This is a genomic window from Candidatus Omnitrophota bacterium, assembly GCA_030650275.1.
Lineage (GTDB): Bacteria > Omnitrophota > Gorgyraeia > Zapsychrales > Fredricksoniimonadaceae > JACPXN01.
Map to the genome: position 1 here is coordinate 1 of JAUSEK010000007.1, position 51,968 is coordinate 51,968.

Genomic DNA, 51,968 nt, shown 5'->3' on the forward strand with positions numbered 1-51,968 from the left:
CCATCAGAAGGAACATGACCCACAGGCAAAATGTCCCGGTGTGAGTGGCGATCAAATAGAGATAACCGGCTTTCCTGACCTCCTGTTTTTCATCATAAAAGGTGATCAGGAAATACGAAGATACGGACATGATCTCCCACATGACCAAAAATAAAACCGCGTTTTTGGCCGTGGCGATCAACAGAAGAGAGATGAGCAGGATATGGTAAAAGGCATAATGAACGCCTAAATTCTTTTTGCGCTCATGTTCCAAATAACTGTAACCGTAAATGCCTGCCAAAAGGAACAAAACCGTGATCGTCAATACAAAAAACGCGCTCAAAGGGTCCAGCCCTATATAAAACTCACCCCACGGCATTTTAAAACCCGGCCGGCAATCCGTTGAGGTCCGGCTGACGAGGGTGACGACGGCGGATATCCCCCCTAAAACACACCCTGTGATCAACGAAACCAGATAAATGCCGCTGACGGTCCTCCTGGACCGCGCGGTCAGGACCATGAGCACAGCAGCGACGGATAATAAGGACAAGCTGTATAAAAGAAGGTTCATGTCAGGCGGCAGCGATCTTTGATTCCAGCACCCTGATCTCGGCCAAGATCTGCTCAGGGGAATTTTGATGATGCAGGAGTTCCTGCAATTTGGTATTTTGCAGACAAAACGCCAGCCGGCTTAAAAGGGCCAGATGTTTCTTGACCGAAGGGCTCAAAAGGGTGAACAGGATAAAAACCGGCTTGCCGTCCAGGGCCTTGAAATCCACCGGTGCTTTTAGGAAGCACAAAGTGATGGAAGGATGGTCCACGTGCAGGACAACGGGATTGCGCACATGGGGGATGGCGATGCCGTTGCCGATGGCGGTGGACATCATTTCTTCCCTGGCGCTAAACATCTGCCAAAGGGAATTTTTATTCAACTGCGGCGGCAAGGGTAAAAGATCAACGATGGACTTAAAAATTTCCTCCCGGCTGCCGCCGGGGACATTATAATGGATGCCGCCGGCTTTCAACCCCTGATACACAAGGCTCGTATCCTGGCCTTCCCTCTCCCCGAGGGCCAGGACTTCCGGGGTCAGCTGGATCTTTTTCTCCAGCGCCCAATCCAGAAGTTCAATATAATTAAAACGGTATTGCTCGTTGGCCTTGACACAGGGCGCGCCCTTTTTCCCGATCCAACCCTTCAGCGTCCTCTCGGACACCCTGAACGTCTTGATGATATCATTGACCGTCAGTTCCATCCCCGCCCGCTTTCCAAGGTCTTGTCTAATCCAGGCGTTTTTTACGCGCCACCCCTGTTTTGTGCGCCGCCTCTTCCACGGCTTTTGCCACCGCCATCACAACCCTTTTGTCAAAAATACTCGGAATAATGTATTCTTCGCTCAACTGGTCCTTCAAAACAAGACCGGCCAAAGCATCGCTGGCGGCCAATTTCATTTCTTCATTGATCTCCCTGGCGCGGACATTCAAAGCGCCGCGGAAGATCCCCGGAAAAGCCAGCGCGTTATTGATCTGGTTGGGAAAATCCGAACGGCCGGTGGCGAAGATCCTGCAAATTTCGCACGCCTCGTGGGGGTTGACCTCCGGATCAGGGTTCGCCAGAGCGAACACGATCCGGTCTTGCCCCATCTTCTTGAGATCGTCAACGGACAATAAATTCCCCGCTGATACACCGATCAAAACATCCGCCCCCTGCAAGGCCTCTTTTAAAGACATCACCGGATTCTCCGTTTTAAATGAAAAAAGGTCCTGCCTGACCTTGTCCGCGTTGCCCTCATGAACGCTCAATACGACCCCTTTTCTGTTACAGGCCGACAAATTCCTTGCCCCTGCCGCGAGCATGATCTGGCAGCAGGCCGACCCCGCCGATCCAAGACCGCTGACCACAATGCGGACATCCCGGATGTCCTTCTGGACGACTTTCAAAGCATTCTTCAAAGCCGCCAGCACAACGACTGCCGTGCCATGCTGGTCATCATGCATGACCGGAATGTTCAATATTTTTTTCAACCTTGACTCGATCTCAAAACAGCGCGGGGCGCTGATATCCTCCAGATTGATGCCTCCAAAAACCGGGGCGATATTCTTGATCGTTGCAATAATTTCCTCCACATCCTGCGTGGCCAGACAAATGGGCCAGGCATCAATGTCGGCGAATTCCTTAAAAAGCATGGCCTTGCCTTCCATGACCGGCAAAGCCGCTTCAGGCCCGAGATTGCCCAGGCCCAATATCGCCGAACCATCGGTGACAACGGCGATGCTGTTGCTTTTGATGGTCAGCATATTGACCTTGGAATGGTCTTGCGCAATGGCTTTGGACACCTCGGCGACCCCGGGCGTGTAAGCCATGGAAAGCTGGTCCCTTGTTTTTAACGGGACCTTGTTCTGGATATGGATCTTGCCGCCCAAATGCAGAAGAAAGATCGGGTCCGAGAACGAAACGACCTTGATGTTCTCCACCGCGTTCAAAGCATCGATGATGCGCCGGCCGTGTTTCTCATCGCCGATATCAAAAGTGACGTCCCGAACGACTTTATGAGGCATGGCCTCCACAATATCCACGGCCCCCAAATTCGCGTGTTCATCGGCGATGATCTTGACCACACGGGCAAAAATACCCGGTTTATTTAAAAGCTCCAGCCGTACTGTTAATCTCATCAAATGACCCTCGGAAGATTTAAACTTTTTGCGGGGATGTGCTATCTGTTGGTTTTATTCCGCCAGCCAATCACCGTCAACGTGACGATCAAAAACACCACTTCACAGATCGCGTAGATCAAAAGAACGTTGGCAACACCGGAGGTGAACCCGTAGGAATGCAGACCGATGCTCAATAAATTGACCCCGAACCATGCCCACATGACCACGATCAAACTGACCACATTGCCCGCGGCCAGCCCGACAGGCCCGATGAGGTCCGCCCATTTGGCATGAAATAAAAAGATCAGCCACAGAACGATCATCAGGGCCCCGTTTTCCTTGGGGTCCCATCCCCAGAACCGGCCCCAGCTTTGGTCCGCCCAGATGCCTCCTAAATTCGTTCCGAAAAATGTCAGGATCAACGCGACCCCCATCACCGAAAGCATGGCGGTCATGGTGGCCTCTAAAACCCTAGTCTCCTGGCGCAACGCTTTTTGCACCAGCCACACATGCCCTAAAACAGCGGCCACACAGGTGACCGCGTAACCGGCGCTGATCGTAATGACATGGGTCCCCAGCCAAAAATTAGAGTTTAAAACCGCGACCAGCATTTTTAAAGTATCGCCTTCCGCCGAATATTTGGACGCGATCATCAACAGCGCTGTTGAGCTGATGGCCCCGATCAGGAATCCCAGGCGGTTTTTTTGGATAAATTCGATCAACAAAGCACAAATGACGGCGATCAAACTGACAAAAATGAAGGTCTCGTATAAAGACGACACCGGCGGCCGGCTTAAAATGATACAACGGACGATCACCCCGGCCAGGTTCAAGCCGGCCCCAAGGGCCATCAAACCCCATAATACCGGATCGATCCAGTTCCATTTCCCGAACATGGAAACAAACAGAAGAATTAACGCAACCAAAAATAAAGTGAGAGCCAGGTCAAACGGTTTGAGACGCTGATACATCAACTCCAGGCCGATACGCTCCAAAGGTCCCTTGCCCGAAGCATACATACGGCCGGACGCGGAACCCAAAAATTTCTTAAGAGCAAGATCCACTCCGATCGTTTGTTTGTCCCGGTAAGCCGCGGCGGCCCGGGCCAGATCGATCACTTCCTCATGAACGGCGGGGTCCACAAACTGCTGTGTCAACGCTTCCCAGGGGGTGAGAAAGATCTCTTCCCTGGCGGAAGGGACCATATGCAGAGGCAAGCCGTCAAAACGGTTGCTCCAGCTGAATAAATTCCTGGCCAAGGTCATGATCTCCCGGTCAGACGCGGTCCATTTTTTTTTGTCCTTTATTTCCAGTCCGGACGTCAGCCGGTGCATTTCACCTGCTTTTAAAGCAATGTCTATAAAACTGTATCCGCCTTCGTTGACGGGCAGGCCTAAGGCCTCGGCTGTCTGCGCAAAACGAACGGCAAAATCTTCATGCCCTTCAACAAACTTAAAACTGACGGACAAATTGATATAAAGCTGCGCATTTCCGAAAACCCGGAGGATCTCATTTTCCACCACGGAACGCTGTTTTTCTTCAATGGCCGCCGCCCCCTGCGCCAATTCAAACAATTTTTCAAAATGTCCATGAAGCTCATCAAAACTGTAACGGCGGTGGGGGTCCACCTCTATCGATAAAGCCGCCGGGATATCCGGATGATTGATGAGAAAAACTTTGTCCTGGCTCACCGCTTCCGGCTGAAAAATTAAATTGGCCAGCCATTCGCCAGCGGACCTCTTCCCATAATGGTCTTTTCCGGACAGCTGTAAAAGCACGGAACGCGCGTAAGTGTCCATCGGCTTGATGCGGCCCTCTTCCATCACCGGAATTCTGGAAAAACTATTGAGCCAACCCGGCTCATTGGCCGACGCGCCGGACACGCAGAAGACCGAAAAAAGGATTTGAGAGAAAAGGATCAATTTTTTCATGACGGTCTTTTCCGGACAAAGGCCTGGACCAAAAAATGCAGGATCAATCCGGCCAATACGACAAAACAGGCGACATACGGCCAGCCGCGGGCGGAATTCCTGACCACGGCCAGGGTGGAGGACCTGATCCCCGTAGGGCCGGTGGCATACGAGGCCTGAAATAAGGTGTAGTCCTTTTCCGTTAAGGGATTATTCATGTAGATCCTGGTCTGCCTTTGGATCTGATCTTTGAGGACGATCACGGTGCTTTCATAACTCTTGGCGGTCTCGGTGCGCGGATAAAATTCCACGCGGAATTCTTTCAACTGGATCGTGACCGGCAATGGATATTTCTTGGGCTGAAGGACCATGAAATATGTTTGGCCGTTGATCACCACAGGGGTCGGGGCCGCTTCCCCGCCATATAACAATAAAGGCTGCGTTTGCCCCATGGCTATTAATTCAAACAGGCCTCCGGCGATATTGCTTTCCTTTTCTTTGATCACGGGCCTTGGCTGCAATAAGGTGATCCCGGACCCGTTCAAGGGCTGTTGCCCGTCAGGCGGCAGGGCTTTGGTAAAAGCCGCGCAGTTAGGGTGGTATTGGACAAGTTTTAATTGAAAATCTCCGGTTTCAAACGGCATTTTTTGTCCGGCCTGAACTTTGCCGATATCCACGGCCTTGACATGCCGTGTGGACCCTAAGTCTGTCCAATAAGCCACTTCCCACTGGCTGTAGGAACTGGAGAGATTGCTTCCCTGCCCTTCCTGTAAATTCAGGTAGGATTCTTCCGTAGAAATGAATGTGAAGAATGCCGCGGCCAGATACAACAAGATCCCGAAATGCGTTAATTTCAAGCCCCAGGAACGGATGTCCTGCATGCCCTTAAACCGGGTCCAGGCCGAGGCCATCAGATTAAAGAACAAGACCCACATGGTCAGCTGGGCGCCGGGCAAAGGCAGAAAATATTGCGGACGAAAAAACCAGGAATAAAAGAAACGTTCCTGGGCGTCATAAAGTCCATGCCCCACCTGGGCCACCGTGCCCCAAAACGTGAGCACAAACAGCCAGAAGACACAAGCACAGGTGATCTTTAAGGAAGAAACGATGGGCAATAGTTTGTTCATGGCGCTGATATGGACCGGACAAGATCAAGGAAACCGTCTTTTTGCTTCCGGCAATTATTTTTATTTCCGGTCATTTTGACAAAAACGGTTTTACTGTTGACGGAAATGATCGCAACGATCATGGAAGCGGCATTGCTGTCCTGGGTCAAACCGGTCAAATCATAGACCTTTGCTTCGGATCGGTCCTTGGTCCGGATACTTTGGGCCTCGGCGATCAATTTTTTGAGATCATTTTCAGCGGCTGACAGTTGGATCTGCCCCAGCCAACGGCTAAGATTCGACTCTAAACCGCCGGCCATGCCGTCTAAAACAACAATGGATACATCGATATCTTTGGGATCATTCTTTAAATGAAATGTGGCTAAACGCATCCCTCCAGCGGCCCCTTCCATCCAGCCCTGCGGCAATGTCCATGTCAGATCAGCGGTATTGGCCATGGGCATCATGGCCCCGGGAACAGAAATACCCATACCGGCATGAGGGTCGGTCATGGCCAGCATGCCTGCCTTGGGCGCTTCAATGACCACCTCGGTGTATTGGCGCTCCAAGGACTTTTGCTCACAGCCGTTCAAAGTCATTAAAGAAATGAACAAAAATAGATAGATCATAATTCGTTAAGCTTATCAGATAAGGATGGAGCCTGCAACCGATTTGGCATTATTGATGCAGTCATTGAAGGAAATGCCGTCCAAATAATTGGCGCACAAATGAAGGCCCGGGACCTTGGCAAGTTCCTGGGCTATGGTTTGGCGCAATGCCGGATAATCCAACTCATATTGCGCAATGGCTTTGGGCCATAACTTAACGAATGTCTGCACGCAGCCGGCTTTAAGCCCGTAAATCGCATCTATTTCTTGAACAGCTTTGGCTAGGATCTGATCAGGGCTGTCATTGATGATGGCCGGATGACGGACCCCGCCCAACATGACACGGACCATGACCAGGCCTTTGGGCGCCCGTTGAGGGAAAACATTGCTTTCAATGAGGACACCTAAAATTTCTTTACCCTCCCGCGAAGGGACCAAATACCCAAAACCATCCGGAATTTTTTTAAAAGACCCCCTGTCAAAAACCAATCCCGCCACCGCCACAGGCGCATAGACAATGCGGGACAAAGCAGCGCTTAGATCAGGCGCGGTATCAGATAACAACCGGGCTGCACCATACGCCGGAACAGCGCAAATGATATGCCGGGCATTCATCTCTTTCAAGGAAGCGATCTCTCTTCCTGTTTGGATACAAGAAGCATAACGCCCGGATAAGGCCTGGATCAGCTGCCCCATGCCCTCTTTGAAAGAACGCATGCGGGATGTGTGTTTGTTTTTCTTAGGACCTGAAATCTTTGGAAATGTGGAGGCCATGTGCAAACGCCTCACATCGCCCGCGTAAATACCGCTGATGAAAGGGTCTGCCAAACGTTCTGATACTTCCGGACCGAAACGCTCGGCGGTATAATTGTAAATACTTTGGTCGGTGCTGACGTTCTTCTTGAATATCCCTTTGATGAGACGGCCTTTGGCCGCCGCGGACAATAGGGGCGTTTGGATAAAACTGATGGGCCCCATCGGCACCGGATGGAGCCGGCCGTTGAATTGGATGTAGCGACGTTTGGCCCGCGCGTCGGCGTCGATCAATTGGTCTTCTACCCCAAGCTGTCGGACCAATTCCAAAGTGGTTGGTTGATCGTCTAAAAAACCGTTGGGGCCGGATTCAAAGAGGCATTGGTCTTTTTTGAAAGTGCGAACCGTACCTCCGGGGGTGGGTTCACGTTCAAAAAGAACAATATCAACGGTGTTGGCAAAACGCTGTTTTAAATAATGCAGGACGGCCAGGCCTGAAATGCCGCCGCCGAGGATCGCGATGGTCATGGAGCGATGTCTTTCTGAACAGGCGGTGTTTGTGCGGGAACCAAATGCGGCTTGCCGTACATATCAACGTCGTAGGTCTTCCCGAACACGTGAATTCTTGTTTCCGACACCCAACCCAATACGCCAAAAATCACCAAGGAAAGAACAACTAAAATGCCGATCGTCATGGAGACGGGCCTTTTGGACGGATGGCGTTGCGGGGTCCTGTCCAAAAAAGGCCAGATCAACAGAAAAAGAGGGGCCAGGCCGAGCACGAAGATCCCGATAGATTTTGGGAAATGTTTTAAGACCTGATACATGGAAAGGAAATACCACTCCGGTTTAATGGCGTGCGGTGTTTGCAGGGGATTGGCCTTCTCCCCCAGTTCGAAAGGCGAGAACACGGACAATGTGATCAACACCCCCAGGAGGACAAAGAGAACGATCCCTTCTTTCAATACGTGATGGGGGAAAAACGGGACCCCCTGGCCCTCTTTGACCTTTTTTTCCTCGCCGACCTTGTCCATGGTCGACATCCCCAGGTAACGGACACAAAACAGATGAAAGATCACAATAAAAAAAAGCGCCCACGGCAAAATAATGACATGGATCACAAAAAAACGGGACAGGGTCTCTCCTCCGACCGCGGTCCCGCCGCGTAAAAATGTCTTGAGGAATTCCCCAAAAAATGGGACCGCTCCGGCGATCTCTGTTCCCACGGTTGTTGCCCAGTAGGCCAGTTGATTCCACGGTAAAAGGTATCCGGTAAAACCGAAAATGACCGTCATGACAAACAGCAGCACCCCCAGGATCCACGTGATCTCGCGGGGCTTCTTATACGAACCGGTCACAAAGGTGCGCAGCATATGCAGGAACACAATGATGATCATGAGGTTTGAACCCCACGCGTGGATCTGGCGGTACAACCACCCCATATAGACCTCATTTGTAATGAATTTTATGCTCTCAAAGGCCTCTTTCTGTGTCGGATGGTAATAAATAAGCAATAAGATGCCGGTCAGGACCTGGCTGATGAAAAGAAAAAATGACATACTGCCAAGGGTATGGAACCAGCTGATGTGCCCGGGCAAAGGCTTTGTGAGCTGATCATTGATCGGCTTTTGGATCTTGGGCAGGTCAAAACGTTCATTGAACCAGTGATAACAACGTTTCCACATGATGTTGGTCCTTTATACTTTCACAAAAATCTTATTGTTGATCACGCTGACCGTATAAACCGGCAATGGCCGGGGAGGCGGCCCGGAAATGTTTCGGCCATTCAGATCAAAAATACCGGCATGGCATGGACAAATGATCTCCCGTTTTTGACCATCCCAATCCACCAAACATCCCAAATGGGTGCAAACAGCGGAAAACGCCTTGAATGCGTCAGGTGTTCTGATGATCAAAACAGCGCTGCCTCCTATGATGACCTTTTTGCCGCCCCACACAGGGATGTCATTAACGCCGCCGACCTCTTCCATTTCCGATATTGCCCCGCGGCGCATCACAGGCCGCAAATAAGACAAGGCCGGATACAGGACCCCGGCCAAAGCCACCAATAACCCCCCTTTAATGACCCAATCCACAAAGGTCCGGCGGGATATTTCCTTCTCCCCCGATCTATTCATGTCCGCTTCCTTCATGTTTTTCCTCTTTGAGACGCTTGTACTTGATCCAGAAAGCGCCGGCCATAATGACGATAAATATCCAAATGGGAATGAGGGCCAATTTCCGCCAGACCAGTTCTTGCCGTTTACGGTCGATCTTTGTTTTGATGTCTTCGGTGGTTTCGGAAATTTTCTTATAATGGCCGATGATCCCCTCGATCAAAAGGGTGTGCTGCAAAGGGGCCATTTCCAGCACATGTGTTTTGGCCTGTTCCAATAAAGCCATTTCCTGCTCAACAAAGATCCCTTCGATCGAGGCCTGTTTGACCATGTCCTTGGTCGCGGACAACTTACCCTGCGAGGCGCTGATCATGGAAGCAAAATTCCGGCCCAGCTGGAACTCTGGACTGCCGGGAACATGACATTGACCGCAGGCCTGTTCGTATAATGCCGTACTGGCCGGCGCCACGCCGTGATTATCGTGACAGGAAATACATCCGATCGAGGTGTGCACGCTTTGGGAGAAATATTTCTGCTCATTGACATGGCATTTGCCGCAGGTATTGGCCATATCCTTGACCCCCGGCGGGAGCGCTCCATGCCCCCCATGGCAGCTGGCGCATTGGGCCACGGAAATGTCTTTTTTCTCAAACAACGCTTTCCCGTGAACGCTGCTTTCATATTTCTTGAACTGATCGGAGGAAAGGCCGTGCTTTGACATCAATCTTTCGTCGCTGTGGCATTGAGCGCAGGTTTTGGGCACGTTCAACGGATAAACCGGATTATTAGGGTCAGAAACAGCCGTCACATCATGGTAACCATGGCAATCGGTGCACGCCGCGACCCGGACATTGCCTTCTTCAAAAAGTTTCTTCCCGTGGGCGCTTGTCTTGTAACGGGCCAGCTGGTCCGTGCGGATTCCATAAAAATTCATGGCTTCCACATCGGCATGGCACTCCCCGCAGATCTTGACCAATTGCTTTTTGTCCGGAACGCCGATATAACCCGTGGCCGGGTCTTTGGCGGCTTCCTGATCTTTCTTTGCCGGGTCACCGCCGTGGCAATTTTGGCAGTGAACTTGATGCTGGGAATGGATGCTGCCCTTCATTTCTTCCGCCATGTCCGCGTGGCATTCAAGGCAGGAATTGTACGGGGCTGATTGCGCTAAGCCCCAACCTTGCATCACGAAAAAACCAAGAAACAAACAAGGATATATTATTTGGATAAACCGCACCCTGCTTTCCACCCGTTTACCAGTTAAACTTCGCGTCCAGCCACATCGCATGCGCGCTGTAATTAGAGCCGCCTGCGTCCTTATTATCCGCGTAGTAATAATACGTATAATGCGGCTCGATCGTCAGGTCTTTTTTGGGCGACCATTGAAGGCCCGCACCAATATCATAACGCTTAAAAGACGCGCCATAAAAATATCCTGATGATTGCAGATCGGCAAAATTATCCGCGATTGAATATTGATACGTATTGGTAAAATTTAATTTCTCATCAATAACATAGCTTGATGAGGCCAAGAAGCTGTTCACATTCGATGTAAACCCGGGAAGTTGGGGCGATAAATTTGATGCCGCCGGAGTTGACACCTTACTGGAATCTTGGGAAAAAGAAAGCGTCAAAAACCATGGGTCAATCGGCTGCAAGTTCAGGTCATAGGTGAATACATTACTTAACATCTTTGACTTCTGCGCTACTTGATTTTCAAAACGCGGAAGATATATATTATCCGATAATTTATACCTAAAAATTGCTTCGATCTTAGAAAAAGGTTTCCAAGAAATACGCGCTCCCACATCATCGCTTTTTAGCCTCATATCATCTATGAACGCTGACTTGGAAAGAGAGCCGGGGGTATCGATGATATCATCATAATCATTATCTTCCCATTTATGCTTATACTGCATGGTCATATTTAAAGTTTTAGACGGGATGATCCGTGCTCCTATTGTCCACACTGTTTTTGATATATGCGTTAATGTTTCACGGGCTAATTGTTCTCCTGTTGCGGCCGCGGATTCACCCGCAATACTGTCCCGCTCTTCGGTCAACCAATTGCGCGTTTGTTCACCTTCTATTTCAGTATAAAGAGTGGTATGCGGGATCGCGTTATACCGCAAAGAAGCGCTCTCGCCTAACTTAAAAACTTTATTTTCCATAGTACTGACATCGGTCGTATTAATGATACCGTTAGGTGCCGCGTTGGCATCATCATCGTGGGGGTATGTGGAGCTTCCCCGCTTGGATATCACTTCCGTCTTGAATTTTGAAATAAAATTCAATGTCGAAGTTATATTCGAAACATAGTTGCCTGTCCATATATGATCATTGTAAGACGTGTTCGATGTTGCATTAATAGCGCTTTTAGGATTTGTATAATTAAATAAAGTACCGTCCTTTTTATATTCCAGAATGTTCTCTAATTCACTGTTATCTAAATTGGCATAACGATACGCTAAAGATAGATAATTTTTATCGTTGAGAAACCATTTATCACCCTTTAAGGTGGTTGTTAACAGGTCGGTTTGCGGGCTTTGCCATTGACGGCGCATTTTATTATCGGCGGTCAAAGCAGTGCCGGTTGTCAGCAATTTTTCTTCCCGTAATGAGTCTTCATGGAAATATGAGAATTTTTGCTCTCCGGCCAGTCTTACCCCAGCGATCTCTGTATTTCCTTTTAAAGACAATGTGTCCGTAACAGCTTCTATGTCTTGCCACGAAGGCCCAATATTACGCGTCGTGCCTGATTCCTTGACAGCTGTCCATGCTAAACGGGACTTGCGGCCGTCTTTAGCGCTGCGTTCATACGAAATACTCATGCCCGGCTCAGATAAACTGCCGCTGCCAAGTTCAATAAAAAAATGCTGAATGTCCAGCTTTAAATCATCCTCTAATTTATTCAGCCTTAATGCCGTAAATGGCTGGTATACCCCGCCTTTATTATCATAATATTTACGGTACGATTGATAATCCATCTTCAGATAACCAAAATTCTGTTCACTGATCAATAGATCAACGCCATTGTCATTCTCTTGCAGAATTGAATGTCCTTCAAATGACACTTCCTTTCCATTGACAGCGCGGTCAAAAGAAACATTCTTTAAGCCCGCCGTATATCCATCTTTTATCCAATTCAGTTGACGGAATTTGGCCGTATCGCCTTTTACCGCGGCAAAATGGAACGGCATCATAGTGACATAAACTGGCGGTACCGCCTCCTCGGCATGGACCTCAAATACCGCCAAGCACATAAAAAGTAAACTTGTAAAAGAAATCTTTTTCCAATTTCTATACGATAAACTTTTCATTTAAGCCTCCTGGACTACATGACACGCTAAACTTTCATACAGCCCATCTTTATCTAATAACGCAAATGATCGTCAAAGTTTGAACCGTGTACTGCTGTGTGGCATCCCGCGCTAAAACAGGTCCCTTGCGTGAATCGGCCGCTATGGTTACTGGCGCCAATAGTGGGATAATTGATCTGTGTATGGCAGCGTAAACACAAGTTCAGGTCCCTGGAAACAAGCATTTTGTCATTAATGGAGCCATGGACTTTATGGCATGTGGTACAGCCATCTCGAACAACTTCGTGCTCCCAAACGAAAGGCCCTTCTTTATCTTTGTGGCATTTAAAGCAAGCTTCATTCACATTATTCAATGTGGTCGCAGACCATGGTTTTACTTCTTCTCCATGGGGTGAATGGCAATCAACGCAAGACATCTTCCCCTCAAGAACGGGATGATGGTACGGAAGACGGAATTCCGCTTTCTTATCGGTGTGGCAGGTAAAGCAAACTTCCGGGTTCTTTCGGGGGTTTATAATATTATTTTTGCCGCCGGAGGCATCCGCGTGGACACTGCCCGGGCCATGGCACATTTCGCAACCCTGGGCCGCGCCATCAGCTTTTTCATTGGTAATGCGCGCATGGGTGGAAAGCTTGAACTCCCTGCCTTCTTTGTCATGGCAGGTCATGCAGGTTTCCGCGCCCACATACGTGGCGGTTGTTAACATCTCGCGCACTTTTTCCTCTGATGCCTGGGCAGGCCTATGGGTGAGCATCACGCCTCCCAGAATCATCCCCAGAAAGATCAAGGTTGCTGGGATCATATTTGATCGAGCATCTTTGGCCCTCATAAACCCTCCCGGTTATTTTTCTTCTTCCGCCGCTGGCTTGGCATTTTTCTCAAAATCATCAAATGAACCCAATTGCTTAAAGGTCTCGGCCGTGGGGTGGGCCTCGAGTTTCATGGCTGCTTTGCCGTAATCATTCCATTCATGCAGCCCTTCATCTTTTTTGGGCTTCTCGGTCTCATGACAATTGATGCATTTGGGCTTGGCCTCCGGGAACGTTTCCTTGTAGGCCTTGATCTGTTTCAAATTCGCGTGGGCCGTGGACATTCCCAACACAAAAATAATCCCGATCATCAAAGCCGCGAGCACTTGCCTGCTGTCCACCCGCCGGACCTTTAAAATGGCTTTATAAAATTCTTCTATTTTCCGGGTGATCAACTGCTCTACTTCCTTCACCGCGTCCTGGCGTTTTTGCACATTCTGTTCAATAACCTTATCCAAATCATCAAGGCTGATCAGCTTGACCCCGGCGATCTGTGCCACTTGAGGGTCAACATTACGCGGCATGGAGATATCAATGCAAATCAGAGGACTGGTGCGCGATTTGACCACATTTTCCATGAGATCCCTGGTGACCAAATAATGGGGGGCCCCGGAAGAACAGATGCAGACATCCACCTTGGCTAGGACCTCTTTGAGGTCCCAAAAAGGAACGCTCTGTGCTTGAAATTCTTCGGCGATCACAGCGGCTTTTTCTTCCGTGCGGTTCATCAAATACACGTGTTTTGTTTTTTTCTGACGCAGATAATTCAAGGCCAGGCATCCCATTTTCCCGGAGCCGATCACAAGGACATTTTTGCCTTCCAGAGACCCCAGAAGATTTTGCGCCATGGAAACGGCCGCAGCACTCACAGACACGCCGCCGAAATCAATGTGCGTCTCCTGCCGGGCTTTTTTGCCTGTTTCCATCACAAAATTTGTCAGGATGTTGAGGGCCCTGTCCATCATCCCATTTTGACGTGAAAGACCGATCGCCTCCTTGATCTGCCCCAGGATCTGTTTTTCCCCCAGGATCAGGGAATCCAGCCCGCAGGCAACCCTTAAAAAATGTTCCGCGGCCCCGGGCCCCTCATGCACATAAAACATCTTCTGAAGGCCCTGGGTCTGCGGCTGATGTTTGATGGAAAATAATTTTTGAATGATCTCTGAAGGCGGGTGGCCGTCCACCACCGTGGCGTAGATCTCGCAGCGGTTGCAGGTGGAAAGAATGACGGCGGCCGCAACCGAAGGGTCGCTCTTGAATTCAGAGATCAAAAGCTCCCTTTCCAATGGGGACAAATGAAATTTTTCCCGTATTTCAATTGGGGACGTCCTGTGATTGATCCCTACCGCCAATATCTTCATTATTTTCCTTAAAAATGTTTATTTTAAAATAGCCGGGTCCAGGATCTTGCTGATGCTGGGGATCAGTTTGTCGCACAGATCGCTTTTGCTGATAAATGCTTTAATAAGATTTTGGTTGTCGAGGGGTTCTATGTCTTTGATGTCAAACATCGTCAACATGATAATGGAACAATTCGGCACGCTGGCCTTGATCTGAGTTGCCGCCTCCATCCCATTCATCCCCCGGAGCCAGAAATCCATCAGGACAATTTGCGGTTTGATCCGTTTGGCCAACAGGACCCCCTCTTCACCGGAGGAGGCCTCCAATAGATCGGCTTTGACGTTGCTCACTTCCAGGAAATGGCGCACCGCCTGGCGAAAATCTTTATGGTCTTCCACGATCAAGATGGTTAACATAAGGATATTATAAAATTTGAGAAGAGCTTGTTCTATAAGATAAACTACCCAAGAAATGCGTAGTAACACGCAGAAAAGCTAAATTAACCCCCTGGCTAAGGCATATTTCACAAGAGCGGCCGCGGTTTTAAGGCCCAGTTTATGGATGAGGTGACTGCGGTGGGTCTCAACGGTGCGGATACTGATCCCAAGACGGCCGGCAATATTTTTGTTGGCCTGGCCCTGGGCGATGCAGCGCAGGATCTCCTTCTCCCGCGGCGTCAGGATCTCCAGCGATGGAAAATCCCCCTCTTCCATGGACCGTACGAACTGTTCAGCGATCAAATTGGAAATGCCGGGAGATATGAATGTCTTGCCCTTCATGACCATTTTAACAGCGAGGACCAGCTGATCAAAAGCGCTGTCCTTAAGCACATACCCCCTGGCCCCCAAGGCCATGGCATGTTTAAAATGTTCGGAATCTTTTTGCATGGTCAAGATCAGGGACCTTGTCTTGGGAAAACGGCGCCGGATCTCCTTGAGCGTCATCAGCCCGTCCATATTGGGCATGGACAGGTCCAGCACGACACAATCGGCTTTGAAGTGGGCGCCCCCAAGTTTTTCCAGCAGGTCCTCCCCGTCACGGGCCTGGGCCACGACCTTAAAATCGGGTTCTTTTTCCAGGAGTTCTTTAAGTCCGGCCCTTAACATTTCATGATCATCGGCCAAGACAATACGGACAGGGGCCATCAGGTCTGCCCTCCGGGCCTACGGCCCGATAGGGCCGGAGGCCTCCGGCAAGGGATGTCCGCGACAATGACCGTTCCTTTTTTAGGCCGGGAGAGGATCTTGATCTCTCCTCCCAAAAGGCCGGTCCTCTCGCGCATGGTGATCAGTCCCAGGCCCTTGGATTTTTCTTCCGGAACAAAACCGCATCCATTGTCTTGAACGGTGATCTTTAAGCGGCCGTTGACGACACGCAAGGCGACCTTGACCCTGGTCGCCCTGGCATATTTTAAAATATTGGTGGAGGCCTCCTGGACAATGCGGAATATATTGATGGGGTCCGCTTGAAAACACAGGCCCTCCAGAGGACTGTGGTAAAAAGTGATCTTGACCTTCCCTCCGTGGTTAATTTCGCCGAACATCAATTTTAACGCGGTCGTCAATCCCAGGGCCTCCAAGGTTGAAGGCCGCAAACGCATGGCCAAATTGCGCGAGTGATCAATGATGGTGTCCAAATATTCAAGGATCTTACGGTGTTCTTTTGAAGGCCTGGCCGCTTTCTCCTGCAGCCACGCGGATTGGATGATCATTTTGAGCGTCGCCAGCGACTGTCCCAGATCATCATGCAGGTCACGGGCGATGCGGTCGCATTCCCGCTCCTGTGCTTGAATGATGCGCTGGGGCAGGGCTTTGATCTCATCTTCCATGTGTTTGCGCCGGGTGATCTCATTGCGGATGGAAACGTATTGGTAGGGCTTGCCCTTGTTATTTAAAAAAGGGACAATGGTCGTGTCCACCCAATAAATGCTGCCGTCCTTGGCGCGGTTGCGGATCTCGCCCTTCCACACCTTGCCCCGGGCGATGGTACGCCAAAGATCGCGGATAAATTCTTTAGGATGATAACCGGAATTGATGATGCGGTGGTCCTGGCCTAACAGTTCTTCACGGGAATATTTGGAGATCCGGCAAAATTGATCGTTGGCGTAAATGATCTTCCCCTTCTGATCGGTGATGGCCACGATCGAAGAGGTGTCCAGCGCGAACTTGATATCGGCCAGTTCTTTGAGTGTCTTTTGTAATGTGTTGTCTTTTGTGTCCATGCCCATAAATCAGCCCTTGAATATCTTTGGGCAATTATAGCATCCCGCACATTTACAACAAAGAAGTTAAGTTATTTTAATAGAGATTCACGGCGGTTGAGTTCACGTTGCGCGATCCTGGTCGAATAACGCAAAACTCCTAAAATTAAACGTAGTTGATCAGCATCCAGTTCCTGAAGGTCCTCTTCTTTTAATTCCAATAAATTGCTTAATGCTTCGACTTTGATTTTCATGGGGTCATCCTTTATACTTTTTCAAATTTAGCCTTTAAGGCCTCGATTTCAATGGGCGTGTATTGCTCCCAACGGGCGGACTGAGGATCGATCATTTTGGGGGAGAGGACAAAAGGCTGCAGGACATAATGTTTAGCGCCATCAATCAAATGCTGGATATCACACAGATCGTCACTAGAGCAAAATTCTTTGACCAACGTGGTGCGCAGCTGATACGGCAAACCGCTGGCCATGATCAGGTCAATGCTTTCCCGGATCTTCTGCGTATCACAAACAACGCCCGCGGCCCGGCTGTATTTCGCCCATGACGACTTAACGTCCATGGCAATATAGTCGATCAAATGACGTTCCATGAGGGAAGATAAGATTTCCGGATGGCTGCCGTTGGTATCTAATTTGACCGCAAAACCCATGTCTTTGATGCGGACGATAAAATCTGACAGACCTTTTTGCAGGGTTGGTTCACCGCCGGTGATGACAACTCCCTGCAATTTTCCCCGGTGCCTGTCCAGGTGGTCCAGGACCTCTTGCACAGGCACCGGTGTTTGGAACAATTGCGGGCAAACCAGTTCAGGGTTATGGCAAAAGCCACAGCGGAAGTTGCAGCCCTGGGTGAAAACAGTGGCCGCGACCTTGCCCGGGAAATCCACCAATGTTAATTTTTGAAAACCGCCTATGCGCATACCTGATACGTCTTACGTTCGTGGAACTCCTCCTTTTTACCTTTATTCCATTGCTTGACCGGCCTCAAATACCCCACCACCCGCGAATACACCTCGCATTCGCTCGCACAGTGCTCACAGGTGAAGTGTTCGCCGGCCAAATAACCGCAACCGGGGCAGACACTGAACGTGGGGGTAATCGTGAAATACGGCAAACGGTAACGCGTGCAGATCGTGCGCACCAGGTTCTTAACACTCTGGGCATCATCAATGCGTTCGCCCACAAAACCATGCAGAACCGTGCCGCCGGTATACAATGTCTGCAGATCATCCTGATGGTCCAGGGCCTCGAACAGATCGCTGGTGTATTGCACCGGCAAATGCGTTGAATTTGAATAGAACGGTTCATGGCCCTGGCGGTATTCCTCCTCATTGGCACAGATGATATCAGGGGACAGGGCCTTATCCAATTTGGCCAGACTATACGTCGTCCCCTCTGCCGGTGTGGCTTCCAGGTTAAAAATATTGCCTGTTTCCTGCTGGTATTGCATGAGTTTGGCCCGCATGAATTCCAATACTTTCACGGCAAAGGCCTTGCCTTCAGGCGAAGCGATGTTCTTCCCTAATAAATTCACGCAGGCCTCATTTGTCCCCAAAAGCCCTATGGTGGAAAAGTGATTTTTCCAATACTGGTCAAAACGCTCCTTCATATGACGCAAATAAAACTTGATATAAGGATACAGGTTCTCCTCGGTGAGTTTTTCCAGGATCTTGCGTTTGATCTCCAAACTCTCTTTGGCCAGGTCCATTTTTTTCGTTAATTGGGCAAAGAATTCTTCTTGGCTTTTGGACATATGGCCGATCCGCGGCAAATTGATGGTGACGACCCCGATCGATCCGGTCAGGGGTGCTGCCCCGAACAAACCGCCGCCGCGTTTTCTCAATTCACGGTTATCCAGACGCAGGCGGCAGCACATGCTGCGCGCGTCCGCGGGATCCATGTCTGAATTGATGAAGTTGGAAAAATACGGGATCCCGTATTTGGCGGTCATTTGCCATAACAATTCCAGATTGGGATTGTCCCAGTTGAAATCCTTGGTCATGTTGTACGTCGGAATTGGAAAGGTGAATACGCGTCCCTTGGCGTCCCCGGCGAGCATCACTTCCAAAAAGGCCTTATTGAACATGTCCAGCTCTTTTTTGAATTCACCGTAGGTCTCCTTTTGCGCCTGGCCGCCGATGATCACCCCCTGGTCCTTGTAATAACTGGGAACGGTCAGGTCCATGGTGATGTTGGTGAACGGTGTCTGGAAACCGACACGGGTGGGCACATTCACGTTAAAAACAAATTCCTGCAGGGCTTGTTTGACGTCTTCGTAAGTCAAAGCGTCATAGCGGATGAACGGCGCCAGCAATGTGTCAAAATTAGAGAAGGCCTGCGCGCCGGCCGCCTCTCCTTGCAGGGTGTAAAAGAAATTCACGATCTGCCCCAGGGCACTGCGCAAATGTTTGGGCGGTTTGCTTTCCATCTTGCCGGAGACCCCTTTAAAACCGACGGTCAACAGGTCTTGCAGGTCCCAGCCCACGCAATAAACGCTTAAAAGGCCGAGGTCATGGATATGAAAGTCCCCTTTTTGATGCGCATCTTTAATGGCCGCGGGATAAATGCGGCTTAGCCAGTAAAGTTTGCTGACCTCGGAAGAAATATAATGGTTCAGCCCCTGTAAGGAATAGGCCATGTTGCTGTTCTCGTTGACCCGCCAATCCTGCTGGTCCAGGTACTGGTCCACCAGGCCGGTATTGAACCTTGAGACAATTTCACGCATCTCGGCGTGCTGCTGACGGTAAAGGATATAGGCCTTGGCGGTTTTGCGGTAAGGGGACGAGAGCAAGACCTCCTCAACGATGTCCTGGATCCCTTCCACCGTCGGATTATCAACAAGGACCTGCTGGGCAATGTTCAATACCCTCACCGTCAGCGTCTGGGCCATGTCCGGGCCGAATTCCCCCGTGACCTGACCGGCCTTGACAATGGCCTTGGTGATCTTCTTAGGGTCAAACCCTTCTGTCCTGCCGTTGCGCTTGATGACGGTCGTGAATACGGCGATGGCCATATCTTTCCCTTTCTTAAATATAAGAACGTGTTTTACGGAAGTTGCCATGACGGATCTGTGTCGCCCTCTCATCCATAGGCGTATATTCCTGGGAAGGCGCGTCATAGACGGAAACCACCGGCATGTCCTTAAAAAATCCTTTGGCCCATTGGAGGCGTTGACGTTCCATGGGTCTGGCCCCGCTGGGCCTTAACGGCGTGTTCAACTGCACCTCATCAGGGCCCACGCGCCGGGCCGCCTGCGCTATTTGCGCCACGCTTTCAATATTTTCATTGACCAGCATCACCTGCAAAGCCAGCTTGCCTTTAAAAGAAGCACGGAAATCCACGATCCCCTGGATCACCCCGGCCAGGTCAAGCGTTTGTCCTTTGTCCACTGTTTCAAAAGACACCTGACTTGCGGCGTCCAGTTTGGCCAGCACAAAATCCGCGAGCATCAGGTCCGCGCGCACTTCAGGCAGGGACATCAGCGATGAATTGGTGATCACCGCCACCTTCTCATGCCGCAAACCTTTGATCTTGCGGATCATTTCCCCCAAATTTTTGGCTAAAGTCGGCTCGCCGCGTCCGGAAAAGGTGATGTGGTCCACAAAATGTAAGGGAATGCGGCGGATCTCATCGACAATTTCATCGGCAGGCACAAAGACCTTGCGCTCATTGGTCAATTTCGCGGTCTTGCCCAATTGACAATAAATGCAATCCATATTGCAGATCTTCTGCGTTGAAGAAAGCGGATCAACGCCTAGTGACCTGCCCAAACGCCAGGAATGCACCGGTCCATAGATATATTGAAAAGGAGCGATCATCCGTACAATTCCTCCCTGCCTGCCGGCTTGCATTTACACCATATTTAGTGGTATAAGAATCTTTGACCACTATATCGTGTGGATTAATATAAGATAATTGCGGGGATGTGTATATGAGCAATACTACGTAGGAACCTACGTACTGCAACAATAAACCCTGCTTCGCTCAATTGCTTTCGCGTTGGGCTTCGCAGGGTTAAATTCGCCCAAACAACTTACGTCCCGTAAGTTGTGGGCTCATTTAAGGATGGACCAAACAGCCGGGACATTTGACCGGGTCCTGGTCGGAGAGATAAATGTTATAGTTGGGGTTCCCGTCGGCTTGCAGGAAGCCCGCCGCCCCCTTCTCCACGCGGAAAATGGCATGGTCCACCAGGGTGTAATTGCCCGGGACCTCCAGGGCAAAGTCAACCACGGTGGCACCGCCGGCCGGAACTAATGTCGTCTGCACGCTGCGCGCCGGCGGACTGATCAGGTCCGCTTCACGATAAACATGGTCAAAGATCTCTCCGATCACGTGAAAAGAAGAGATCAGATTAGGTCCGCCATTGCCGAAGAAGATCCTCACCCGGTCGCCGACCTTGGCGTTCAATACCCCTTCATTGGTCAATGACCCCACCCGTCCGTTGAAGACCACGAACATCGGATGCTCGTCCAGTCCTTTTTGATGCGAAAACTTCAACAGCACCGCGTCTCCCTGCTTGCCTTGGGCAAGTTCATCGCCCCACACGCTCTTGTCTTCTTGACCATCCATATGCGCATGGTCCATCTCAACGGGCTTCGGTTCCCCATCAGGGTTTTGTGCGTAGATCTCGCTTTGCATGACATAGAACTCTTTGTCCACCTTAGGCAAACCATTGGCCGGTTCAACCAGAATAAGACCATACATCCCGTTGGCAATATGGTCCATCACCGGCGGGGCCGCGCAATGATAGACATAAAGCCCCGGGGCCATCATTTTAAACCAGCTGATACGTTTTTCACCGGGGACAACCGTTGTCACCGGGGCCCCGCCGCCCGGCCCTGTCACCGCGTGGAAATCAATATTGTGGGGCATGCCGGTGGTGTCTTTGCTTTCATGGTGCACCTCTAAAATATCACCCACGCGCACACGGATAAAGGGGCCGGGCACATGGCCGTCAAATGTCCAGAATTCATAATTGAGCCCTTTGTTAACTTCCATGACCTGACGCATGGACGTCATGTGCACTTCCACCACCGCGGGTACTCGACGGGTGATCGGCGCAGGCACTTGCGGGGCATAGATCAATGGCTGTTTCACGCGCAATTTAGGAAAAGAGACCGCGTCTTTGGCATGCACGATCATGCCGGAGACAAACGCGCTGATCACGAATAATAAAACCAAAAGCCCCTGAAATTTCTGGATGACCTTGCCTTCTTGAGATTTATCCATAGTATCCTCGTTGATCAGGGTCCTGCTTGGGTTGACGGGGCGGGATCGCTGGAAATGGTCAGCAGATAATCACGCAGGGCCTTGATCTGCCTGCGTTCATCCCCGTTGAGGATGTCCGCAGGCCCGGACTCATCAAAGTTTTTCGGGTCAAAATACGTCGGCATCTTGGTGCCGGGCAAAAGGTCCGCCGGATCGGTCAGCCATTGGATGATCCAGTCGGGTTTCAAACGCTTGGCGGTCAAGGCGAAATTCGGCGCCCAGCTGTCCGCGGAACCGCCGGGCATCTGGTCCCCCACGATATGGCATTGGGCACAGCCGAAATAATCCTTAGAGAATAGTTTGCCGGCGGCCTCAAACTCTTCCTTGCTCATCTGCGGATGATAAATGTCGGTGAACGGGAATTCCTGGTCATCAAGATAATTGAAATATTTGACCAAAGAATTGATCTGGCCGGCGTGGAAACTGTAGGTCGGCATGCGCACATGCAGCCACGGCCGTATGGGTGTGGGGCCATGCAGGAATTCGAACAGCCACTGGGCCTGCACTTTTTGGCCTTCCCCGACCAGATCCGGCGGCGAAAAACTGCGGACCACGGATCGGGCATCACTGGTCTCCTTGCCCTGATAGGCCACCAGCCAATCGACCACGGTGCTTTGAATGGCCCCGCCTTCCCCTTCAATGACATGACAGCCCTGGCAATTGAACTGGCGCACGATCCTTTGTCCCTCATTGATGAACGCCGCTTTCACCCCCTGATTCGGCATTTTCGACGGATCAGGCCGGTCTTTGACAAAACCCATCAAAGCCGTAGTGATCGCCTGTGCTTCTTCTTCAGTGAAATTAAAATTGGGCATTTTGAGTTTTTCCAGGGCCTCTTTCACCCTGCCCTTGTCAAAAATACGGGGATCAAGCATTTTCTGTTTGAACCATGCCTCTTTGCTGTGTTCAATGTCCGCAAAACCGAAATCCAGCCGTTCAATGCTCTTACTGCCCTCTTCGGTCAATTCGGTACCGATGGGCTTTTCATTCTCAAACCCGGGGATGTTATGGCATGAAAAACATCCGTATTCGCGGACGAGACGCCTGCCGGCGAACGTGAGTTTTTCATCCGTTGACATGGCCCTGATCCTGGCCTTGGAACTTTCAACGGTTTCCGATTTTTTAAGGAGATCAAGAACAATGGTGTCCAGGGTCTGTTCATCCACCGGCACAATGGGCTCGGCCGCGGCCAACGAAACATCCTGCGCCAAATACGCGGCGATATCCGAGGCCTCCGTATCGCTCAAGCGCATGTTCGGCATTTTGCTTTCCGGATGATAATGCGGGGGGTTTTTAAGCCAGTCAAACAGCCACGCCCTGGACGTCTTGCTGCCTAAACCGACGAGGTTGGGCCCGAATTCACGTTGCAGTTGGCCGCGATCACGTTTGACATCTGTCTTTTGGGGTCCTACCTGATGACAGGCCATGCATCCTAAAGATGAAACCAATTCTTTTCCTTTGACCGGGTCCCCATCCTGCGGCGCGTCCTGTGCCTTGAATGGTTTGCTGTTGGCGAACAGGAATGCCACGATCGCGTGAATCTCCTGTTGGTTCCTTTTAATGGAAGCCGGGTCATTGGTATTGCTTTGGTCAAAATACGACGGCATCCAGGTGTTGGGACGCAGGGCCTTGGGGTTTGCGATCCATTGATAGGCCCATTCCATGGTGGTCTTGGACGCCAAAAATTCCAAACTCGGACCTGTTTTAGGCCAACCCTTGTATTTCTTGATGGTGTGACATGCGTAACAGCCGGCGCGTTCGATCAAATTCAGGCCAAAATTCAGGATCGGGGCGCCTTTGATGACGGTCTGGTCCTGATGGCATTTGAAACACGATGCCTGTGTGGACTGCGCGGCCAGCATGGGCTGGTCCCAATGATGCGATTCCTTCCAGCCGTATTTCTTTTGCCATTCTTTTTTCTGTTCTTCATTGCGCGGCGTATGCGCGGCGGAAACAAAATCCGTGGCCCTGCCCCGCCCCATATGGCAGGTGGTGCAGGCGAACGAGTCCATCGGATGCGGGGAGTTCTTGTCTACGAACATTTCCAGGTCCGGATGTGCGCGAAACGGCTGGCCCACGTCCTTAAAATCAGGATTGTCTATCCCTAAATGGCAGGTGGTGCAGCGGTCCACCCGGGGGACTTTCATGAAATTCATATCTTCAGGGATATCTTTAAGGACGATCTGGCGGATCTTGTAATTCGGGTTGGCCAATTCAACGAACGGCATATCGCGCACGGCTTCGGCCAATTGATCGGCCGGCGACATTTCCTGCAGATCAATGCGTTTCAATTTGCGCTGGAGGATCTCTGCTTTCTTGGCGACGGCCAAACGTTTTTTATCCAGGTCCCTGGCGTCTTTTTCGATATTTTGAATGTCGTTTGTTCTCGCCTTGATCACATCATCCTGGGCTTCGATCTTTAAGCGCAACTGTTCCATTCTTGCATCCAGGATGTCTAACTGTATTTTTAATTCCGGGGCCCCCTCTTGCCCCTTGCCCGCGGCTTGTTCATACCTATACTTGAGCGCATCAAGATCGGCCTTGACGAATTGCGACTGCTGGACATAAAGTTCTTTGACCGTTTGAGCGTTGGTGATCCGCTGGCGGGACGAAACAACGGCCAGGGCCTGGGACTTTGACCCGTCCTGGACGGTTTTCAGTTCTTTAAGGACCTTTTGATAGTCCTCATTTTTGGCCAGCTCATTGTTCTGGGCGTCCAGTTTGACCCGGGTTTTTTCAACTTCCAGGGCCCTGAACTGGCGCTGATACGTTTTCCATTCACGGGCATAATCCTTGGCAAAAACACCGAACAAAGACACCAAAAGCACCAGGGTCGCTATGGCAAAGATCTTCTGCAGTTTTTTCGGGTCGTAATGCGATTCAGGGGGCAACGGCGGGGGCATATTAAATGTTAAAAAAACATTCCGGTATGGCGACGATATATTTGATGTTGAATAACCAGCGCAGATACATCTTGATGGGCAAACTCAAGGCCATCAGGAAGAACACAACGAAAATACTGTAACGGACGACACCGACGCGTTGGTAAAGGTCTTTTAAGACCGTTTTGGCCAGGATCGCGGGCAGAAGCCCGAAATACGCGAATAGGGTCAGGAAACCTGGAGCTTCCCTTAACAGGACGTTGGACGGCATCCCCTGTTTAAGGCCGATCATGTAGACCAGTTCCGAAAAATTGATATTATTCAAGGCAACGACCTTGTCATGGTCCCAATATTCGAAGGGCCCGAAGAAATTCCAGTTGGGACCGCGCAAGAACGTACCGGTGAGGATCAAAAACACCCACAGCACCAGCCAGAAAAGCATGAACGTATTGATGGCGAACTTGCGGTCCTGATAGGTGTAATACCCCAGGCCTTTGCGGTTCGTGTCAATATAAGGAACGCACATGAGGCCCAGCACAATGACGGTCGGGAAAACAACACCCGCGATCCAGGGGTCGAAATACACGAGCATTTCCTGCAATCCCAGGAAATACCACGGGGCTTTGGAAGGGTTCGGCGACACCGTCGGGTTGGCCGGCTGTTCCAAGGGTGCTTGCAGGAACATGGCCCATACGGCCAACAAAGCGGACGTGCAGACCAGGGCGATGAACTCGATGTGGACCAAGTCCGGAAAAACCAGGACTTTTTCCCGGCTTTCAGCCCATTCCTTGGGTTTTCCGCCGGCTTTGAGGGCCGCGTCATTTTCCATGGCCTGTTTCATGGCAAACCACAGGAAGAAAACCACCACAAAAATGAGCGCGGCAATGGGCACATTGTCCGGCTTAAGGACGATGAGGCGGAAATTTTCATCGGTCAGGCCGAACGCGAATACCAAAAACAGCAGAGAAAACAGGACCATGCCGCCTTTTTTGGTCCAGAGGCGGTCCACACCCAGGAGATCATGGATCTTTTGGAGAAATTTGAACGGCGGAAAAAGGATCAAGTATCCGATAAGGACGATATTGAATAAATATTTCGGCGCGGCAATGATATTGATAAAATGTTTGATCTCTTCCATCATTATGTCGGTCCTGAAATACCGCCGTCCTTGCGGATGCGCCAGAAATGCACGATCATGAAGATCATGATGATAAACGGCAAACCGATGCAATGCAAAACGTAAAAACGCAGCAACGCGCTTTCCCCCACGAAACGCCCGCCCAGCAAAGCAAAACGCGCGTCGCTGACAGAGGTGACGAAATTGACGTCGCCGATGCTCAATAAAGAAGACCCGGGGCCGCCCATGCCCAAAAACGGTGTGGCGCCGGCCATGTTGGAACCGACGGTGATGGCCCAGATGGCCAGCTGGTCCCACGGCAAAAGATAGCCGGTGAAGCTCATCAGCATGGTCAAAACAAGCAGAATAACGCCGACGACCCAGTTGAATTCCCGCGGCGGCTTGTAGGAACCGGTCATGAACACCCGGAACATGTGCAGCCATACGGTGATGACCATCAGATGCGCGCCCCAGCGGTGGATCTCACGCATGATGCCAAGCGGCACCTGCTGTCCCAGGTCCAGCACATCGCCGTACGCGTATTCGACCGTCGGACGGTAATAAAACATGAGCAGGATGCCGGTGACCGTCAGGACCAGGAAAATGAAAAAGGACAGTCCTCCCATACACCAGGTGTAACGCACCTTGACCGCGTGTTTGGGCAGGCGCACCGGATGCAGGTGCAAAAACACGCTGTTGAGCATGATCATCATGCGCTGGCGGTGTGTTGTCACCGGAACGCCCGTGCGGAAAATGGAACGCCACACCACGGTCTCTTTGATCTTGTCCATCAAGCTTTTTTTATTTGGGTCTGCGGTCATACGGCTATGAATGAATCGGGGTCGGTCCATTCTCCTTTTTCCTGTTGGAATTTTTTGGTCTTGTCCACGATGATCTCCCCTTCGTCGGAAAGCGCGATCTTGAACCTTTCCAAAGGCCGCGGGGCCGGACCTTCGAAATTGATCCCTGTTGTGTAAAACCCGCTGCCGTGGCAGGGGCATTTGAATTTAGTTTCAGAAGGCATCCAGTTGGGGGTACATCCCAAATGGGTGCAAACGGTGGAAAGGGCGTAAATTTTTTCGTCATCGCGCACGATCCAAACACCATACTGGTCTTTGAACTGTTCAGAGACCTGCCCGACTTCGTATTCATCCGGGTATCCGGCGCCAAAGATCTGCACCGGTTCAAAAAGCACGTTGGGAAATAAGAACCGCGTGACCATGGAGCCGTAACCGGCGACCACGGCGGCAAACGCCGACCAGCCGACCACCGACCATTTGATGAAGGAGCGGCGGTCCATGTCGTTACCGGCCGTGCTGAATTTTTGTTCCTCTGCCATTACGATCGACCTTTACGTTCCAAAACCTTACCCGCCAGGGCGCGCACATTCATGTTTTTGTCCGAAGCAAAAAGACCTTTCAAAACAGCGTCAATATCAGGATCATCCCATCCGGCCGTGGCTTCAATAGCGACCGACACGATCCTGGTCTGCTCCTGGGCGTCCACTTGGGGAAAGCCCGCCAGATAATCACGGTCCAGGAGTTTTAACACCATGGGTTTGGCGGAAATATCCCCCATTTTTGCCAGGGCAATGGCCGCGTCCCAGGTGATATTGGGCTGGGGGTCATTGAGCATGGGCCTCAACGCCGGGAGGGATCCCGCGTCCGCTATATTCCCCAACGCAATGACTGTGGCCAAACGGATACGGGGATCGTCATCCTGCAGATACGTCAAAAGATCGCCTGTCGCTGTTTTGCTTTTTAGTATACCAAGCGCCGTAATGATCGCGTATAAATTCTCATCTTTTTCCTCCTTGATATTTTCAAGCAGGACGGGAACAAAACGGCTGTCTCCCGTGCGGGCCATGGCCAGCGCCAGATATTGCCGCACGCGGTCATCATCGTGTTTGGAAGCGGCGAAAACAGACGTCATCCCGTCAAAGAATTTCCGGTCCACGGGGACTTCGCTTTTGTTGACAAGAACGCGGGACAATTCAAACGCGGCCTGCCAGCGCTTGGTCGATCCCCCTTCTTTGATATCCCGCAGATAATCATAAACGCTGTGTTTCTCCATCGTGAGGATGCGCACCGCGGCAAACAACAGGACACTGAAAACCGCGATCAGGAAAGGAACGACGAAGAATGAGTGGACAATAACGCCGAAGATAGATTTCTTATCTTGCTCTTGTGCAGGGACTTGTGGGTCGTACGGCATGGGTGTATCTTATCCTAATTCAGGCTATATCTAGGTCTACAATCGGTTTTAGTCTCGAATTTCCACAAGCGACTCGCCCTGCTTTAATAAGTTTAGAGCGTCCGATAGAGTTTTCTGCAAAATCTTTTTAAGAGATCTATTGGAAGTATTGCCGCAGGTAATCCACAAAATTTGTGGAGGAGGGCCGAGTTCATCAAGTAAAACAAAAAAATCGCTATCCTTGGTCATCACCGTCACATTCTTTGCCCGCGCGGATTCATAAATCTCACGATCGTCCGCATCACGCAGGCCCAATTCGCGCACGGCTTTAGCTTCTATGCCAAAATTCTCTTTGAGCCATGGGGCCATCTGGGGAGAAATCTGAGCATCGATCCAAATCGTCACGGCGCAACCACCGGATGATCAAAGCGTTGGCCGGCAAACTTTAAGCAAGCCTGGACATCTTCCAGTTCCAAATCGGGAAGTTCTTCAAGAACTTCATCTGAGGTTAGGCCATTGGCCAAGAGTTCCAAAACATCGGCAACACGGATCCGCATTCCACGAATGCACGGCCTTCCACCGCATTGGTTTTTATCTACGGTGATCCTTTCTATTAATTTAATCATCTCTCTTAACCTCCTTTACAGCTTAAAATATTTTCTCACTTAATTGATAGTATATCATAAATAGGCTGTCCGGATTTCTATTTTCCATGCAAATATTTTTAGGTGCTGGCAGGAGAACTTGTCGCGGTCAATTCAGAGAATAAGGGCAGGGTTAAAGCTGGTTTGATCTCGAGGATGACGGGCACAAGGCCGTTGATGCGGATATTGTCCAAATTCGTGGAATTCATGTCGGTACCGCCGAAATAATTTAATGTATTACCTGATGACCATTTCGTCCAAAGATATCAGGGCATCATAGATATAAGAATACACGCCACAAAGAATGGGATCGCTGAGGTCAGGCTGATCCAAAGTACTTTTGAATAATTCTTATTTCCAAAAGAAACAGCTGAACAAACAGCAGCTACAGCCAAAATAAAAGGATTAATCAAAACAAGATTATTAAATGTCCCCATAATCATATCTGCATATGGCCCCTTACGAGGAGTATCATTTAACAGGGCGAGCATAAATACAGATCCGATAGCAAGAAGCAAAAGAATCGCATTAAAAAGGATTGCACCAATTGTAAAAATCTTTTTCATGTTTTGTCCGCAGAGTCTCAGTTTGAAATTCTACGAAAATTTTAAACGGGCACCGCTGTGTCAGCGAGAACGAGCACATTGTGGTCTGGGCTGACCTCAAGGATCCCGTCAGAAACAGCCAGCGTGGAAACGCCGGCCGCGGCCTTGATCATGAACTTGCCCGGTTTGAGCGCCGCCACCATGGGTGTGTGGCCGCTATAAACCTCAAAACCGCCTTCAAGCCCGGGTGCGGCCAGAGAATCAACATGACCTTCAAAAGCCTGTCCGGCGGGGGTTATGATGGATAATTTGAAACTCATGTTTAATTCCTAGGCAAATGGGGACATGTACTTGTTACGTGTCCCCATTTGCAAGGGGACACAAATCCCCTTCGGGGCTTTATGTCCCCGTCATTACAAGGTTTTGGCTTTGGCGATCACATCCTCAATAGCGCCGACCATGTAAAAGGCCTGTTCGGGGATGGCGTCGTGCTTTCCTTCCAGGATCTCCTTGAACGAACGGATGGTGTCTTCCAGGGGAACGTATTTGCCCTTGACACCGATGAACTGCTCGGCAACATGGAACGGCTGGGAAAGGAATTTCTGGATCTTGCGCGCCCGTTCAACCGTCAAGCGGTCCTCTTCGGAAAGTTCTTCCATCCCCAGAATGGCGATGATGTCGCGCAACTCCTTGTATTTCTGCAGGATCTCCTGCACGCCGCGCGCCACTTGATAATGCTCCTCCCCCACGATCTCGGGGGTGAGGATCGTGGACGTGGATGTCAAAGGGTCCACCGCGGGATAAATGCCTAATTCCACGATGGAACGGGACAATTCGGTGGTGGTATCCAAATGCGCGAACGTGGCCGCCGGGGCCGGGTCGGTATAATCGTCGGCCGGGACGTAAATGGCCTGGATGGACGTGATGGACCCGTCCTTGGTGGAGGTGATGCGTTCCTGCAATTCCCCCATGTCGGTCCCCAGCGTCGGCTGATACCCGACGGCCGACGGGATGCGGCCCAGGAGCGCGGAAACTTCAGAACCCGCCTGCGTGAAACGAAAAATATTGTCAATGAACAACAGCACGTCCTGGTGCATTTCGTCACGGAAATATTCGGCAACGGTCAAAGCGGAAAGGGCGACACGGGCCCGCGCGCCCGGCGGTTCATTCATCTGCCCGTAGACCAAAGACATTTTGTCCAGGACCCCGGCCTCTTTCATTTCCCGATAAAGCGCGGTCCCTTCGCGGGTGCGTTCCCCCACACCGGCAAATACGGAATAACCGCCGTGCTCCTTGGCGATATTGTGGATCAGTTCCTGGATAATGACGGTTTTCCCGACGCCGGCGCCGCCGAAAAGGCCGGTCTTCCCGCCTTTGCGATAGGGGGCTAAAAGGTCAATGACCTTGATGCCGGTGACCAGGATCGCCATGGACGCGTCCTGTTCTTCTATCGCCGGGGCCAGACGGTGAATGGGCATGCGTTTGACGGCATGGACCGGACCGGCTTCGTCAATGGGTTCGCCCAAAAGGTTCAGGACCCGTCCCAGCGTCCCTTCTCCGACAGGCATGGAAAGGCCTGCCCCGGTATTGATGACGTCCTGGCCGCGCACCATGCCATCGGTATTGTCCAAAGCAATGGTCCGCACGATATTGTCCCCCAAATGCTGGGCCACCTCCAGGGTCAAATTGTCTTGATGGGCATTCAGGACGGCATTGGTGGTTGTGAGGGCCGTGCCGATGGGCGGCAATGCTCCGGCCGGGAAACCGACGTCCACGACCGCGCCCAGGACCTGTGTGACTTTTCCGTTCATAATTGCTCCCCTATGTTATTTTAACGCCTCGGCGCCGGAAATGATCTCAATGAGTTCCGTCGTGATCGCCGCCTGCCGGGCGCGATTGCGCAACAAGGTGTAGCGATCGATCAAGTCCTCGGTGTTCTTGGACGCATGGTCCATGGCGACCATGCGCGCCTCGTGTTCGCCGGCGGCATTTTCCAAAAACGCGTAATAGATCTTGAACTCCAGGTATTTCGGAACGAGCAAAGCGAAGATCTCCTCTTGGGGCGGCTCATACAAATAATCGCCCCGCGCCAAGGGCTTTTGCCCCTCCTGTTTAGAAACAGTCAAAGGCAAAATGCGTTCCACCACCGGTTCCTGCGACAAAGACCCGCGGAAGCGGTTGCAGGCCAAATACACCGCGTCGTATTTGCCCTCCTGAAAAAGTCCGGAGATGTCCGCGGCCACCGTTTGACTGCCAGCCAGGTCGGGTTTGACCGTCAAACCCTCGTAATATTTTTCAACAGGGACCGTTTTGCGCAAAGAGGCCCACCCCCGGCGGCCGCAAAAACTTAAACCGATATGGATATGTTTATAATTGTTGTCCTTAAGCCATGAGCGCACATGACGGATGAGATTATTATTGAACCCTCCGCACAAACCTTTGTCCGATGTGAACAAAACGACCAGGGCCTTGTGCGCCGCCAGCCTGCTTTTCATCAAAGGATGGGCCGTTGTGCCCGCCGACGACGATAACCGGACCATGAGATCTTTGAGGCGTTGGGCATAGGCCTGGGCATTGCTCTGGTTTTTGTAGGCGCGTTTGAACTTGCTGGCCGAGACCATTTTCATGGTCTTGGTCATCTGGCGGGTATTTTTTAAAGACCCGATCTTTTTATTGAATTCCCTGGTGCCGATCATGCGCGAAACGCCTCTTTGGTTTCGGTCAGAACTTTATTCAAACCCGCCTTGATCCCGTCGGTCATGACGAGGGTTTTGTTGAACAATTGGACGAAATCACCGTATTGGGCATCCAACCGGATGTTGAGGAGGTCTTCAAAAGCGTGCACCTGACCGGGCGGCACATCATCCAGATAACCGTTGACGCCGGCATGGATGATCGCCACCTGTTTGACAACGGAAAGCGGGGTATGGATGCCCTGTTTGACGATCTCCATCAATCTCTTGCCGCGGTCCAATTGTTTGCGCGTGGCCGCGTCCAAGTCCGAGGCGAATTGTGAAAAAGCGGCCAATTCCCGGTACTGGGCCAGTTCCAGACGCAAAAGCCCGACCGTCTGTTTCATGGCCTTGACCTGGGCATCGCCGCCGACACGCGAAACCGAAAGTCCCGCATTGACAGCCGGACGCTGGCCCGCGTTGAACAGGTCGCCTTCCAGGAAGATCTGGCCGTCGGTGATCGAAATGACGTTGGTGGGGATGTAGGCGGACACGTCGCCGGCCTGGGTCTCAATGATGGGCAAAGCGGTCAAAGAGCCCGCGCCATTCTTGTCGCTCAATTTCGCGGCGCGTTCCAGCAAACGGCTGTGCAAATAAAAAATGTCGCCCGGATACGCCTCGCGGCCCGGCGGGCGGCGCAAAAGCAGGGACAACTGGCGGTAGGCCTGGGCCTGTTTGGTCAGATCGTCATAAATGATCAGCGCGTGGCGTCCGCTGTCACGGTAATGTTCAGCCATGGCGGTGGCGGAATAAGCCGATAAAAACTGTATGGGCGCGGGGTCGGACGCGGTGGCGGCAATGATCGTCGTGTATTCCATGGCCCCGTATTTGCACAGGGTTTCGTAGACCTGTGCCACCGTTGAACGTTTCTGGCCGATGGCCACGTAAAAACAATAGACCCCCTGACCCTTCTGGTTGATGATCGTATCCACCGCCAGCGTGGTCTTGCCTGTTTTGCGGTCCCCGATGATGAGTTCGCGCTGGCCGCGGCCGATGGGTGTCAGGGCGTCAATGACCTTGATCCCCGTCTGCAGGGGCTCGTGCACGTTCTTGCGGTCGATGATGCCCGGGGCTTTGAGTTCGATCTGGCGCCGGGCTTCGGCCTTGAAAGCGGGTTTGCCGTCGGCCGGATCGCCCAAACCATCCACGATGCGGCCGAGCAAGGCATCCCCGGCCGGGACCGAAGCGATGGTTTTGGTGCGGCGCACCTGGTCGCCTTCTTTAATATGAGAATCTTTGCTGAAAATGGCGACACCGACATTGTCCTCTTCAAGATTAAGGGCGATCCCCCTGATGCCGCCGTCAAATGCCACCAATTCCCCGGCCATGACATTGGCCAGGCCATGGACGCGGGCAATACCGTCGCCGACATTGAGCACGACGCCGACCTCATAGGTGTGCACCTTGGCGGAAAAATCAGCCAGTTCTTTTTTTAATATTGATGTGATCTCATCCGGGTCCAGTTGTCGGCTCATAAGTCCTCTTTAGAAACGCTCATTCAGGTTCAGGGCAAAATCCGTCAGCTGGGTTTGCATGCTGGCGTCAAACAAACGGCCCTGCACCCAGATGCGAAAACCGCCCAGCAAGGCAGGGTTCAAACGAAAATCGGTGATGATGTCTTTGCCGCAAATATCCTTCAATTGGGCTGTCAGGAAATGCCGGTCTTTCTGGCTTAGATCGATCGCGGTCTCGACTTGCCCCTTGGCCTGGCCGTGTTCCTCTAAATAGCGATCTTCAAAGGCCTCAATGATCGCGGGTAAAAGGCCCAGGCGGTCCTTGCTGTTGATAAACTGCACAAAATGATCAACAGCCGCGGGCAAACGGCCCTTGAAAACAGCGCGCAGAATACCGGCCTTTTCTTTGATGGTCAACAAAGGATTGACCGCGAATGTCCTTAATTCTTCGGATGTTTTGATCAGATCCCTAAAACCCGCAAGGGCCTGACGGGCTTCCTGAAGACGGTCTTCATCCTCCAAAGATGCGTAAAAGGCGTCTGAATACCGGCGGGTAACAGCATAAGACACTAGGCGATCTCCTTTAAGGCCTCTTGGACCAGACGGCGGTTCTTGTCATTGTCCATGTTTTCTTTGATGATCTTGGAGGCCAGCGTGACCGCGACCACGGCGCTTTCCCGCCTCAACTGGCCACGCACGCGCTCGCGCTCCCCTTCGGTCTTCTGATGGGCGCTTTCCACGATCTGCCGGGCATTGGCCTTTGCTTTTTGGTCGCTTTGTTTGGTCAGTTCGGCCGCGGACCTGCGGGAGTCCTCAATGATCACCTGGGCTTTTTGCCTGGCTTCGTCCAGGATCCGTGTTTTTTCAACCTGGACTTCCTGCAGCTGGCGTTTGGCCTCATCCGCTTCTTTCAGGGACTTGCGGATATGGTCTTCGCGCTTCTGCAGACCATCCAGGATCGGTTTCCAGGCGAATTTCTTTAAAATGAACAACAGCAGGAAAAATGTCAGCCATGTCAAAAAGACCATTGTGACATCAGGCGTCAGGATGTCGACCTTTACGGCATCATGTTCCATAAATTAGTCCCTCAAAGATCCCTCGCTCTTAGGCTCGGGATGATTCCGACATTACGTCGGAATCATTTATTCAGCGCCATGAAACAGATGACCAAGGCGAACAGGGCCACCCCTTCAACCAATGCCGCGGTCAAAAGCATGAAGGTCTGAATGCGGCTCAATTGTTCCGGCTGGCGGGCAATGGCTTGAATGGCGGAACCGCCGATGATCCCGATCCCGATCCCTGCCCCGACCGCTGCGATCCCCGCGCCGATGGCGGCTAAACCCGGATCTATTGGCATTTTATTTTCCTTTCTTTAATGACCATTAATGTTGCGGACGATAGATCTGCCCGATAAAGATCGCCGAGAGGAACGTAAAAATGTACGCCTGTAAGAACGCGACAAAGATCTCCAGCAAAGACACAAAGAGCGCCATGACGATCGCCGGCAGGGACACGAAGGCTCCCATCATGACCACAAGCCCCAGGATGGAGAGGATCACGATGTGGCCGGCGAACATGTTGGCAAAAAGCCGGATCATGAGCGCGAAGGACTTGATGAGGACGCTCAACATTTCCAGCGGGGTCAGCAGGATGAGCAACGGCGCGGGAACGCCCGGCAAAACAAAAATTTTCATGTAATTGAAGAAACCGTGTTTGGCCATGCCGCCCAAGGTCATGAAAATGAAGATCAGGAATGCCAGAGCGCCGGTCACGTTGACATTGGCTGTGGCTGTTGTCGGGAACAGAGGGACAAGCCCTAAAATATTCAGAAAAAGAATAAAGAAAAAAAGCGTCAAAAACAGCGGGGTCAACCGGCGGCCGTCCTCTTCTCCCAGAAATTCAATGGACAGGTCATCACGGATATGCAGGATAAAGACCTCAAATAAATTGGTCAATCCTGTGGGGACACGGTCATTTTTGCGGTATAAAAAGCAAAACACCCACACCACCAGGCCTGCGCCCAAAAGCAAGACCAACTTTTGTATGGTTAAAAATCCCGGCAAATGGACCGTGGGCAGGAACGGCAAATGCCATTGGTCCGAATCCATGATATGACGCATGATGTACTCATCGATCCGGAATGCTCCTTGTGCCACGGGCAGGCTCATAATGTTTCAATCATAAATCATAACTATAAACAGCGCAAGCAAATATGTGAAGAATCACCGACGTAAAATCTTCCAAAGTTCATAAACGATCAACAGGGTGCCGGCCCCCACGCCGGTCAACGTCCATGTATAACCGGTGCCCAGTTTTTGATCGGCAAAATAGCCGACAAAGAAACAGAACAGGAACTCCCCGGCCATGGTCCAGCCAAAATTAACCATCAAGTGATGTTTCAACGCAATCCGCCAAGGCCCCGATAAAACCCGGATGGCATTCCAGGGCCTTGCTCATGCGGTAATCCGTAAAACCGAATTGTTTTTCCGCCAGTTCTCTATATTCTATATCGATCTCACACAACGTCTCAATATGGTCCGACACAAAAGCGACAGGAACGACAATGACCTTGCGTACGCCTTTGCGGCTCAATTCTTCAAGTGTTCCCGGGGTCGTTGGCTTGATCCATTTGATGGGGCCGACATCGCTTTGGTAGGCAATGGCCCATTGGTGCTTGCGCCCCAATCTTTGGACAAGGCCGGCTACTGTCTGGCTGATGAGAAAGGTATACGGGTCCCCTTCCTGCAGGAAATAGACCGGCGTGCCGTGGGCCGAAAACAAAATATAAAAGTCATCCAGGTTCTCCCCGGGCCGCAGCGTTTCCCGGACGCGGTCCGCAAAGGCCTGGAGATAGCCCTCATACAAATGATACGGCAGGCAGGCCGTGAATTGCAATTCAGGATAGATCTTTTTGGCTGATTCCTTCAAATAAAAAATATTGGACGCGGTCGTGGACCTGGAAAAATGAGGATACAGGCTCAAGAGCAGCGCTTGTTTCTTTTTCTTTTCTTTGATCACGGTGATGGCCTCGTCAGGCAAGGGGTCACTGTAATTGAACGCCAACTGCGTATCCAGACCCCGTCCGCGTTTTCTCAATTCGGCTTTTAGGGCCTCGGTCTGCGCCAGCGAAGATCTCAAAATGGGGCTTCCTCCGCCGATAAGCCCATAACGGTCCTGGACGTGTTTAAGCCGCGAACGGATGAGAAGGTCAGCGAACAGGGATTGGGCAAAGGGAAAACGGATGATCAGGCGGTCGTTGAAAAGCCGCCGCAAGAACGGCTCAACACCGGCGATATCTTTAGGGCCGCCCATATTCATGAGGACGACCACCATGTCCTCGTCACGCAGGCCGGACGGTAAGACAGAAGGTAATTGGAGATTAACGGTCATAGAAAGGGATCAGATCCCTCGCTTTCGCTCGGGATTAATTCGGACTTATGACTTATGTCGCTCTGCTCCATAAGTCATGTCCTCATTAAAAAAATCGGAACTGTTGAGGGTTTTGAGTTTGGCGATCTTGGCGTCAAACTCAAGGATCTTCCGGCGGATGATCCCTTCAACCTCGGCCATGGCCTGGGCGCGTTTTTTCATGCCGGCGTCCACCACCTGGTCCAGATCATCAATGGAGCGCAGGTGCGCTCCGGGGATGTCCGCGACAGCAGGATCAATGTTGCGCGGCATGGAAATGTCAATGAATAAAAGCGGCCTGCCGGGACGCGCGGCCATGACCTTGGCAATTTGTTCCTTGTCCAGAATGTAATGCGGCGCGCCCACGGAGCAAATGCACAGGTCCGTCTCGGAAAGGATATCCTTAATATCAAAAAAAGACGCCGCGGTCCCGTTGTATTGGACAGCCAGGGCCTCGGCTTTCTCGCCCGTGCGGTTCATCAAATACATTTTAGCCAAACCCTTATTGCGCAGATGGGCGAGGGCCATTTCCCCCATTTTTCCGGCGCCGATGACCAGAACAGACCTGCCGGACAAGGACCCCAGCATGCTTTGGGCCATTTCGATCGCGGCCCAACTGACGGAAGAACCGCCATGGCTGATGGCGGTTTCATGGTGCGCTTTTTTGCCCGCGCACACGGCGATATTGGTCAAAATATTAAAATAACGCGACAGGGTGCCTATTTGGCGGGCCCGGTCCACGGCCATTTTGACCTGGCCCAGGATCTGTCTTTCCCCTAAAACCAGGGAATCCAGGCCGCAAGCCACCTTGAAGAGATGTTCACAGGCCCGGCGTGATTCATGGACATAAATATACGGGGTGTGATCAAAGTCCAGGCGGATCTTTTTGACCTTCGCGATCATGCCGATGACAAAGGCGCTGTCAACACAAGCGCTCCCCTTTTTTAAATAGACCTCAACGCGGTTGCAGGTGGAGAGGACAAAACATTCGCTGACCAGGGGGTGGTTCTTGAGCGTTGTTAAAAACAGGTCCTGCTGCTGCGGGTTTAAATAAAATCTCTCACGGATGGGAATGGGCGCTGTTTTGTGGTTCAATCCTATGACGAGCATGATGAGTGGACTATAACAAAAGTTTTACGAACAATCAAATGGTAATGTCCAAATTTCTTAAGGCCTGCCGGTATTCTTCGGGGGTGTTCACATTGTCCAGCCAACGGGGGTTTTGCTGGGTTATGAGATGGGTGTCGGACCCTGCGAGCGTTTTGCGGGGACAACGGGCCCCCTGCTTAAAAATGCTTATAAAATGTTCATACCCTCCGGCTTCCCAAATGGCGCACAACGGCTCCGGCAAACCGTCATGGGTGCTGATAAAGGCCGTGGCGGCCTTGGCAGGATCGCGGTGTTTGATCAGATAGCGCAGGGTCTTTTCATCGGCAAAAGGCAGATCGCAGGCCATGACAAGCCAGGAAACACCGGGATACGCGGTCATGGCGGATAAAATGCCTGTTAAAGGGCCGGCCTCCGCAAATGACGGCATATCCTCAATAAAATTGTCACCCCCGAATGTTTTTATCGGGGGTCCAGAGACCGTATGTTCTGGATTCCCGACAGAAGCATTCGGGAATGACAAACCTTGCTTTGACCGGCCGGAAATAAAAATTTCCGCACAAAACTCTTTCAACAGGTCCCGCACGTATTCCACCTGCGGCTTGCCATGATAGGACATCAGGGCCTTGTCCTGCCCCATCCTTCGGCTACGGCCGCCAGCTAAAATAAGGCCAAAAAGTTTGTTTTTTTCCGTGTTCATATTGAACGAATCCATCGGCATGGCCCAAGGACGTAAAATCCCCGGACCCGCCGAGATCAACCGGAGAACCGTCTTGCACCGGTACAAAACATGTCAGGTCGGTCTTCCAATCCACAGGACCTTTGAGCGCAACATATTTCTGCGGGACCTTAACGCCGCAAGCGCGATCAATATAGGGAATGACATAACGGTACGCGCAGACGAGCGTTGAGACCGGATTTCCCGGAAGCGCGAATACAGGTTTTCCATCCCGCGTTTGACCGAACCAGAACGGTTTGCCAGGTTTTTGCGCCACTTTATGGAAAAGTTTTTTGACCTTCATCCGGCTTAAAACTTTAGGGACATAATCGAACTCCCCCATGGAAACCCCGCCGCTTAAGACAATAACGTCAAAGTCCCTGCAAACAGCGCGCAGGCCTTTCAAGATCTTTTTTGGATCGTCGGGAAAATGGAACATCTTCACCCGGCATAAACCCGTTTGTTCCAACGCGGCCCGTAAGGCATAAGAATTAGAAAGCCGCGTTTGATAAAATGCCAGTGGTTTTCCGATATCCACCAGTTCATCCCCTGTCGCGATCACGGCGACACGAGGACGCCCAACGACCTTGACCCTTGTTCTGCCGACCGATGCCGCGATCCCGATATGCACCGGCAAAAGCCGTGTCCCTTTTTTAAGGACGATATCCCCTTGGCGGACGTCTGCCGCGCGCGGACGGATGTTCCACCCCGGCTTTGCGGCAACGCCCTGTTTCAGCACGGCCTTGCCTTGCCGAAACATGACCTTTTCAACAGGAATGACGCAATCATATCCTTTGGGCACGACAGCGCCGGTCATGATGCGCACGCAATGGTCTTTGTGTTTGACGGTCAGCGGTTTGTCACCGGCCGCGGCGATGCCGTCTATGGAGAAAACTTTTGCGGCCGCCCGCGAAGAAACGGCAATGCCGTCCATGAGGGCCTTGTCAAAAGGCGGCTGGTCGCGGTCCGAATGGATATCTTCACGCAGGATCCGTCCGTCGGATTCTTTTAAAGGACAAAATTCGGATGGGAAATGTTGAATATACTTAAGGATGATCTTTTGCGCGGCGTTGACAGTGATCATCATTTCCACTTGAACGCATGCACCGCTTCAACCACGGCCTTGAGTTTAAGAGGGTCGGTATCGGGCAGGACGCCATGGTTTAAGTTGAAAACATATTTGCGGTGATGTTTTTTAGCCGCTGTCAGCAAACGTTTGACCTCGGCCAAAAGAACTTTTTCAGGCGCGTAAAGCATGGTATTGAGCAAATTGCCCTGGATACCTTTGGAGGTCTTTATTTGACCAATATCAACGGTTTCGCAGACCGACAGCATGTCTGCCCCGCTTTTGTCCATGAGGTCAAAAAGGTGGGCGCAATTCTTCAGAAAATAGATCGAGGGCAATTCAACGGACTTAAAAATTCTCTGCACGTACGGCAAAACAAATTCCTCATATTCCGGATCACGCAATGACCCGGCCCATGTGTCAAATAACTGGAACGCCTTGATGCCCGCCTTCTGCTGTTGTTTCAAATAAGCGATGGTGTTGGTTGTTAAGAGTTCCATCATTTGATGGAAGGTTTTGGGGTCTTCGAACATCATGCGCTGGTGTTTGGGGCAAAGGTAGGTCAGGACCGTATACGGAGAACCTGCGAAACCAATGAGCGAAATGGACTCCGGCAAAACAGCGTTGATCAGTTGTATGGTGCGGCTGACATGCTCCAGGCCGCTGAATTTTCCCAGACGACGCAGGTCAGAACTATGGCGGACAGGGTTTTTAATGACCGGCCCCTTGCCGTCGATAAAATCAATGTCAAAACCCATACCGGAGGGCATGGTCATGATGTCGGCGAACAGGATCGCGGCGTCCACCTGCAGGATCTCCAGCGGCTGTAACGTGATGGCTCCGGCCAGTTCCGGGTTGCGGAATAATTCGCGCAAAGGACAATTGGCCTTCAGGGCCTGGTATTGCGGCAAATAACGGCCGGCCTGGCGCATGAACCACACCGGCACCCGGGTGTTCGTGCCCTTAAAAGCCAGCAGGAATTGATCCTGATCAGACAGTGCGCGAGAAACGTTTGTGCCCATTTTTTTGCCTCAAATACCAGTCAAACCCCATGCAAACATTGCGGATGAACAATTTGCCGAGATCCGTTACCATCAGACGGACATTATCCTCTTGAATAAGGCCGTCCTCAACACATTCTTTGATATGTTCGGCCTCGTCGGAGAAATAATCCCCGAACCTGTGAGCGAACACCTTAAAAAACTCATTTTTATCAATGACGAAGCGGCACATCAACGCATTGATGACCCATTGGCGGATGCGGTCATCCTTGGTCAAGACCTTGCCGCGTTCAATGGGCAAATGACCGGCCGCGATCTTCGCGTAATAATCAGGCAGGACCTTCACATTCTGCACATAGGTATTTTCCAAAAACCCGATGGCTGAAACGCCGAAACCCAAAAATTCGTCAGCGGGCTTTAAAGTATATCCCATGAAATTACGATAAAGCTGCCCATCATGGAACGCCTTGGCCATATCATCCGTCTGCAGGGCAAAATGGTCCATGGCAATGGCCTGATACCCGGCCGCGGACAATTTATCGCGTGATTGGGTGAAGATATCCAATTTCTCATCCTGCTGGGCAATGGCATCCAGATTGAATTTGTTCTGCGGTTTGGAAAGCCACGGCACGTAGGCAAAACTGTATAGGGCGATGCGGTCAGGCCTCAAACCGATGACCTGACCAACGGTCTTGCCGAACGTTTCCCTTGTTTGATACGGCAAACCGTAAATGAGATCAAAATTCACCGACTTAAAACCGAATTCACGGCACCAGCGGTTGACCTCGCTGACCTGTTCAAAGGGCTGGACGCGGTTGATGTCGTCCTGGACTTTCGCGTCAAAATCCTGCACGCCCATGGATACGCGGTTAAAGCCGAGATCTTTTAAAAGTTTTAATTTGTCCCTGTTGACGGTGCGCGGGTCGGTCTCAATGGCGATCTCCCCGTCAAGGTCCACATCAAAGGTGTCCGTGATCTTTGCGAATAAACGCCGGCATTGGTCCTCGCTCAAATATGTCGGGGTCCCTCCGCCCCAATGCAGTTGGCGCACGGTCTTTTTGCGGCCGATCAAGGCCGCGACCATGTCTATTTCTTTAAAAAGATGGTCCAGATATTCATTCCCGATCTTTTCTTCCCGGGCACGGATGACTTTGTTGCAGGCGCAAAAATAACACAATTGCTCGCAAAACGGGATATGGATATACAAAGACAGGGTCTTATCGTTCTGACCCAGCGCTTTTAATTTCCCGGCATACACCGCGGCGTCAATGGACGACGACCATTCCGGCGCCGTCGGATAACTGGTGTACCTGGGGCCGGCCACGTCGTATTTGAGGATGGTTTGCTTGTCAATGGTCAAAGACATAGGACGTGTTAGGTGCCGGATTAAACGTCGGCGGCTGGAGATTTCAATTGGTTCAAATTTCTTCGATTAAATTGAGCGCTGTCCCCCATTTTCGAACTAAATGTTAGATACTTTGCTAATTTTAATCTGAAGTTTTTCTGCCCACATGAGAGCTCCAATACCAGGAGCCAGAGTTATTACCATAACAAGCCAATTTATGATGTTTAACGGACTTAATAGCTCTTGTACTCCAGAAAAACCGCTTTTCATCCAAACGCCGATAATGCCCATAAATATCAAAATGCCAGCTAATGTGAGCCAAACATAGCCGAAGCATTGCAGTACCTTTATCCAAATTTTCACGCTTTCTCTCCCATTGATTTTTTCTCAGAAAAGAGTGTTTGTGCTTATTTCTTCTCGGGCGTGTAACCACCCCACAAACTGGCCATCATCAATTTTCCGGAATTCCCTGTCTGATCTCCACTTTCAAACCTTACCTCCCCCATCCAGTCATCAGTGACTTGACCAGGCATAAATTTCTGAAGTTCTTTTATCATAGAATCAATAATATTGATGGCTTTCTCCGCGTGCTCTTCCGTTAGCTCAAACGGATTCTTGGGAATACGCGTACTCGGCCAGACATCTCCCCTGAGAACGTTCACCCATGGAATTTCATTTCCGTTTTCTAACGTGATGGTTGAATTTTTTTCAAATTTAGCTGGGACAAACTGGTCTGCTTTGGGATGCGCAAACCAATTTCGAATTTTAACAAGCTCGTCAAACCATTGAAAAGGAATGCACGATTCATCAAACGTAACATCCCCATTGAGCCGACAGGTAAGTGGCGCTAGTAGCCATTTTTCACACGGTCCGATTTTCCTCTCAAGCTTTTCGTATGAGCCCGGAATATAAAAATCATCAAACACGCGGTTAATTAAAGCCTCTGCGGCAAAAACTGAAGATATGATTGAATGCCGTGCAAATAGACTTTTCAGCTTACTTGATTCCTTTGAGGCCATTAAAGCCAACGCTCGCGCATCATTTCTAAACAAATAAACGAAATTCAGTTCAACTTGATCTTTAGACATGTTTTATTGGAGTCACGGAATTTTTTATACGGCAGTTGGACTGTTTCAAGACCTTTAAGTATAGGCAAAACAGTAATTATACGTCCGTTATCGATCCATTTCAATTTGCTACGGAGAGCAATACAATATCTCCGACGGATCTCTGCCGGAATTGTTATTCTTCCATCCGCGTTAACCTTACTGATCATAGAGATTTGCCGGCCTTATTTGCTACAAATCGTTAAATTCCTCGACATTCAAATTCGCTTGTCGAATAAGACTTTTTAATAATCCAATACCAAGTTCTTTGTGTTGGGGAACGGACAACGTGTAGGGATAATCCGGCTTGACCAGCATCACGTGCGAACCGGCCTGGCGATCAACTGTCCAGCCGGCCCGCTTAAGCTTCTTTACTACTTCGGCGCCTGAACATAACCGCAGGCGATGACTCACACCAAGACCTCAACTTTTCTGACATGGCGGTGTCTCGTCTTGTCGTTCATCACAGCCAACCAACCGGAAATGGCTTCTTTGATGTTTACTTTTGCTTCAGCGATCGTTTTGCCTTGAGAAACGCATCCAGGCAAAGCAGGCACTTCAGCGAAATAATAACCTGTATCGTCTTGTTCAATAACAGCTAACAGTTTCATATGTTTTTACCTCCACGGTAAGTATAGCACATCCGGGCTGTCTAAAACGAAGAAAAATCAATCTTGTCGGGTGGCCTGGCGATGGTATTTGTTGAGGCGGGCGATGTGTTCAACGCTGATCTCTTTGGGGCAGGCGGCTTCGCATTGATAGGCGTTGGAACAATTCCCGAAGCCCTCGGCATCCATCTGTTTGACCATGTTCAAGGCGCGTCGGTCTTTTTCCACTTCGCCCTGGGGCAAAATATTCAAATGCACAACCTTGGCAGCCACGAAGAGCATGGCCGAGGCATTGGGACAAGCGGCAACGCAGGCCCCGCAACCGATGCACTCGGCGGTATCCATGGCCGTATCAGCTTTGTCCTTGGGCACAGCAACAGCGTTGGTATCGCAGGCCTGCCCGGTCTTGACGGAAATAAACCCGCCGGCCTGCATGACACGGTCAAACGCCGAACGGTCCACAGCCAGGTCTTTGAGAACGGGAAAGCCGCCGGCACGCCACGGCTCGATGACCAGGGTCTGCCCATCTTTAAAATGACGCATATGCAATTGGCATAAAGTCGTACCTTTTAACGGCCCATGAGGACGGCCGTTGATCACGGCCCCGCAAGCACCGCAGATACCCTCGCGGCAGTCATGGTCAAAGGCAATGGGTTCCCGGCCTTCCTTGGTCAAACGCTCATTGACCACGTCCAACATTTCCAAAAAAGACATGGCCGTGTCAATGCCCTCGGCCTTATAGGTCTCAAAACGGCCCTGGGACTGCGCGTTCTTCTGCCGCCAGACCTTTAATGTGAGATTGATTATTTTATTCATATATTCCTAAATAAGGGCGATTCATGAATCGCCCCTACGTACAGGCGTATGGCCATACGCCCCTACTTGTACGATCTCTGCGCCAAATGCGCTTCCTCAAATTTCAATTCTTCCTTATGCAGGGTGGGGGTTTGGCCAACACCGTTGAACTGCCATGCCGCGACATAAGAAAATTGGTCATCCCGGCGCAGGGCCTCCCCTTCGGGGGTCTGGTATTCTTCACGGAAATGTCCGCCGCATGATTCTTCGCGCTGCAAAGCATCGGTGACCAAAAGTTCAGCGAATTCCAAAAAGTCCGCTACCCGCCCGGCGCGCTCCAGCGCCTGATTAAGGTCTTCGCCGGAACCAAGGACGTTCACATTTCTCCAAAACTCCTCACGGATCTTTGGGATCTGCGTCAGGGCTTCTTTAAGCCCGGCCGCATTGCGGGCCATGCCGCATTTATTCCAGAGCAAATGGCCCAGCTGACGGTGAAAATCATCCACCGTGCGCTTGCCTTTGATGGACAGTAATTTCTTAACACGTTCATGAATGTCCTGTTCGGCGTTCTTGAATTCAGGATGGTTAACGGTGTCTTTCACTCCGGGTTTGACGTGGGCCAGATAATCACTGACGGTATAGGGTGCTACAAAATATCCGTCCGCCAGACCCTGCATCAGGGCGCTCGCCCCCAGACGGTTGGCCCCGTGGTCGGAAAAGTTCGCTTCCCCCAGGACAAAAAGACCGGGCACATTGCTCATCAAATTATAATCCACCCATAACCCGCCCATGGCGTAATGCATCGCCGGATAGATCATCATCGGAACCTTATAGGGGTCTTGGCCGGTGATCTTTTCATACATATCAAAAAGATTACTGTAACGTTCCTTGATCACATCCTTGCCCAGACGGCCGATGGACTCGGCAAAATCCAGATACACAGCCATACCGGTGTCCCCCACCCCTCGGCCCGCGTCGCATTGTTCTTTGGCATTGCGCGAAGCGATGTCGCGCGGCACGAGATTGCCGAAATTTGGGTATTTCCGTTCCAAAAAATAATCGCGTTCGTTTTCAGGAATATCTTTCGGTTTGCGTTCATCCTTAGGTGTCTTGGGTACCCACACCCGGCCGTCATTGCGCAAGCCCTCGCTCATGAGCGTTAATTTGGACTGGTAATCGCCATGCACGGGAATGCACGTCGGATGAATTTGCGTAAAACACGGATTGGCGAACAAGGCTCCTTTTTTATGCGCGCGCCAGGCGGCCGTGACATTGCAGCCCTTGGCATTGGTGGACAGATAAAAAACATTGCCGTAACCGCCGGTGGCCAAAACAACGGCATCAGCGGCGTGGGATTCAATGGCTCCTGTGATCAAATGACGGGTAACAATACCGCGGGCAACGCCATCAATGATCACCAGATCCAGCATTTCCGTACGTGGATAAAGCGTGACGGTTTTCTTGCCCGCTTCTTTCATGAGCGCTTGATAAGCGCCTAACAGCAATTGCTGGCCGGTTTGTCCCCGGGCATAAAAAGTACGGGACACCTGGGCCCCGCCGAAAGAACGGTTGTCCAGATACCCGCCGTATTCACGGGCAAAAGGAACGCCCTGGGCCACGCATTGGTCAATGATGTTATTGCTGACCTGCGCCAAACGGTAAACATTGGCTTCGCGGGAGCGGAAATCCCCGCCTTTGATGGTATCGTAAAACAAACGGCGCACGCTGTCCCCGTCATTGGGATAATTTTTGGCCGCGTTGATGCCTCCCTGCGCCGCGATGCTGTGCGCCCGGCGGGGGCTGTCCTGAAAACAAAAGGCGTCCACCTGATAGCCCATCTCGCCCAGGGACGCGGCCGCGGAAGCGCCGGCCAAACCTGTGCCCACGACAATGACACGGTATTTGCGGCGATTGGACGGATTGACCAGTTTAAGGTTGAATTTGTGGTCATCCCATTTGTCCTTCAAAGGACCGGAGGGAACTTTAGGGTCTAACATAGGGTCCTGTCAAAATAAAATAAACATAAACCGGGATGGAACTGTAACCGGCGGCAACGGCCATAGCGAAATATCCGCTGAAACATTTGATCCCCCGGGCCCAGCGCGCGTGGTTGAACCCCAGCGTCTGGATAAAACTTTCAACGCCATGCGCCAGATGTAGCCCTAAGAAACACATGGCCATGATATACAAAAGCCCGTGCAAAGGATCGGCAAACGCATTGACCACTACCCCGTAAAGGCCGTAACTATGGCCATTAATGAAACTGAACGGACCCTGCTGGTCAATGAATGTAAAATCCAATAAATGCCAGATCACATAAAAAAAGAGATAGGCCCCGCTGTACGGCATGAGCCGCTGTGACCAGGACAATGGCGGGCTATCCACCTGATAACGCTTGGACCCGCGCGCTTTGATATTCTCAAGGACCAAAAAATATGTGACAAACACATGGATCAAAAACGCCGCCAATAAACCACCCCGCATTATCCAAAGTACAGGTCCGAGCCCTTTTAATTTTTTGGCATAGCCGTTGAACGCGTCCGGCCCGCCGTAAATGAACAAATTACCGACCAGATGCATGATGATAAAAATCACCAGCACCAAGCCGGTCACGGCCACGATCTGTTTTTTAGTAATGGATGAATTCCATTGAAAACACATCATGAGTTTTACCAGACAGGTTTGCGGTAGACGCCCGTCAACTGGGCCTGGGCGAGGATGTGCCCGCGGATGGCTTTTTCCAGGTCTTTCATGGTGGCACCTTCATTGACATCCGTCATGATCTCATCCAGGGCGTAAACGCGGAAAATATAATGATGTTCTTTTTCATTGACCGGACATGGGCCGCGATAATTGTATTTACCAAAATCATTGAACAGTTCCCTGCCCGGCACTGTATTCTCCGGGATGGATCTTGTGTCGGGTTTGATATTATAAACCACCCAATGCACCCATACCCCTTCCGGCGCGTCAGGGTCATGCAGGGTCAAGGCAATGCTTTTGGTCTTTAACGGAATATTCTTCAATTCCAAAGGCGGGTTGGTGTCCGAACCGTGGCAGGTGAATTTGACCGGAAATCCCCCGTTGTCCGTGAACGCGGGGCTGACAATCGCGAATTTCAACTTTTCATCCGCGTGGACAAACAACGGAAAAATAAGACAGATCGCAAACATCAACGCGCTGGACCCCCGACTAAAGCATTCGGGGGTGACAGTTCTAAGTTTCATCATATTTTTCTTTCAATGAAGCAATGACGCTGATGTCGGCGAGGGTGGTGATGTCGCCCATCACGCGGCCTTCGGCCACGTCCTTCAATAAGCGCCGCATGATCTTGCCGCTGCGGGTCTTGGGCACATCCGCCGTAAAAATGATCTGTTTGGGCCGCGCAATGCCCCCGATCTTCTGCACGACATGGTTTTTTAAGACCTCCTGGGCCTCCACCGACGGTTGATGGACTTCCTTTAAGATGACAAACGCCACAATGGCCTGGCCTTTTAAGTCATCCTTGACCCCGACCACCGCGGCCTCGGCGACCATCGGGTGGTCCACCAGAGCACTCTCCACTTCCGCTGTCGCGATATTATGCCCGGCCACCAGCATGATATCATCCACCCGTCCCAAAAACCAGAAATACCCGTCCTTGTCGCGCTTGGTCCCGTCACCGGCGAAATAGGACCTGCCCTGCCATTTGTCCCAATAGGTCTGCTGATAACGCCCGGGGTCGCCCCAAATGCCGCGCAGCATGGACGGCCACGGGCTCGTAATGCTTAAGAATCCGCCGCCCTCGGGGATGATATCGCCGTCTTCATTCAGGATCTCGGCCTCAATGCCCGGCAAAGGCCTGCCCGCGCAACCGGGTTTCATGATGTTCAAGCCCGGCAGGGTCGTGATCATGATGCTTCCGGTCTCGGTCTGCCACCAGGTGTCCACGATGGGGCATTTGCCGCGGCCGATCTGTTCGTAATACCAGATCCAGGCCTCGGGGTTAATGGGCTCGCCGACACTTCCCAGCAAACGCAAAGACGACAGGTCACAGCCCCTGGGCCATTCAACGCCCCATTTCATAAAGGCGCGGATGGCGGTCGGCGCCGTATACAAGATCGTCACCTTATATTTTTCAATGATCTTCCAGAACCGGTCGCGTTTGGGAAAGTCCGGCGCGCCTTCGTAAATGATCTGGGTGGCGGCATTGGCCATGGGGCCGTACACAATATAACTATGCCCGGTCACCCACCCGACATCCGCGGTGCACCAGAAAACATCATTGGGCTTAAGGTCAAACACCCAGCGCGTCGTATTGCATACGCCGGTCATGTATCCGCCGGTGGTGTGGATGATGCCTTTGGGCTTGCCCGTTGTCCCGGACGTATAAAGGATGAACAGGATGTCCTCGCTGTCCATGGGTTCCGGCGCGCAATACGCTGAAACATCGCGGACCACGTCATGATACCAATGGTCGCGTCCCTCTTTCATGGGAACGTCCTGCTTGGTACGGGCGACCACGATCACATCCTGGATGCCGGGTGTTTGCGTCAAAGCCATGTCCGCGGTGGTTTTCAGATCAACCACGCTTCCCCGGCGATAACCGCCGTCGGCGGTGATCAATAATCTGGCCTGGGCATCATTGATGCGGTCACGCAAAGCATCCGCGCTGAAACCCCCAAAGACCACGGTATGCACGGCGCCGATGCGGCTGCAGGCCAGCATGGTAAAAACAACCTCGGGGACCATCGGCAAATAAACGGCCACGCGGTCACCCTTTTTGATCCCTAAGGCCTTCATCGCGTTGGCGAGTTTATTGACCTCAAGATAAACATTCTCATAGGTCAGGACACGCTCATCGCCGTTTTCCCCTTCCCATAAGAACGCGGTCTTTTTGCCCAGATTGGCCTTGATGTGCCGGTCAAGACAGTTATAACTGGCGTTGAGTTTTCCGCCGACGAACCATTGCGCGAACGGTTTTTCCCAGATGAGCGGTTTGTCCCATTTTTTGAACCACTCCAGGCGCAAAGCGCATTGTTCCCAAAAAGCGACGCGGTCGGCCGCGGCTTGCCGGTCGAGAGCGTCGGTTTTTACGTTGGCGTGGACCTTAAAGACCTGGGGAGATTCAAAAACGCGGGTTTCCTGCAAAAGGTCGTCAACTTCGGTCTTAAATTGCTCCATAGAATTATTCTTTTTCTTCAACGGATGTGATAACGCCGCAGCCGATACGATCGCCGGCATTACCCGTGGGCTGGCTGAAATCATCTTCCTTGGCGTGCACGATCATGGATTTCCCGACAATGAGGTATTTGCCTTCCATCAAAGAAACACCGGGCAGGAATACCTTCAGGATCCCCTTGCCTTTGGCGTTGGCCTCGATATTGCCCATGTCCCCGGGATGGGCATGCTCGATCCCGTCCTTGGCCATGTCACCATGCACAACATGATCAGGATTAAAATGGCCGCCCGCGGCCTTGCCGGAATCCGCGCAGCTGCCTTTCTCATGGATATGAAAACCATGCTTACCAGGCGGCAAATTGTTCACCACCGCTTCGATATTCACTCCGCCATTGCGTTCACTCAATAAAACCTCTCCAGAAACATTGGACCCTGACGTCGTGCCTGCGATAACGGCCGTGGCCGTGGCAGCCCAGGATGAAGATGCACAAAATAATATTACCGATAAAAACAATAGAATTTTATGATTGATATAATCCCCCTACGCCAATTCGATACCCACCGGACAATGGTCGGACCCTAAAACATCCTTTAATATAAACGCCTTTTTTAAGGCGGGTAACACATTTTTGGTGACAAAAAAATAATCAATGCGCCAGCCGACGTCGCGGGCCCGGGCCCCGGTGTAATAATCCCACCACGTATAATGTCCCGGCTCCTTGTTAAAATGACGGAACGTATCCACATACCCGCAGGCAATGAACTTGCTGACCCATTCGCGCTCTTCGGGCAAGAACCCCGTATTTTTGGCGTTCTCCTTGGGCCGGGCCAGGTCGATCGCGGTATGCGCGGTGTTGACATCCCCGGTGATGATGATCTTCCGGCCGCGCTTACGCAGGGCTTCGGCTTTCTTTAAGAACGCATCGTAGAAACGCATCTTAAAAGGCACGCGCTTATTGCCGGCCCCGCCGTTAGGATAATAAATATTAAAAAGAACAAAATCCCCGTAATCCGCGATCAGCGTGCGGCCTTCGCTGTCAAACTCTTTGACCCCAAACCCCTGCACAACACTTTGGGGCTGTTTCTTGCTGTAGATCGCGACACCGCTGTACCCTTTTTTTGCGGCAGACGACCAGAAAGAACAATATCCATCGGGCTTAATGAATTTTTCCGTCAATTGTTCAGGATGGGCCTTGGTTTCCTGCAAACACAAAATATCCGGCGACTCCCCGGCCATCCATTCAAAAAACCTTTTTTTTTCGATCGCGCGGATGCCGTTGACGTTCCAGGAGATCAGGCGCATGTTACCCCTGCTTTTTGATCTGCGGCGGCGCGATGATCCCTGCGGAAACAACCATCTTCAGTGATTCTTCCACACTCCAGCCCGGGTCCATGGTCTGCGACGGTTTAACGAAAAAAATAAAACCTGTGGTGGGATTGGGAGCCGTGGGGACAAATATTTTTAAAAGGTCTTCCCCTGTGTTTTCATCTTTAACGCTCCCCGTCACGAACGCCGGCGTCCATACTCCGCCGGGCGTGCAGTTGACCAGAACGGCTTTTTTAAAGGCCTGTTTGTCCTCGGTTACCGACAAACTTTCGGACAATTGTTTGCCGACCTGATAGATCGCTTTGATGACAGGAATGCGTTCGCTAATGCTGCTGATCAAATGAAAAATCTGTTTGCCGACAACATTGCTGACAATGAGGCCGATCAAATACAGGCAGACCAAAACCAGCAGGATCCCGAGGCCGGGGATCTGGCGCACATGGATGAACTGCTCCAGAAAACCCATGACACGTTTGTCGATCAAGAAATATAAAAGCCGTATGGCAATGATCGACAGGACTAACGGGATGATGGCCAGAAGGCCGCGGAAGATGTACGTGCGCACGTGGGAAAAAAAATGTTTCATATAAGGAAATTATATTAACATTAAAAGCAGTAGGAAAGTAAGAAATTTTTTGTATAATTATGGAGCCATGGACCGTAAACCATTTGCTCCCAA

Annotated in this window: 57 protein-coding genes; all 57 read right to left on the reverse strand. The window is 51.2% G+C overall.

Features of this window, described 5'->3' with window-relative positions; all coding sequences use genetic code 11:
- The coding region (locus Q7K71_02075) for a proton-conducting transporter membrane subunit (GenBank protein ID MDO8674890.1) at positions 1–550 on the reverse strand (550 nt) is incomplete at its 3' end.
- Between the two features lies 1 nt (position 551).
- On the reverse strand, positions 552–1,232 hold the full coding sequence (locus Q7K71_02080; protein MDO8674891.1) for a PTS sugar transporter subunit IIA: 681 nt from the start codon (positions 1,230–1,232) through the stop codon (positions 552–554).
- 25 nt (positions 1,233–1,257) lie between these two features.
- Positions 1,258–2,649, reverse strand: a complete 1,392-nt coding sequence (locus tag Q7K71_02085; protein ID MDO8674892.1) for an NAD-dependent malic enzyme — start codon at positions 2,647–2,649, stop codon at positions 1,258–1,260.
- Positions 2,650–2,690: 41 nt separating this feature from the next.
- A complete protein-coding gene (gene ccsA, locus Q7K71_02090; protein MDO8674893.1) occupies positions 2,691–4,562 on the reverse strand; it encodes a cytochrome c biogenesis protein CcsA in 1,872 nt (623 codons plus the stop codon).
- Positions 4,559–5,668, reverse strand: coding sequence for a cytochrome c biogenesis protein ResB (locus Q7K71_02095; protein ID MDO8674894.1), 1,110 nt, complete (start codon positions 5,666–5,668; stop codon positions 4,559–4,561). The genes ccsA and Q7K71_02095 overlap by 4 nt, the downstream gene beginning before the upstream one ends.
- Positions 5,665–6,276 (reverse strand): hypothetical protein, encoded by a 612-nt coding sequence (locus Q7K71_02100; GenBank protein MDO8674895.1) that lies wholly within the window; start codon positions 6,274–6,276, stop codon positions 5,665–5,667. The genes Q7K71_02095 and Q7K71_02100 overlap by 4 nt, the downstream gene beginning before the upstream one ends.
- Positions 6,277–6,291: 15 nt before the next feature.
- Positions 6,292–7,536, reverse strand: coding sequence for a protoporphyrinogen oxidase (hemG, locus tag Q7K71_02105; protein MDO8674896.1), 1,245 nt, complete (start codon positions 7,534–7,536; stop codon positions 6,292–6,294).
- A complete protein-coding gene (locus Q7K71_02110) occupies positions 7,533–8,693 on the reverse strand; it encodes a cytochrome bc complex cytochrome b subunit (GenBank protein ID MDO8674897.1) in 1,161 nt (386 codons plus the stop codon). The genes hemG and Q7K71_02110 overlap by 4 nt, the downstream gene beginning before the upstream one ends.
- 12 nt (positions 8,694–8,705) lie before the next feature.
- Positions 8,706–9,161 (reverse strand): Rieske (2Fe-2S) protein, encoded by a 456-nt coding sequence (locus Q7K71_02115; protein MDO8674898.1) that lies wholly within the window; start codon positions 9,159–9,161, stop codon positions 8,706–8,708.
- Positions 9,139–10,308, reverse strand: a complete 1,170-nt coding sequence (locus Q7K71_02120) for a cytochrome c3 family protein (protein ID MDO8674899.1) — start codon at positions 10,306–10,308, stop codon at positions 9,139–9,141. The genes Q7K71_02115 and Q7K71_02120 overlap by 23 nt, the downstream gene beginning before the upstream one ends.
- 67 nt (positions 10,309–10,375) lie before the next feature.
- The gene (locus Q7K71_02125) at positions 10,376–12,442 is read right to left on the reverse strand and encodes a hypothetical protein (protein ID MDO8674900.1); all 2,067 of its coding nucleotides are present in this window, start codon (positions 12,440–12,442) and stop codon (positions 10,376–10,378) included.
- Between the two features lie 53 nt (positions 12,443–12,495).
- Positions 12,496–13,245, reverse strand: a complete 750-nt coding sequence (locus tag Q7K71_02130) for a cytochrome c3 family protein (protein MDO8674901.1) — start codon at positions 13,243–13,245, stop codon at positions 12,496–12,498.
- A 39-nt stretch (positions 13,246–13,284) separates the two neighbouring features.
- Positions 13,285–14,613: a glutamyl-tRNA reductase gene (gene hemA / locus Q7K71_02135; GenBank protein ID MDO8674902.1), complete on the reverse strand. Its 1,329-nt coding sequence runs from the start codon at positions 14,611–14,613 to the stop codon at positions 13,285–13,287.
- An 18-nt stretch (positions 14,614–14,631) separates the two neighbouring features.
- The gene (locus Q7K71_02140; GenBank protein MDO8674903.1) at positions 14,632–15,009 is read right to left on the reverse strand and encodes a response regulator transcription factor; all 378 of its coding nucleotides are present in this window, start codon (positions 15,007–15,009) and stop codon (positions 14,632–14,634) included.
- Positions 15,010–15,087: 78 nt separating this feature from the next.
- Positions 15,088–15,738: a response regulator transcription factor gene (locus tag Q7K71_02145; GenBank protein ID MDO8674904.1), complete on the reverse strand. Its 651-nt coding sequence runs from the start codon at positions 15,736–15,738 to the stop codon at positions 15,088–15,090.
- The gene (locus tag Q7K71_02150; protein MDO8674905.1) at positions 15,738–16,814 is read right to left on the reverse strand and encodes a PAS domain-containing protein; all 1,077 of its coding nucleotides are present in this window, start codon (positions 16,812–16,814) and stop codon (positions 15,738–15,740) included. Before Q7K71_02150 ends, Q7K71_02145 begins: the two co-directional genes overlap by 1 nt.
- Before the next feature lie 71 nt (positions 16,815–16,885).
- The gene (locus Q7K71_02155) at positions 16,886–17,047 is read right to left on the reverse strand and encodes a hypothetical protein (GenBank protein ID MDO8674906.1); all 162 of its coding nucleotides are present in this window, start codon (positions 17,045–17,047) and stop codon (positions 16,886–16,888) included.
- An 11-nt stretch (positions 17,048–17,058) separates the two neighbouring features.
- Positions 17,059–17,730 (reverse strand): anaerobic ribonucleoside-triphosphate reductase activating protein, encoded by a 672-nt coding sequence (locus Q7K71_02160; protein MDO8674907.1) that lies wholly within the window; start codon positions 17,728–17,730, stop codon positions 17,059–17,061.
- Positions 17,721–19,823, reverse strand: coding sequence for a ribonucleoside triphosphate reductase (locus tag Q7K71_02165; protein ID MDO8674908.1), 2,103 nt, complete (start codon positions 19,821–19,823; stop codon positions 17,721–17,723). Before Q7K71_02165 ends, Q7K71_02160 begins: the two co-directional genes overlap by 10 nt.
- A gap of 13 nt (positions 19,824–19,836) precedes the next feature.
- Positions 19,837–20,628, reverse strand: coding sequence for a radical SAM protein (locus Q7K71_02170; GenBank protein ID MDO8674909.1), 792 nt, complete (start codon positions 20,626–20,628; stop codon positions 19,837–19,839).
- Positions 20,629–20,869: 241 nt separating this feature from the next.
- Positions 20,870–22,042 (reverse strand): multicopper oxidase domain-containing protein, encoded by a 1,173-nt coding sequence (locus Q7K71_02175; GenBank protein ID MDO8674910.1) that lies wholly within the window; start codon positions 22,040–22,042, stop codon positions 20,870–20,872.
- 14 nt (positions 22,043–22,056) lie between these two features.
- On the reverse strand, positions 22,057–24,984 hold the full coding sequence (locus Q7K71_02180; GenBank protein ID MDO8674911.1) for a c-type cytochrome: 2,928 nt from the start codon (positions 24,982–24,984) through the stop codon (positions 22,057–22,059).
- 1 nt (position 24,985) lies between these two features.
- Complete coding sequence (locus Q7K71_02185; protein ID MDO8674912.1) at positions 24,986–26,104, reverse strand: hypothetical protein; 1,119 nt, start codon at positions 26,102–26,104, stop codon at positions 24,986–24,988.
- Complete coding sequence (locus Q7K71_02190; GenBank protein MDO8674913.1) at positions 26,104–26,901, reverse strand: cytochrome b N-terminal domain-containing protein; 798 nt, start codon at positions 26,899–26,901, stop codon at positions 26,104–26,106. The genes Q7K71_02185 and Q7K71_02190 overlap by 1 nt, the downstream gene beginning before the upstream one ends.
- Entirely contained in the window at positions 26,898–27,419 is a 522-nt protein-coding gene (locus tag Q7K71_02195) for a ubiquinol-cytochrome c reductase iron-sulfur subunit (GenBank protein ID MDO8674914.1), read from the reverse strand. Before Q7K71_02195 ends, Q7K71_02190 begins: the two co-directional genes overlap by 4 nt.
- Positions 27,419–28,294, reverse strand: a complete 876-nt coding sequence (locus Q7K71_02200; GenBank protein ID MDO8674915.1) for a HEAT repeat domain-containing protein — start codon at positions 28,292–28,294, stop codon at positions 27,419–27,421. Before Q7K71_02200 ends, Q7K71_02195 begins: the two co-directional genes overlap by 1 nt.
- A 48-nt stretch (positions 28,295–28,342) precedes the next feature.
- Positions 28,343–28,678, reverse strand: a complete 336-nt coding sequence (locus Q7K71_02205) for a DUF5615 family PIN-like protein (GenBank protein ID MDO8674916.1) — start codon at positions 28,676–28,678, stop codon at positions 28,343–28,345.
- Complete coding sequence (locus tag Q7K71_02210) at positions 28,675–28,899, reverse strand: DUF433 domain-containing protein (GenBank protein ID MDO8674917.1); 225 nt, start codon at positions 28,897–28,899, stop codon at positions 28,675–28,677. The genes Q7K71_02205 and Q7K71_02210 overlap by 4 nt, the downstream gene beginning before the upstream one ends.
- Before the next feature lie 98 nt (positions 28,900–28,997).
- On the reverse strand, positions 28,998–29,126 hold the full coding sequence (locus Q7K71_02215) for a hypothetical protein (protein MDO8674918.1): 129 nt from the start codon (positions 29,124–29,126) through the stop codon (positions 28,998–29,000).
- A 57-nt stretch (positions 29,127–29,183) separates the two neighbouring features.
- Positions 29,184–29,483, reverse strand: a complete 300-nt coding sequence (locus Q7K71_02220) for a hypothetical protein (GenBank protein MDO8674919.1) — start codon at positions 29,481–29,483, stop codon at positions 29,184–29,186.
- Between the two features lie 41 nt (positions 29,484–29,524).
- Positions 29,525–29,782 (reverse strand): ATP synthase F1 subunit epsilon, encoded by a 258-nt coding sequence (atpC, locus tag Q7K71_02225; protein ID MDO8674920.1) that lies wholly within the window; start codon positions 29,780–29,782, stop codon positions 29,525–29,527.
- Between the two features lie 93 nt (positions 29,783–29,875).
- Positions 29,876–31,273, reverse strand: coding sequence for a F0F1 ATP synthase subunit beta (gene atpD, locus Q7K71_02230; GenBank protein MDO8674921.1), 1,398 nt, complete (start codon positions 31,271–31,273; stop codon positions 29,876–29,878).
- A gap of 15 nt (positions 31,274–31,288) precedes the next feature.
- Positions 31,289–32,158: an ATP synthase F1 subunit gamma gene (gene atpG, locus Q7K71_02235; GenBank protein MDO8674922.1), complete on the reverse strand. Its 870-nt coding sequence runs from the start codon at positions 32,156–32,158 to the stop codon at positions 31,289–31,291.
- Positions 32,155–33,669, reverse strand: a complete 1,515-nt coding sequence (atpA, locus tag Q7K71_02240) for a F0F1 ATP synthase subunit alpha (GenBank protein MDO8674923.1) — start codon at positions 33,667–33,669, stop codon at positions 32,155–32,157. Before atpA ends, atpG begins: the two co-directional genes overlap by 4 nt.
- Positions 33,670–33,678: 9 nt before the next feature.
- On the reverse strand, positions 33,679–34,218 hold the full coding sequence (gene atpH, locus Q7K71_02245) for an ATP synthase F1 subunit delta (GenBank protein ID MDO8674924.1): 540 nt from the start codon (positions 34,216–34,218) through the stop codon (positions 33,679–33,681).
- Positions 34,218–34,724, reverse strand: a complete 507-nt coding sequence (atpF, locus tag Q7K71_02250; protein MDO8674925.1) for a F0F1 ATP synthase subunit B — start codon at positions 34,722–34,724, stop codon at positions 34,218–34,220. Before atpF ends, atpH begins: the two co-directional genes overlap by 1 nt.
- A 62-nt stretch (positions 34,725–34,786) precedes the next feature.
- Positions 34,787–35,005: an ATP synthase F0 subunit C gene (gene atpE, locus Q7K71_02255; protein ID MDO8674926.1), complete on the reverse strand. Its 219-nt coding sequence runs from the start codon at positions 35,003–35,005 to the stop codon at positions 34,787–34,789.
- A 25-nt stretch (positions 35,006–35,030) separates the two neighbouring features.
- The gene (gene atpB / locus Q7K71_02260; GenBank protein MDO8674927.1) at positions 35,031–35,816 is read right to left on the reverse strand and encodes a F0F1 ATP synthase subunit A; all 786 of its coding nucleotides are present in this window, start codon (positions 35,814–35,816) and stop codon (positions 35,031–35,033) included.
- Positions 35,817–35,870: 54 nt separating this feature from the next.
- The gene (locus Q7K71_02265) at positions 35,871–36,035 is read right to left on the reverse strand and encodes an AtpZ/AtpI family protein (protein ID MDO8674928.1); all 165 of its coding nucleotides are present in this window, start codon (positions 36,033–36,035) and stop codon (positions 35,871–35,873) included.
- On the reverse strand, positions 36,028–37,038 hold the full coding sequence (gene hemH / locus Q7K71_02270) for a ferrochelatase (GenBank protein ID MDO8674929.1): 1,011 nt from the start codon (positions 37,036–37,038) through the stop codon (positions 36,028–36,030). Before hemH ends, Q7K71_02265 begins: the two co-directional genes overlap by 8 nt.
- Positions 37,039–37,083: 45 nt before the next feature.
- On the reverse strand, positions 37,084–38,166 hold the full coding sequence (gene hemA / locus Q7K71_02275) for a glutamyl-tRNA reductase (GenBank protein MDO8674930.1): 1,083 nt from the start codon (positions 38,164–38,166) through the stop codon (positions 37,084–37,086).
- 34 nt (positions 38,167–38,200) lie between these two features.
- Positions 38,201–38,863, reverse strand: coding sequence for an NTP transferase domain-containing protein (locus Q7K71_02280; GenBank protein MDO8674931.1), 663 nt, complete (start codon positions 38,861–38,863; stop codon positions 38,201–38,203).
- Positions 38,811–39,968 carry a molybdopterin molybdotransferase MoeA gene (locus Q7K71_02285; GenBank protein ID MDO8674932.1) on the reverse strand — a complete coding sequence of 386 codons (1,158 nt, stop codon included), beginning with the start codon at positions 39,966–39,968 and terminating at the stop codon, positions 38,811–38,813. Before Q7K71_02285 ends, Q7K71_02280 begins: the two co-directional genes overlap by 53 nt.
- On the reverse strand, positions 39,965–40,969 hold the full coding sequence (gene hemE, locus Q7K71_02290) for a uroporphyrinogen decarboxylase (GenBank protein ID MDO8674933.1): 1,005 nt from the start codon (positions 40,967–40,969) through the stop codon (positions 39,965–39,967). Before hemE ends, Q7K71_02285 begins: the two co-directional genes overlap by 4 nt.
- A complete protein-coding gene (hemN, locus tag Q7K71_02295; GenBank protein ID MDO8674934.1) occupies positions 40,938–42,314 on the reverse strand; it encodes an oxygen-independent coproporphyrinogen III oxidase in 1,377 nt (458 codons plus the stop codon). Before hemN ends, hemE begins: the two co-directional genes overlap by 32 nt.
- 96 nt (positions 42,315–42,410) lie before the next feature.
- A complete protein-coding gene (locus Q7K71_02300) occupies positions 42,411–42,656 on the reverse strand; it encodes a hypothetical protein (GenBank protein MDO8674935.1) in 246 nt (81 codons plus the stop codon).
- Between the two features lie 44 nt (positions 42,657–42,700).
- Entirely contained in the window at positions 42,701–43,381 is a 681-nt protein-coding gene (locus Q7K71_02305; protein ID MDO8674936.1) for a hypothetical protein, read from the reverse strand.
- 210 nt (positions 43,382–43,591) lie between these two features.
- Positions 43,592–43,813: a type II toxin-antitoxin system HicA family toxin gene (locus Q7K71_02310; protein MDO8674937.1), complete on the reverse strand. Its 222-nt coding sequence runs from the start codon at positions 43,811–43,813 to the stop codon at positions 43,592–43,594.
- Positions 43,810–44,010, reverse strand: a complete 201-nt coding sequence (locus tag Q7K71_02315; protein MDO8674938.1) for a type II toxin-antitoxin system HicB family antitoxin — start codon at positions 44,008–44,010, stop codon at positions 43,810–43,812. Before Q7K71_02315 ends, Q7K71_02310 begins: the two co-directional genes overlap by 4 nt.
- A gap of 57 nt (positions 44,011–44,067) precedes the next feature.
- Complete coding sequence (locus Q7K71_02320; GenBank protein ID MDO8674939.1) at positions 44,068–44,823, reverse strand: succinate dehydrogenase/fumarate reductase iron-sulfur subunit; 756 nt, start codon at positions 44,821–44,823, stop codon at positions 44,068–44,070.
- Between the two features lie 62 nt (positions 44,824–44,885).
- A complete protein-coding gene (locus tag Q7K71_02325) occupies positions 44,886–46,799 on the reverse strand; it encodes a fumarate reductase/succinate dehydrogenase flavoprotein subunit (GenBank protein ID MDO8674940.1) in 1,914 nt (637 codons plus the stop codon).
- A complete protein-coding gene (locus Q7K71_02330) occupies positions 46,786–47,466 on the reverse strand; it encodes a succinate dehydrogenase cytochrome b subunit (protein MDO8674941.1) in 681 nt (226 codons plus the stop codon). The genes Q7K71_02325 and Q7K71_02330 overlap by 14 nt, the downstream gene beginning before the upstream one ends.
- A gap of 5 nt (positions 47,467–47,471) precedes the next feature.
- Positions 47,472–48,032, reverse strand: a complete 561-nt coding sequence (locus Q7K71_02335; GenBank protein MDO8674942.1) for a YbhB/YbcL family Raf kinase inhibitor-like protein — start codon at positions 48,030–48,032, stop codon at positions 47,472–47,474.
- The gene (gene acs / locus Q7K71_02340) at positions 48,019–49,965 is read right to left on the reverse strand and encodes an acetate--CoA ligase (protein MDO8674943.1); all 1,947 of its coding nucleotides are present in this window, start codon (positions 49,963–49,965) and stop codon (positions 48,019–48,021) included. The genes Q7K71_02335 and acs overlap by 14 nt, the downstream gene beginning before the upstream one ends.
- A gap of 4 nt (positions 49,966–49,969) precedes the next feature.
- Positions 49,970–50,476, reverse strand: coding sequence for a superoxide dismutase family protein (locus Q7K71_02345; GenBank protein ID MDO8674944.1), 507 nt, complete (start codon positions 50,474–50,476; stop codon positions 49,970–49,972).
- A 27-nt stretch (positions 50,477–50,503) separates the two neighbouring features.
- Positions 50,504–51,265 carry an exodeoxyribonuclease III gene (locus tag Q7K71_02350; GenBank protein ID MDO8674945.1) on the reverse strand — a complete coding sequence of 254 codons (762 nt, stop codon included), beginning with the start codon at positions 51,263–51,265 and terminating at the stop codon, positions 50,504–50,506.
- A 1-nt stretch (position 51,266) separates the two neighbouring features.
- Complete coding sequence (locus Q7K71_02355; protein ID MDO8674946.1) at positions 51,267–51,875, reverse strand: DUF502 domain-containing protein; 609 nt, start codon at positions 51,873–51,875, stop codon at positions 51,267–51,269.
- Between the last annotated feature and the right edge of the window lie 93 nt (positions 51,876–51,968).

Coding starts and splice junctions, on each gene's coding strand:
- hemA (MDO8674902.1), bottom strand. CDS start 14,613: ATGAAGATATTGGCGGTAGGGATCAATCACAGGACGTCCCCAATTGAA.
- Q7K71_02320 (MDO8674939.1), bottom strand. CDS start 44,823: ATGAATAAAATAATCAATCTCACATTAAAGGTCTGGCGGCAGAAGAAC.
- Q7K71_02265 (MDO8674928.1), bottom strand. CDS start 36,035: ATGGTTAATTTTGGCTGGACCATGGCCGGGGAGTTCCTGTTCTGTTTC.
- Q7K71_02100 (MDO8674895.1), bottom strand. CDS start 6,276: ATGATCTATCTATTTTTGTTCATTTCTTTAATGACTTTGAACGGCTGT.
- Q7K71_02350 (MDO8674945.1), bottom strand. CDS start 51,265: ATGCGCCTGATCTCCTGGAACGTCAACGGCATCCGCGCGATCGAAAAA.
- Q7K71_02170 (MDO8674909.1), bottom strand. CDS start 20,628: ATGATCGCTCCTTTTCAATATATCTATGGACCGGTGCATTCCTGGCGT.
- Q7K71_02195 (MDO8674914.1), bottom strand. CDS start 27,419: ATGGCAGAGGAACAAAAATTCAGCACGGCCGGTAACGACATGGACCGC.
- hemG (MDO8674896.1), bottom strand. CDS start 7,536: ATGACCATCGCGATCCTCGGCGGCGGCATTTCAGGCCTGGCCGTCCTG.
- atpF (MDO8674925.1), bottom strand. CDS start 34,724: ATGGAACATGATGCCGTAAAGGTCGACATCCTGACGCCTGATGTCACA.
- Q7K71_02200 (MDO8674915.1), bottom strand. CDS start 28,294: ATGCCGTACGACCCACAAGTCCCTGCACAAGAGCAAGATAAGAAATCT.
- Q7K71_02280 (MDO8674931.1), bottom strand. CDS start 38,863: ATGAACACGGAAAAAAACAAACTTTTTGGCCTTATTTTAGCTGGCGGC.
- Q7K71_02330 (MDO8674941.1), bottom strand. CDS start 47,466: ATGATGTGTTTTCAATGGAATTCATCCATTACTAAAAAACAGATCGTG.
- Q7K71_02215 (MDO8674918.1), bottom strand. CDS start 29,126: ATGAATTCCACGAATTTGGACAATATCCGCATCAACGGCCTTGTGCCC.
- Q7K71_02185 (MDO8674912.1), bottom strand. CDS start 26,104: ATGATGGAAGAGATCAAACATTTTATCAATATCATTGCCGCGCCGAAA.
- hemA (MDO8674930.1), bottom strand. CDS start 38,166: ATGCTCGTCATAGGATTGAACCACAAAACAGCGCCCATTCCCATCCGT.
- Q7K71_02355 (MDO8674946.1), bottom strand. CDS start 51,875: ATGAAACATTTTTTTTCCCACGTGCGCACGTACATCTTCCGCGGCCTT.
- atpB (MDO8674927.1), bottom strand. CDS start 35,816: ATGAGCCTGCCCGTGGCACAAGGAGCATTCCGGATCGATGAGTACATC.
- atpG (MDO8674922.1), bottom strand. CDS start 32,158: ATGATCGGCACCAGGGAATTCAATAAAAAGATCGGGTCTTTAAAAAAT.
- Q7K71_02315 (MDO8674938.1), bottom strand. CDS start 44,010: ATGAAACTGTTAGCTGTTATTGAACAAGACGATACAGGTTATTATTTC.
- Q7K71_02095 (MDO8674894.1), bottom strand. CDS start 5,668: ATGAACAAACTATTGCCCATCGTTTCTTCCTTAAAGATCACCTGTGCT.
- Q7K71_02155 (MDO8674906.1), bottom strand. CDS start 17,047: ATGAAAATCAAAGTCGAAGCATTAAGCAATTTATTGGAATTAAAAGAA.
- Q7K71_02125 (MDO8674900.1), bottom strand. CDS start 12,442: ATGAAAAGTTTATCGTATAGAAATTGGAAAAAGATTTCTTTTACAAGT.
- Q7K71_02080 (MDO8674891.1), bottom strand. CDS start 1,232: ATGGAACTGACGGTCAATGATATCATCAAGACGTTCAGGGTGTCCGAG.
- Q7K71_02325 (MDO8674940.1), bottom strand. CDS start 46,799: ATGTTAGACCCTAAAGTTCCCTCCGGTCCTTTGAAGGACAAATGGGAT.
- Q7K71_02285 (MDO8674932.1), bottom strand. CDS start 39,968: ATGATGATCACTGTCAACGCCGCGCAAAAGATCATCCTTAAGTATATT.
- Q7K71_02190 (MDO8674913.1), bottom strand. CDS start 26,901: ATGACCGCAGACCCAAATAAAAAAAGCTTGATGGACAAGATCAAAGAG.
- Q7K71_02175 (MDO8674910.1), bottom strand. CDS start 22,042: ATGGATAAATCTCAAGAAGGCAAGGTCATCCAGAAATTTCAGGGGCTT.
- hemE (MDO8674933.1), bottom strand. CDS start 40,969: ATGGGCACAAACGTTTCTCGCGCACTGTCTGATCAGGATCAATTCCTG.
- ccsA (MDO8674893.1), bottom strand. CDS start 4,562: ATGAAAAAATTGATCCTTTTCTCTCAAATCCTTTTTTCGGTCTTCTGC.
- Q7K71_02115 (MDO8674898.1), bottom strand. CDS start 9,161: ATGAAGGAAGCGGACATGAATAGATCGGGGGAGAAGGAAATATCCCGC.
- hemN (MDO8674934.1), bottom strand. CDS start 42,314: ATGTCTTTGACCATTGACAAGCAAACCATCCTCAAATACGACGTGGCC.
- Q7K71_02210 (MDO8674917.1), bottom strand. CDS start 28,899: ATGATTAAATTAATAGAAAGGATCACCGTAGATAAAAACCAATGCGGT.
- Q7K71_02110 (MDO8674897.1), bottom strand. CDS start 8,693: ATGTGGAAACGTTGTTATCACTGGTTCAATGAACGTTTTGACCTGCCC.
- Q7K71_02335 (MDO8674942.1), bottom strand. CDS start 48,032: ATGATGAAACTTAGAACTGTCACCCCCGAATGCTTTAGTCGGGGGTCC.
- Q7K71_02085 (MDO8674892.1), bottom strand. CDS start 2,649: ATGAGATTAACAGTACGGCTGGAGCTTTTAAATAAACCGGGTATTTTT.
- atpD (MDO8674921.1), bottom strand. CDS start 31,273: ATGAACGGAAAAGTCACACAGGTCCTGGGCGCGGTCGTGGACGTCGGT.
- hemH (MDO8674929.1), bottom strand. CDS start 37,038: ATGACCGTTAATCTCCAATTACCTTCTGTCTTACCGTCCGGCCTGCGT.
- Q7K71_02145 (MDO8674904.1), bottom strand. CDS start 15,738: ATGGCCCCTGTCCGTATTGTCTTGGCCGATGATCATGAAATGTTAAGG.
- Q7K71_02160 (MDO8674907.1), bottom strand. CDS start 17,730: ATGCGCATAGGCGGTTTTCAAAAATTAACATTGGTGGATTTCCCGGGC.
- acs (MDO8674943.1), bottom strand. CDS start 49,965: ATGGAGCAATTTAAGACCGAAGTTGACGACCTTTTGCAGGAAACCCGC.
- Q7K71_02220 (MDO8674919.1), bottom strand. CDS start 29,483: ATGAAAAAGATTTTTACAATTGGTGCAATCCTTTTTAATGCGATTCTT.
- Q7K71_02140 (MDO8674903.1), bottom strand. CDS start 15,009: ATGTTAACCATCTTGATCGTGGAAGACCATAAAGATTTTCGCCAGGCG.
- Q7K71_02120 (MDO8674899.1), bottom strand. CDS start 10,308: ATGCAAGGTTGGGGCTTAGCGCAATCAGCCCCGTACAATTCCTGCCTT.
- atpA (MDO8674923.1), bottom strand. CDS start 33,669: ATGAGCCGACAACTGGACCCGGATGAGATCACATCAATATTAAAAAAA.
- Q7K71_02305 (MDO8674936.1), bottom strand. CDS start 43,381: ATGTCTAAAGATCAAGTTGAACTGAATTTCGTTTATTTGTTTAGAAAT.
- Q7K71_02130 (MDO8674901.1), bottom strand. CDS start 13,245: ATGATCCCAGCAACCTTGATCTTTCTGGGGATGATTCTGGGAGGCGTG.
- Q7K71_02150 (MDO8674905.1), bottom strand. CDS start 16,814: ATGGACACAAAAGACAACACATTACAAAAGACACTCAAAGAACTGGCC.
- Q7K71_02165 (MDO8674908.1), bottom strand. CDS start 19,823: ATGGCCATCGCCGTATTCACGACCGTCATCAAGCGCAACGGCAGGACA.
- atpC (MDO8674920.1), bottom strand. CDS start 29,782: ATGAGTTTCAAATTATCCATCATAACCCCCGCCGGACAGGCTTTTGAA.
- Q7K71_02180 (MDO8674911.1), bottom strand. CDS start 24,984: ATGCCCCCGCCGTTGCCCCCTGAATCGCATTACGACCCGAAAAAACTG.
- atpE (MDO8674926.1), bottom strand. CDS start 35,005: ATGCCAATAGATCCGGGTTTAGCCGCCATCGGCGCGGGGATCGCAGCG.